The sequence below is a fragment of the Chromobacterium alticapitis genome (genome assembly GCF_002924365.1).
GTDB classification, from domain to species: Bacteria; Pseudomonadota; Gammaproteobacteria; order Burkholderiales; family Chromobacteriaceae; genus Chromobacterium; species Chromobacterium alticapitis.
Genome location: NZ_PQWB01000045.1, coordinates 1 through 55290, shown reverse-complemented (window position 1 = coordinate 55290; position 55290 = coordinate 1). Strand labels below are relative to the sequence as shown.

General features: G+C 63.3%; 56 protein-coding genes (1 of these 56 only partly in view). 42 read left to right on the top strand and 14 right to left on the bottom strand.

Going from position 1 to position 55290, the window contains the following annotated elements:
* A protein-coding gene (locus C2I19_RS11700) for an amino acid aminotransferase (RefSeq protein ID WP_103902876.1) crosses the window boundary here: on the top strand, positions 1-687 show its 3' portion. 522 nt of this gene lie to the left of the window's left edge; 687 of the gene's 1209 nt are visible here — the last part of the coding sequence; the start codon falls outside the window, past its left edge; it ends in the stop codon at positions 685-687.
* A 382-nt stretch (positions 688-1069) separates the two neighbouring features.
* Here C2I19_RS11700 and brnQ read toward each other — a convergent pair whose 3' ends face one another.
* A complete protein-coding gene (gene brnQ / locus C2I19_RS11695) occupies positions 1070-2380 on the bottom strand; it encodes a branched-chain amino acid transport system II carrier protein (protein ID WP_103902875.1) in 1311 nt (436 codons plus the stop codon).
* 330 nt (positions 2381-2710) lie between these two features.
* A complete protein-coding gene (locus tag C2I19_RS11690) occupies positions 2711-3271 on the bottom strand; it encodes a hypothetical protein (protein WP_103902874.1) in 561 nt (186 codons plus the stop codon).
* Positions 3272-3517: 246 nt separating this feature from the next.
* Here C2I19_RS11690 and nrdD point away from each other — a divergent pair, with 246 nt between their 5' ends.
* The 3 genes from nrdD (at position 3518) to C2I19_RS11675 (ending at position 7455) form a co-directional block, all read left to right on the top strand.
* Positions 3518-5656, top strand: a complete 2139-nt coding sequence (gene nrdD, locus C2I19_RS11685) for an anaerobic ribonucleoside-triphosphate reductase (protein ID WP_103902873.1) — start codon at positions 3518-3520, stop codon at positions 5654-5656.
* A gap of 7 nt (positions 5657-5663) precedes the next feature.
* A complete protein-coding gene (nrdG, locus tag C2I19_RS11680) occupies positions 5664-6131 on the top strand; it encodes an anaerobic ribonucleoside-triphosphate reductase activating protein (RefSeq protein ID WP_103902872.1) in 468 nt (155 codons plus the stop codon).
* A gap of 112 nt (positions 6132-6243) precedes the next feature.
* Positions 6244-7455 (top strand): MFS transporter, encoded by a 1212-nt coding sequence (locus C2I19_RS11675; protein ID WP_103902871.1) that lies wholly within the window; start codon positions 6244-6246, stop codon positions 7453-7455.
* A 42-nt stretch (positions 7456-7497) separates the two neighbouring features.
* Here the strand turns inward: C2I19_RS11675 and C2I19_RS11670 are convergent, their stop codons facing one another.
* Positions 7498-8529, bottom strand: a complete 1032-nt coding sequence (locus tag C2I19_RS11670) for an NAD(P)H-dependent flavin oxidoreductase (RefSeq protein WP_103902870.1) — start codon at positions 8527-8529, stop codon at positions 7498-7500.
* 81 nt (positions 8530-8610) lie between these two features.
* Between C2I19_RS11670 and C2I19_RS11665 the strand changes: the two genes are divergently transcribed.
* From C2I19_RS11665 to C2I19_RS11570, 20 genes are all read left to right on the top strand, one after another.
* Positions 8611-8799 (top strand): hypothetical protein, encoded by a 189-nt coding sequence (locus C2I19_RS11665; RefSeq protein ID WP_233201171.1) that lies wholly within the window; start codon positions 8611-8613, stop codon positions 8797-8799.
* 151 nt (positions 8800-8950) lie between these two features.
* On the top strand, positions 8951-9682 hold the full coding sequence (gene rpsB / locus C2I19_RS11660; RefSeq protein WP_103902868.1) for a 30S ribosomal protein S2: 732 nt from the start codon (positions 8951-8953) through the stop codon (positions 9680-9682).
* Positions 9683-9758: 76 nt separating this feature from the next.
* Complete coding sequence (tsf, locus tag C2I19_RS11655) at positions 9759-10625, top strand: translation elongation factor Ts (protein WP_103902867.1); 867 nt, start codon at positions 9759-9761, stop codon at positions 10623-10625.
* Between the two features lie 91 nt (positions 10626-10716).
* Positions 10717-11436: a UMP kinase gene (pyrH, locus tag C2I19_RS11650; protein ID WP_103902866.1), complete on the top strand. Its 720-nt coding sequence runs from the start codon at positions 10717-10719 to the stop codon at positions 11434-11436.
* A 77-nt stretch (positions 11437-11513) separates the two neighbouring features.
* Positions 11514-12071 (top strand): ribosome recycling factor, encoded by a 558-nt coding sequence (gene frr / locus C2I19_RS11645; RefSeq protein ID WP_103902865.1) that lies wholly within the window; start codon positions 11514-11516, stop codon positions 12069-12071.
* 34 nt (positions 12072-12105) lie between these two features.
* Positions 12106-12837, top strand: coding sequence for an undecaprenyl pyrophosphate synthase (gene uppS, locus C2I19_RS11640; protein WP_439647045.1), 732 nt, complete (start codon positions 12106-12108; stop codon positions 12835-12837).
* Positions 12838-12840: 3 nt separating this feature from the next.
* Positions 12841-13647, top strand: coding sequence for a phosphatidate cytidylyltransferase (locus C2I19_RS11635; protein ID WP_103902863.1), 807 nt, complete (start codon positions 12841-12843; stop codon positions 13645-13647).
* Positions 13648-13662: 15 nt separating this feature from the next.
* Positions 13663-14847, top strand: a complete 1185-nt coding sequence (ispC, locus tag C2I19_RS11630) for a 1-deoxy-D-xylulose-5-phosphate reductoisomerase (RefSeq protein ID WP_103902862.1) — start codon at positions 13663-13665, stop codon at positions 14845-14847.
* Complete coding sequence (rseP, locus tag C2I19_RS11625; protein ID WP_103902861.1) at positions 14841-16184, top strand: RIP metalloprotease RseP; 1344 nt, start codon at positions 14841-14843, stop codon at positions 16182-16184. Before ispC ends, rseP begins: the two co-directional genes overlap by 7 nt.
* Positions 16185-16192: 8 nt before the next feature.
* Positions 16193-18508, top strand: coding sequence for an outer membrane protein assembly factor BamA (gene bamA / locus C2I19_RS11620; protein WP_103902860.1), 2316 nt, complete (start codon positions 16193-16195; stop codon positions 18506-18508).
* Positions 18509-18529: 21 nt separating this feature from the next.
* Complete coding sequence (locus tag C2I19_RS11615; RefSeq protein ID WP_103902859.1) at positions 18530-19015, top strand: OmpH/Skp family outer membrane protein; 486 nt, start codon at positions 18530-18532, stop codon at positions 19013-19015.
* Positions 19016-19066: 51 nt separating this feature from the next.
* A complete protein-coding gene (gene lpxD / locus C2I19_RS11610; protein ID WP_103902858.1) occupies positions 19067-20113 on the top strand; it encodes a UDP-3-O-(3-hydroxymyristoyl)glucosamine N-acyltransferase in 1047 nt (348 codons plus the stop codon).
* On the top strand, positions 20106-20558 hold the full coding sequence (gene fabZ / locus C2I19_RS11605) for a 3-hydroxyacyl-ACP dehydratase FabZ (RefSeq protein WP_103902857.1): 453 nt from the start codon (positions 20106-20108) through the stop codon (positions 20556-20558). The genes lpxD and fabZ overlap by 8 nt, the downstream gene beginning before the upstream one ends.
* A 1-nt stretch (position 20559) precedes the next feature.
* On the top strand, positions 20560-21336 hold the full coding sequence (lpxA, locus tag C2I19_RS11600; RefSeq protein ID WP_103902856.1) for an acyl-ACP--UDP-N-acetylglucosamine O-acyltransferase: 777 nt from the start codon (positions 20560-20562) through the stop codon (positions 21334-21336).
* 4 nt (positions 21337-21340) lie between these two features.
* Complete coding sequence (gene lpxB, locus C2I19_RS11595) at positions 21341-22513, top strand: lipid-A-disaccharide synthase (protein WP_103902855.1); 1173 nt, start codon at positions 21341-21343, stop codon at positions 22511-22513.
* A complete protein-coding gene (gene rnhB / locus C2I19_RS11590) occupies positions 22504-23091 on the top strand; it encodes a ribonuclease HII (protein WP_199181155.1) in 588 nt (195 codons plus the stop codon). The genes lpxB and rnhB overlap by 10 nt, the downstream gene beginning before the upstream one ends.
* 1 nt (position 23092) lies before the next feature.
* The gene (locus C2I19_RS11585) at positions 23093-23623 is read left to right on the top strand and encodes a DNA-deoxyinosine glycosylase (protein WP_103902854.1); all 531 of its coding nucleotides are present in this window, start codon (positions 23093-23095) and stop codon (positions 23621-23623) included.
* A 146-nt stretch (positions 23624-23769) separates the two neighbouring features.
* Positions 23770-24924 (top strand): DJ-1/PfpI family protein, encoded by a 1155-nt coding sequence (locus C2I19_RS11580; protein ID WP_199181154.1) that lies wholly within the window; start codon positions 23770-23772, stop codon positions 24922-24924.
* A 2-nt stretch (positions 24925-24926) separates the two neighbouring features.
* Complete coding sequence (locus tag C2I19_RS11575) at positions 24927-25925, top strand: GlxA family transcriptional regulator (RefSeq protein WP_103902853.1); 999 nt, start codon at positions 24927-24929, stop codon at positions 25923-25925.
* Positions 25926-26064: 139 nt separating this feature from the next.
* Positions 26065-26280 carry a hypothetical protein gene (locus tag C2I19_RS11570; protein ID WP_103902852.1) on the top strand — a complete coding sequence of 72 codons (216 nt, stop codon included), beginning with the start codon at positions 26065-26067 and terminating at the stop codon, positions 26278-26280.
* Positions 26281-26320: 40 nt separating this feature from the next.
* On the opposite strand, the gene C2I19_RS11565 is transcribed toward C2I19_RS11570, so the two are convergent.
* Positions 26321-26650, bottom strand: a complete 330-nt coding sequence (locus C2I19_RS11565; protein WP_103902851.1) for a hypothetical protein — start codon at positions 26648-26650, stop codon at positions 26321-26323.
* Between the two features lie 242 nt (positions 26651-26892).
* Here C2I19_RS11565 and C2I19_RS11560 point away from each other — a divergent pair, with 242 nt between their 5' ends.
* The 4 genes from C2I19_RS11560 to C2I19_RS11545 all read left to right on the top strand — a co-directional run bounded on the left by C2I19_RS11560 (position 26893) and on the right by C2I19_RS11545 (position 32409).
* Positions 26893-28497 (top strand): NAD(P)/FAD-dependent oxidoreductase, encoded by a 1605-nt coding sequence (locus tag C2I19_RS11560; RefSeq protein ID WP_103902850.1) that lies wholly within the window; start codon positions 26893-26895, stop codon positions 28495-28497.
* 197 nt (positions 28498-28694) lie between these two features.
* Positions 28695-30713 carry a ferritin-like domain-containing protein gene (locus C2I19_RS11555; protein ID WP_103902849.1) on the top strand — a complete coding sequence of 673 codons (2019 nt, stop codon included), beginning with the start codon at positions 28695-28697 and terminating at the stop codon, positions 30711-30713.
* A 12-nt stretch (positions 30714-30725) separates the two neighbouring features.
* Positions 30726-31610: an MNIO family bufferin maturase gene (bufB, locus tag C2I19_RS11550; RefSeq protein WP_103902848.1), complete on the top strand. Its 885-nt coding sequence runs from the start codon at positions 30726-30728 to the stop codon at positions 31608-31610.
* A complete protein-coding gene (locus C2I19_RS11545; RefSeq protein ID WP_103902847.1) occupies positions 31588-32409 on the top strand; it encodes an HvfC/BufC N-terminal domain-containing protein in 822 nt (273 codons plus the stop codon). Before bufB ends, C2I19_RS11545 begins: the two co-directional genes overlap by 23 nt.
* A 15-nt stretch (positions 32410-32424) precedes the next feature.
* Here C2I19_RS11545 and C2I19_RS11540 read toward each other — a convergent pair whose 3' ends face one another.
* Positions 32425-33690 (bottom strand): Hsp70 family protein, encoded by a 1266-nt coding sequence (locus tag C2I19_RS11540; RefSeq protein WP_103902846.1) that lies wholly within the window; start codon positions 33688-33690, stop codon positions 32425-32427.
* A gap of 203 nt (positions 33691-33893) precedes the next feature.
* Between C2I19_RS11540 and C2I19_RS11535 the strand changes: the two genes are divergently transcribed.
* A complete protein-coding gene (locus C2I19_RS11535; protein WP_103902845.1) occupies positions 33894-34535 on the top strand; it encodes an SOS response-associated peptidase in 642 nt (213 codons plus the stop codon).
* A 77-nt stretch (positions 34536-34612) separates the two neighbouring features.
* Here C2I19_RS11535 and C2I19_RS11530 read toward each other — a convergent pair whose 3' ends face one another.
* Entirely contained in the window at positions 34613-35365 is a 753-nt protein-coding gene (locus C2I19_RS11530) for a helix-turn-helix domain-containing protein (protein WP_199181153.1), read from the bottom strand.
* A gap of 259 nt (positions 35366-35624) precedes the next feature.
* On the opposite strand from C2I19_RS11530, the gene C2I19_RS11525 reads away from it, so the two are divergent.
* Positions 35625-37052 carry a cytochrome P450 gene (locus C2I19_RS11525; RefSeq protein WP_103902894.1) on the top strand — a complete coding sequence of 476 codons (1428 nt, stop codon included), beginning with the start codon at positions 35625-35627 and terminating at the stop codon, positions 37050-37052.
* Here C2I19_RS11525 and umuC read toward each other — a convergent pair.
* The 4 genes from umuC to C2I19_RS11505 form a co-directional block, all read right to left on the bottom strand.
* A complete protein-coding gene (umuC, locus tag C2I19_RS11520; protein ID WP_103902843.1) occupies positions 37029-38297 on the bottom strand; it encodes a translesion error-prone DNA polymerase V subunit UmuC in 1269 nt (422 codons plus the stop codon). The genes C2I19_RS11525 and umuC overlap by 24 nt on opposite strands.
* Positions 38294-38722 (bottom strand): LexA family protein, encoded by a 429-nt coding sequence (locus C2I19_RS11515; protein WP_103902842.1) that lies wholly within the window; start codon positions 38720-38722, stop codon positions 38294-38296. Before C2I19_RS11515 ends, umuC begins: the two co-directional genes overlap by 4 nt.
* 72 nt (positions 38723-38794) lie before the next feature.
* Positions 38795-39382, bottom strand: coding sequence for a flavodoxin family protein (locus tag C2I19_RS11510; RefSeq protein WP_103902841.1), 588 nt, complete (start codon positions 39380-39382; stop codon positions 38795-38797).
* A 103-nt stretch (positions 39383-39485) separates the two neighbouring features.
* On the bottom strand, positions 39486-39911 hold the full coding sequence (locus C2I19_RS11505) for a GNAT family N-acetyltransferase (protein WP_103902840.1): 426 nt from the start codon (positions 39909-39911) through the stop codon (positions 39486-39488).
* 138 nt (positions 39912-40049) lie between these two features.
* Here C2I19_RS11505 and hflX point away from each other — a divergent pair, with 138 nt between their 5' ends.
* Complete coding sequence (gene hflX / locus C2I19_RS11500) at positions 40050-41438, top strand: GTPase HflX (protein WP_103902839.1); 1389 nt, start codon at positions 40050-40052, stop codon at positions 41436-41438.
* A 51-nt stretch (positions 41439-41489) separates the two neighbouring features.
* Here hflX and C2I19_RS11495 read toward each other — a convergent pair whose 3' ends face one another.
* The 3 genes from C2I19_RS11495 to C2I19_RS11485 all read right to left on the bottom strand — a co-directional run bounded on the left by C2I19_RS11495 (position 41490) and on the right by C2I19_RS11485 (position 46304).
* A complete protein-coding gene (locus C2I19_RS11495; protein WP_103902838.1) occupies positions 41490-43187 on the bottom strand; it encodes a methyl-accepting chemotaxis protein in 1698 nt (565 codons plus the stop codon).
* A gap of 143 nt (positions 43188-43330) precedes the next feature.
* The gene (locus C2I19_RS11490) at positions 43331-44509 is read right to left on the bottom strand and encodes an acetyl-CoA C-acetyltransferase (RefSeq protein WP_103902837.1); all 1179 of its coding nucleotides are present in this window, start codon (positions 44507-44509) and stop codon (positions 43331-43333) included.
* 82 nt (positions 44510-44591) lie between these two features.
* Positions 44592-46304 carry a PHA/PHB synthase family protein gene (locus C2I19_RS11485; protein WP_103902893.1) on the bottom strand — a complete coding sequence of 571 codons (1713 nt, stop codon included), beginning with the start codon at positions 46302-46304 and terminating at the stop codon, positions 44592-44594.
* Positions 46305-46642: 338 nt separating this feature from the next.
* On the opposite strand from C2I19_RS11485, the gene C2I19_RS11480 reads away from it, so the two are divergent.
* From C2I19_RS11480 to C2I19_RS11465, 4 genes are read left to right on the top strand one after another with little or no spacing between them, the layout of a single operon-like run.
* Complete coding sequence (locus C2I19_RS11480; protein ID WP_103902836.1) at positions 46643-47293, top strand: fumarylacetoacetate hydrolase family protein; 651 nt, start codon at positions 46643-46645, stop codon at positions 47291-47293.
* Positions 47293-47694 (top strand): RNA-binding S4 domain-containing protein, encoded by a 402-nt coding sequence (locus C2I19_RS11475; RefSeq protein WP_103902835.1) that lies wholly within the window; start codon positions 47293-47295, stop codon positions 47692-47694. The genes C2I19_RS11480 and C2I19_RS11475 overlap by 1 nt, the downstream gene beginning before the upstream one ends.
* A 57-nt stretch (positions 47695-47751) precedes the next feature.
* Complete coding sequence (locus C2I19_RS11470) at positions 47752-48900, top strand: MFS transporter (protein ID WP_103902834.1); 1149 nt, start codon at positions 47752-47754, stop codon at positions 48898-48900.
* The gene (locus C2I19_RS11465; protein WP_158253700.1) at positions 48897-49280 is read left to right on the top strand and encodes a nuclear transport factor 2 family protein; all 384 of its coding nucleotides are present in this window, start codon (positions 48897-48899) and stop codon (positions 49278-49280) included. Before C2I19_RS11470 ends, C2I19_RS11465 begins: the two co-directional genes overlap by 4 nt.
* Here the strand turns inward: C2I19_RS11465 and C2I19_RS11460 are convergent.
* Complete coding sequence (locus C2I19_RS11460; protein ID WP_103902832.1) at positions 49275-50045, bottom strand: helix-turn-helix transcriptional regulator; 771 nt, start codon at positions 50043-50045, stop codon at positions 49275-49277. The two genes, C2I19_RS11465 and C2I19_RS11460, sit on opposite strands and share 6 nt — an antisense overlap.
* 102 nt (positions 50046-50147) lie before the next feature.
* Here C2I19_RS11460 and leuC point away from each other — a divergent pair, with 102 nt between their 5' ends.
* The 7 genes from leuC (at position 50148) to leuB (ending at position 55047) form a co-directional block, all read left to right on the top strand.
* Positions 50148-51563: a 3-isopropylmalate dehydratase large subunit gene (gene leuC / locus C2I19_RS11455; protein ID WP_103902831.1), complete on the top strand. Its 1416-nt coding sequence runs from the start codon at positions 50148-50150 to the stop codon at positions 51561-51563.
* Between the two features lie 115 nt (positions 51564-51678).
* Positions 51679-51864: an entericidin EcnAB gene (locus tag C2I19_RS11450; protein WP_103902830.1), complete on the top strand. Its 186-nt coding sequence runs from the start codon at positions 51679-51681 to the stop codon at positions 51862-51864.
* A gap of 30 nt (positions 51865-51894) precedes the next feature.
* Complete coding sequence (gene leuD, locus C2I19_RS11445; RefSeq protein ID WP_103902829.1) at positions 51895-52533, top strand: 3-isopropylmalate dehydratase small subunit; 639 nt, start codon at positions 51895-51897, stop codon at positions 52531-52533.
* A gap of 92 nt (positions 52534-52625) precedes the next feature.
* The gene (locus tag C2I19_RS11440) at positions 52626-53021 is read left to right on the top strand and encodes a GFA family protein (protein WP_103902828.1); all 396 of its coding nucleotides are present in this window, start codon (positions 52626-52628) and stop codon (positions 53019-53021) included.
* 50 nt (positions 53022-53071) lie between these two features.
* Positions 53072-53653, top strand: a complete 582-nt coding sequence (locus C2I19_RS11435; protein ID WP_103902827.1) for a pyridoxamine 5'-phosphate oxidase family protein — start codon at positions 53072-53074, stop codon at positions 53651-53653.
* Between the two features lie 19 nt (positions 53654-53672).
* Complete coding sequence (locus C2I19_RS11430) at positions 53673-53972, top strand: hypothetical protein (protein ID WP_103902826.1); 300 nt, start codon at positions 53673-53675, stop codon at positions 53970-53972.
* 10 nt (positions 53973-53982) lie between these two features.
* Positions 53983-55047, top strand: a complete 1065-nt coding sequence (leuB, locus tag C2I19_RS11425; protein WP_103902825.1) for a 3-isopropylmalate dehydrogenase — start codon at positions 53983-53985, stop codon at positions 55045-55047.
* Positions 55048-55290: the final 243 nt, after the last annotated feature.

Sequence of the window (55290 nt, the reverse complement as noted above, 5' to 3'; positions counted from 1 at the left end):
GCCGGTTCCATCGTCGTATTGCATGCCTGCTGCCACAATCCGACTGGCGCCGATCTGTCCGCCGAGCAATGGCGCGAAGTGGTTGCCGTTTGCGGCGAGCGCGGCCTGGTGCCTTTCCTCGACATGGCCTACCAAGGCTTTGCCGACGGCATCGAGGCCGACGCGTTGGCGGTGCGCCTGTTTGCCGAGTCCGGTCTGCAGTTCTTTGTCGCCAGTTCCTTCTCCAAGAGCTTCTCGCTGTATGGCGAGCGCGTGGGCGCGCTGTCCATCGTCACCGGCTCCAAGGATGAGTCCGCGCGCGTGCTGTCGCAATTGAAGCGCGTGATTCGCACCAATTACTCCAATCCGCCTATCCATGGCGCCGCCATCGTGGCGGCGGTCTTGTCCAGCGCTGAACTGCGTCAGCGTTGGGAGGACGAGCTGGCCGGCATGCGCGACCGCATTCGCGCCATGCGCCATGCGCTGCTGGCGGCCATCGAGGCGCACGGCGTGGCGGTCGATTTTTCCTTCATTACCGCTCAGCGAGGCATGTTCTCGTATACCGGGCTCAGCGTGGCGCAAGTTGACCGCCTGCGCGAAGAGTTCGGCATTTATGCCGTATCCACCGGGCGGATCTGCCTGGCGGCGCTGAACAGCAAGAATGTCGATTATGTGGCCTCGGCGATTGCCAAGGTGGTTCAGGCCTGATCGCGGATAGTGCCAGGTTTGCTTGGCGCGTCGCTGAGCCAGTCCTATGGAGCCTGGTGATGCCGTCTGTTTGGCGGATGGGTTCTGTTTGATTGGGTAGCTGAACGGCAGCTTTTTTACAGCGGGGGCATTTATGCCCCCGCTGCTGTTTTGGAGGAGACAACTGAGCCGGCTTGCCCGGCCCGCGTGCGTACTCCTGTCAGGGCTGCTGTGTTGAGCGCGTGCGGGGAATCAAGGTATCCATGATTCTTGCCTGGCATTTGGATCAAGGCTCGAGAGATGGAGTGGCAGGAGCGCGAGCAGGATTCGTGGCCTGAAAAATGCCGCTCACTCGTCTGAGTGAACGGCATTGTCGAGCGAGCGGTGTTTGGCTTTGGCTGGCTTAGGAGGCGGTTGCAATGCTCCGGCCCACGCGGCTCAGCGGCAAGCTCAAGGCCAGCGCCAAGGCGCCTGGCAGCAGCCAGCCCAGGCTCAGGGAGAACAGCGGCAGTTGTTCCAGCCAGGTCTGGAGGGGGAAGGGAAGCAGGTCTGCGGCCTTGAGCATGTCGCCCAGGCTGAAGACGGCCACCACGCCCAGCGTCAGGCCATAACTGAACTTGCGTTTGGGTAGGAGGCTTCTCAGCGGTTCAAGCAGCACCAGGCAGACGGCGCAGGGGTAAATCAGGTATAGGGCGGGCACGGTGATGCGAATCAGCGCATCGAGGCCGAAGTTGGCGATCAGCGAGGCGGCGACGGAAACCGCGATCAACCAGCTCCGATAGCCGAGCAAGCCGGTTTGCCTGGCGAAGTAATCCGCGCTGGTGCTGGCCAGGCCCACCATGGTGGTCAGGCAGGCTAGCAGAACGATGCCGGCCATCAGCCAACTGCCTGGGGCGCCGAACAGCCAGGCGACGTAGCGCGCGAAGATTTGTCCGCCATTGCTCGCGCCGGCGGCCGCCGGGCTGCCGGTGGCGCCCAGATAAAACAAACTCAAGTATAGCAGGGACAGCAGCGCGACCGAGATCAGGCCGGCTTTCAATGTGAGCCGGCGAACGATTGGCGCTTGGGTAATGCCTTTTCCCGCCAGCGCGCGCGCAACCAATCCGCCAAATGCCATGGCGGACAGCACATCCATGGTTTGATACCCGCTCAAAGCCCCCGCGATGAAGGCTCCGTCGATATAACGGCCGCTGGCGGGCGTGACGCCGTCCATAGGCTGCAGCGCGACGCCCGCGGCGACAGCCGCCAGCAGGGCAAGCAGAACCGGCGTCATCCAGCGCCCCATGCTGTCTATCAGCAACCCTGGCCTCAGCGTGAGGAAGAGTCCGGCGGCATTGAATGCGAGGGCGAACAGCGCGCCGCTCCAGGGGGTATCGGCGAATCCCAGCGCAAGCCAGCCCATTTCGTAGGCGACGTTGGTGACGCGCGGCATCGCGAACAGCGGGCCGAGTATCAAATACAGCAGGCTCCAGAAGGCGGTCGCCGCCCAGGGAGGCAAGTCGCGCGACAGCGCTTCGCCGCGGCCCAGGCCTGCCACGGTCAGCAGCGCGAGAAAGGGCAGGCCTACGCCTGTCAACATGAAGCCCAGCGCCGCGATGACCCAGGCCTCGCCGGCCAAGTGGCCCGCCATCGGCGGAAAAATAACGTTGCCAGCGCCGAGAAACAGGGCGAAAACCATCATGCCCAAGGCGGCTGTATTGCTGCGGGAAAGCATAGGCGATATCTCCAGACGATAGTGCCGGCGGACCTGGAGAAGGAAAGGGAGCGTTCGAGCCGGTCCCTTGCCAGGGACGTCGGCTGAATTGCAGAAAGGCGACTTTATCCCTGGCTGTTTGGAAGCGGGATAATAATAATCACGGATACGCTGCCCACGGCATGAGCCGCGCGGCCGGAGCGCGGCGCGGCGGGCATGGCGAGAGGGTTTGGCAGCATGTTCGATCCGATTAAAAAGAAAGCATTCGCTTATTAAAGCGTCTATTGGGCGTCATTGGCAAGTCTTTGCTTGAAAATTAGCCTGCCGGCATGCTTTCTAGCCTCGAGCAGATCAGCGCTGACCGTCCAGGGCGCTGGCCAATTTTTCGTATAGTTGGCGATAGATGGCCGGGTCGCTGCACAGCAAGGTGCGCGAGTTGCCGTTGCTGTCCCAGACGGTCTGGCGTATGCGGGTTCTCAGCAGCAGCTGGCCAGGTTGCGGCCCCGGACGCAGGGTCAGCAGCACCTCGGTGGTTTGATGATCAGGCTTGCCCGGCAGCGGGAATTTAAGCTTCAGCAGTCCGCGCAGCGTCTGACGCGCTTCGCTGACCAGCGTTTCGTCCTTTTCGGCGCGGATCACGCTGTAATCAGTATCCACCTCAATCTGTTTGTATCCCAATTGCTCCAGAGCCTTGCGGCCGGCCTGCAGCGCCATTGCCGCGCCAGCTCCGTCCAGCCGGGCATCGCGCGCTTGCAAATAGTTGCGCATGTCCTCGGGGGAGGGCGCGACTCTGACCTGGGTGGAGCTGTAGCGCAAAACGCGGCCGCCCTGGCCCTGCACCGTTTCCTTGTCGTCGGCGAGGGCGGTTTGGCAGAGCGAGCTGAGCAGAATGAGAATGGCAAGACGGCGCATGGCGGCTCTCCGGTTTGGAATGTCATGAAATTTAAGCGCCTTGTTATGACCTTTGTGTATCCAATTGTCGCTCCATGGGGTGCTGGGCTTGAAATCGCAATATATTGATCGCAAGCAAATTTAATCCCCATATTTAGAAGAAAAAGCCCGGCGGCGCACAGCGGTTTTGGCCACAATATCGTTCGTTGCGGAGCCGGCTGGATGCGCCGCTTCGTTTTTTGATGATGGAATTGTGGAGGGGCGACGATGCTTCAGGTGCGTAAGCGCGATGGCGCGATGGTGGAATTCGACATAGGCAAGATCGCCAATGCTTGCCGCAAGGCGGCAACGGCGGCAGGCCATGCCGAGCCAGCGGCTTTGGCGCTGGAGATCGCCGCGCAAGTCGAGCGCGAGTGCCGCGAACTGGCGCGTGAGGGACGCCTGGACATTCCCGCCATCCAAAAGCGGGTGGAGGACGCCTTGATGCGACGCTACCCGGAGGTGGCGCGCGGCTATATCGAATATCGGCACGACCGCGACACCGTCCGCGCCCAGGGCTCCGAACTGCACGCCAAGCTGATGGGGCTGGTGCATAAGACAGACGAAGAAGCGACCACGGAGAACGCGAACAAGGACGCCAATGTGTTTCCGGTGATGCGGGACCTGATGGCCGGCATCGTGTCCAAGCAATTCGCTGGGAATTTCCTGCCCAAGGATATCCTGGCCGCGCACAATAGCGGGGACATCCATTTCCATGACCTGGACTATTCGCCGTTTCTGCCCTTCACCAATTGCTGCCTGGTGGATCTGAAGGGCATGCTGGAGCAGGGTTTCAGACTGGGCAATGCGCAGATTGAAAGCCCCAAGTCCATAGGCGTGGCTTGCGCCGTCACCGCCCAGATCATCGCGCAGGTGGCCAGCCACCAGTATGGCGGCACCACCATTCCGAATATCGACCAGACGTTGGCGCCATACGTGCTGAAAAGCTATCGCAAGAACCTGGATGTGGCGCGGCAGTACGGCATCGCCGATCCGGAGCGCTACGCCCGCGAACGGACGGAAAAGGAGTGCTACGACGGCATCCAGGCCTGCGAGTACGAGATCAACACCTTGTTCAGCTCCAATGGCCAGCAGCCCTTCGTCACCTTCTCCTTCGGCATGGGCACGGCCTGGGAAGCGCGCATCATTCAGCAGTCCATTCTGCGCGTCCGCATCAAGGGCCTGGGCAAGGAGGGCATCACCCCGGTGTTTCCCAAGCTGGTGATGTTCATCGACGACGGCGTCAATCTGAAGCCGGAGGACCCGAATTACGATATCAAGCAGCTGGCGCTGGAGTGCACTTCCAAGCGCATGTATCCGGACATCATCTCGGCGGCGCTTAGCCGCAAGATCACTGGTTCATCCATTCCGGTTTCGCCTATGGGCTGCCGCAGCTTTCTGGCCGCGTGGCGGGATGAGTTCGGCCGCGAGGTGCTGGATGGCCGCAACAATCTGGGCGTGGTCAGCCTGAACCTGCCGCGCATCGCCATCGAGGCGCAAGGCAAGGCCGTAGACTTCTGGCGTCTGCTGGAGCCGCGCCTGCAACTGTGCTTCCGCGCGTTGATGGTGCGGCTGGAGCGGCTGCGCGGCGTCAAGGCGAATGTGGCGCCGATTCTGTATACCGAAGGCGCCTTCGGCATGCGCCTGCGGCCGGACGAAGACATCATGCGCTTGCTTGAGAATGGCCGCGCCTCGATTTCGCTTGGTTATATCGGCCTGCACGAGGTGGGTGTCTTGCTGTTCGGCGCGCACCCGGCAGACAGCGCGGAGGCCAGGGCCTTCCAGCGCCGGGTGGTGGCGCGGATGGGCGAGGCGGCGGCGGAATGGCGGCGCGAGACGGGTTTCGGCTTCTCGCTGTACTCCACGCCCAGCGAGTCGCTGTGCCATCGCTTCTGCAAGCTGGACAAGGAGCGCTTTGGCACCATCCCGGAAGTGACAGACAAGGGCTATTACACCAACTCCTTCCATTTGGATGTGTTCCGCAAGGCGGATCCATTCGAGAAAATAGATTTTGAAACCGGCTTTGCCGAGCTGGCCAGCGGCGGCCACATCACCTATGTCGAACTGCCCAATATGCAGCACAACCTGAAGGCGCTGGAGGCGATCTGGGACTATGCCGCCAGGCATGTGCCGTATTTCGGCAGCAACACGCCAGTGGATTCCTGCGGCCTGTGCGGCTTCATGGGGGAGGCGCAGGCGGACGCGGAAGGCTTCCGCTGCCCGCAGTGCGGCAATCGCGACAGCGCCTCGCTATCCGTCACCCGCCGGGTGTGCGGCTATCTGGGCAGCCCCAATGCGCGGCCGTTCAATGCCGGCAAGCAAAAGGAAGTGATGCGCCGGGTCAAGCACTTCGGCGGCGAGCATTGAGGCCGGAATGAATTACGACCGCTACTACACTTGCGATCTGGTCAATGGCGAGGGGGTGAGGGTGACGTTGTTCGTCTGCGGCTGCCCCCACGCCTGCCCGGGCTGCCACAATCCCTCGACCTGGGATCGCAAGGCGGGCCGGCCGTTCACCGCCGAAATCCGCGAGCAGTTGCTGGCGCATTGCGCCACGCACGATGGTTTGAGCCTGTCCGGCGGCGATCCGCTGCATCCGGCCAATCGAGCCGAAGTGCTGGCGCTGTGCCGCTTGTTCAAGGACAGATATCCAGACAAGGACATCTGGCTGTGGACAGGCTATCTCTACGAGGAGGTGAGGGCGTTGGAAATCCTGCGCTTCGTCGATGTCCTAATAGATGGCCGCTACCGCCAGGACTTGCCGACAAGCAAGCCTTGGCGTGGCTCCGCCAACCAGCGCTTGCTGCGCTTGAAGGAGGCGCGGGTTCGGGCCGAGCGCTGAGCGGCCGCAATGCCGTTAGATTGTTGTCAATGTTTTCCCAGCATGCCTGGCCTTGTCAATTCATTTATCATGAATTGGACCGAGGTAAAAACCCGGCATAGAGGAGACGATAATGGCCTGGACCAAAGAGCAGAAAAGGACGGTATTCGCTTGTTATATGGGTTGGACGCTGGATGCGTTCGACTTTTTCCTGATGGTGTTCGTATTGAAGGATGTGGCTCGGGATTTCGGCGTCGATATCGAGTCGGTCAGTTGGGCCATCATGCTGACGTTGGCGGCGCGGCCGGTGGGGGCGTTGATCTTCGGACGGCTGGCGGATCGTTTTGGCCGCCGGCCGGTACTGATGGCTAATATCGTGTTGTATTCCCTGTTGGGCTTCTCGTCGGCGTTCGCCCCCAATCTGCTGGCGCTGCTGGTGTTGCGGACTTTGTTCGGCGTGGCGATGGGCGGCGAATGGGGCGTGGGCTCGTCTCTGACCATGGAGAGCATACCCAAGGAATCGCGCGGCTTCGTTTCTGGTCTGCTGCAGGCTGGCTATCCCAGCGGCTACCTGCTGGCGACGCTGGCCTTCGGCCAGTTGTTCGATCATATAGGCTGGCGCGGCATGTTCATGCTCAGCCTGCTACCGGCGCTGCTGACGCTGTACATCCGCCGCAACGTTCCGGAAAGCCCGAGTTGGGAGGCCGCGCGCCATCACGAGAAGCCGGGCTTGCTGCAATCCATAGCCGCGCAGTGGCGTTTGTCCCTGTACGCCATCGTACTGATGACCTGCTTCAACTTCTTCTCGCACGGCACGCAGGACATGTATCCAACCTTCCTGCGCGTACAGCACAAGTTCGATCCGCACACCGTGCAATTGATCGCCATTTGCCTGAATGTAGGCGCGATCGTCGGCGGGCTGTCCATCGGCGCGCTATCTGAGAGGATAGGCCGCCGCAATGCCATCACGCTGGCGGCGCTGCTTGCGCTGCCGGTGCTGCCGCTATGGGCCTTTTCCAGCACGCCGTTGTGGCTGGCTGTGGGCGCTTTTTTGATGCAGATCGCCGTGCAGGGCGCCTGGGGTGTGATTCCGGCCCATTTGAACGAGATATCGCCGCTGGCTGTGCGCGCCACTTTTCCGGGCTTGGTGTATCAGCTGGGCAATCTGCTGGCCTCGGTCAACAGTCCGTTGCAGGCGCATATGGCCAAGGCCAATGGCGGGGACTACGGCATGGCAATGGCCGTTGTGGCTGGCTTGGTGGCCTTGGCGATCGCGGTTCTGATCCGCTTCAGCCATGAGCGGCGCGGCGAGGCGATGATCGTGGTCGAGCAGGCGCCGCGCTGATTCGCGGCGGGGAGCGCGGCTGGCGAGGCCGGCCGCTTTCCCTCACAAGTCCGCGAGTCGTGCGCGGCTGGTTTGGGCCTCGCTCATCACTCGCGCGAATAATTCGGCCACGGTTGGCACATCGTTTATCAGTCCCTGCGCTTGGCCTATCAATTGCACGCCCTTTTCATGATCGCCATCCTGGATCGCCAGTCGGATGGATTCCGTAGCCGCGCCAAACAAGGCTAGTTGGCGCAAGGCTTGCGGCTGGCGGATCATGCCGCCGATCGCCACCTTCATCACCGGCATGCCCATGCGCCTGGCCATGGCGCTGGCGCGGAGGGCGGCCGGTATCAGCCCCAAGGGCTTGCGACAGGCGCGGCGCGCGGCGGGGGTGTCCATCATGCGGCACCACAGGCCGTCGAAATTCTTCGAATACAGGGTGTCGGCCACGCCGCGCTGCGCCACCATATCCTTGGTCGCGGCGTGGACCGGGCTTTCGCGGGTCATGGCGATGCGCGAACCCATGGCTACGGCGTCCGCGCCCAGCGCCAGGGCGGCTAGTAGGCCTTCGCCGCCGGCAAAGCCGCCGGCAGCCACGATGGGCAGCGACGACGCCTTGCGGATGGCCGGGATCAGCACCAGGGAGGTGACGCTGCCGCCATGCGCCGCGGCCTCGTGGCCCGTGACCAGCAAGGCGTCGGCGCCGCTTTTTTCAGCGGATCGGGCATGTTTCTCCGTCACCACCGTAGCCAGCACTTTGCCGCCGTATGCGTGGGCGGCCTCGGCTATCCAGTCTCCCTTGCCCAGCGAGTAGTTGATCAGCGGAGCCTTCTCTTCCAGCGCGACCCGGGCATTGTCGGCCGCGCCCGGCATCATCAGCGTGCACCCCACGCCGAAGGGCTTGTCAGTCAGCTCGCGGATGCGGCGGATGGCGGCGCGGGTGGCCTCGGCATTTAGCGGGCCGGTGGCCAGAATGCCGAGCCCGCCGGCATTGGAAACGGCGGCCACCAGCTCGGGCGTGGCGATATAGCTCATGCCGGGGCAGAGCAGTGGGCGTTCGATGCCGAGCAGGCGAGTGATGGCGGTTTGCATGGTGGGCGGGTGGTCTGGGTTAGAATGGCGATGTTCTATTGTTGATGCTTTTTTCGCAAAATTCAAACGATTGTTTAAATCATGATGCTGATCGTGCTGTTGGCTTGGTTATATGTGGTATTGATGTTCGCCGTGGGCCAGGACAGCGTGGGCGGCGGCTTGGCCGTGGCTTTCCTGCTGGGCGTGCTGCCGACCTGGTTTGTCGCATGGACGGCACGGAATCGATTGCGCCGCAGCCGCGAAGCGCGAAAAACCGGCCGAGAGGCTTGAGGGGACTGGCTTCAGGATGCTAGAATCTCGCGTTCTCTGCCATCCCGGCGGAGAATCTTATATCTAAACTACGCACATTCGCGCCAAAGGGTGCCCGGCATCGCCGGGTTGTCTGCGCGGATGGAGGCTTAACCCTTTTAGGAGTTTTTGCATGTCCACCAACGTTACCATGCGTCAAATGCTTGAGGCCGGCGTTCACTTCGGCCACCAAACCCGTTTCTGGAACCCGAAGATGGCTCAGTACATCTTTGGCAGCCGCAACAAGATTCACATCATCAACCTGGAAAAGACTCTGCCGCTGTTCGTCAGCGCCCAGGAATATGTGCGTCGTCTGGCCGCCAACAAGGGTACCGTAATGTTTGTTGGCACCAAGCGTCAGGCGCGTGAGATCGTCCGTGAAGAAGCTGCCCGTTGCGGCATGCCGTTTGTCGACCACCGCTGGCTGGGCGGCATGCTGACCAACTACAAGACCGTGAAGCAGTCCATCAAGCGTCTTGAAGAGAAGCGCGCCATCCTGGAAGCCGCCGGCGATACCGGTTACAACAAGAAAGAACTGCTGGACCTGCAGCGCGAAGTTGAAAAGCTCGAGCGCTCCCTGGGCGGTATCAAGGATATGAAGGGTCTGCCGGACGCCATCTTCGTTATCGACACCGGTTACCAAAAGGGCACCGTGGTTGAAGCCAAGAAGCTGGGCATTCCGGTAATCGGCGTTGTTGACACCAACAACTCCCCGGACGGCATCGATTACGTGGTTCCGGGCAACGACGACTCCAGTCGCGCCATCCGCCTGTACGCTCGCGGCATCGCCGACGCCGTACTGGAAGGCCGCGCGCACTCTCTGCAAGAGATCGTCGCCGCCGCTGAAACGGCTCAAGCCGAGTAAGCGGACCAAAAGGGGCGCAAGCCCCTTTTTTTGGACCCGAGTATTTACGTAATCACAATCTTTAGGAGTAGTGAAGATGGCGGAAATCACCGCAAAAATGGTTTCGGATCTGCGCGCGGCCACCGGCCTCGGCATGATGGAGTGCAAGAAGGCTCTGGTTGAAGCCGAGGGCGACCTGGCCAAGGCTGAAGAAATCCTGCGCATCAAGTCCGGCAACAAGGCCTCCAAAATGGCCGGCCGCCTGGCTGCCGAAGGCATCATCGGTTCTTACGTCGAGGCTGGTGTGGGCGCCCTGGTGGAAGTGAACTGCGAAACCGACTTCGTCGCCAAGGATCCGACCTTCCTGGCGCTGGCCGCCGCCGCCGCCAAGGCCGTCGCCATCGCCAACCCGGCCGACGTTGAGGCTCTGGCTTCCGTTGAAGTCGACGGTCAGCAAGTGGAAGAAATCCGCAAGGCCGCCATCGCCAAGCTGGGCGAGAACATGACCATCCGTCGCTTCGTTCGCTACCAGACCGAAGGCGCGATCGCCACCTACCTGCACGGCGCCAAGATCGGCGTGATCGTCGACTACGCCGGCGTCGAGCAAGTGGGCAAGGACGTGGCCATGCACATCGCCGCTTCCAAGCCGATCTGCGTGTCCAAGGACCAAGTTCCGGCCGAAACCCTGGAACAAGAACGCAAGATCTACACTGCTCAGGCTGCCGAGTCCGGCAAGCCGGCCGACATCGTCGCCAAGATGGTGGAAGGCCGCGTGAACAAGTTCCTGGCTGAAGTGACCCTGATGGGCCAGCCTTTCGTCAAGAACCCGGATCAGACGGTTGAAAAGCTGCTGGCCGAGCAAAAAGCCTCGGTGAAGGCGTTTACCATGTTCGTGGTGGGCGAAGGCATCGAGAAGAAGGTAGTGGATTACGCCGCTGAAGTGGCCGCCGCCGCCAAGCTGTAAGCTTAGCGCTACCGCTGTACCGACGGCACCCTGCTTGCAGGGTGCCGTTTTGCAAACTGTAATACCATAAACCGCCAATACCGAGGACATCATGAGCCAAGTTCCTGCCTATAAACGCATCCTGCTGAAACTTTCCGGCGAAGCCCTGATGGGGGATGACAGCTATGGTATCAACCGCACCACGATCGAACAGATCGTGGGCCAGATCAAGGAAGTGGTAGAGCTGGGTGTGGAGGTGGGCATCGTGATCGGCGGCGGCAATATTTTCCGCGGCGTCGCGCCGGCAGCCGCTGGCATGGATCGCGCCACGGCGGATTATATGGGCATGATGGCCACTGTGATGAACGCGCTGGCGCTGAAAGACGCGATGACCAAGGTGGGTCTGATCGCCCGCGTGCAGTCCGCGCTGACCATGCAGCAAATCGCCGAGCCCTATGTGCGCGGCAAGGCCATGCAATACCTGGAAGAAGGCAAGGTGGTGATTTTCGCCGCCGGCACCGGCAATCCCTTCTTTACGACGGATACCGCCGCCGCGCTGCGCGGCATGGAAATGAACGTGGACATCATGCTGAAGGCCACCAAGGTCGACGGCGTATATACCGATGATCCGAAAAAGAATCCGGACGCGGTGCGCTACCAGACCCTGACTTTCGACGAAGCCATCTCGCGCAATTTGAAGGTGATGGATGCCACCGCCTTCGCGCTGTGCCGCGATCAGAACCTGAACATCAAGGTGTTCAGCATCTTCAAGAACGGCGCGTTGCGCCGGGTCGTGCTTGGCGAAGACGAAGGCACGCTGGTACACTGCTGAGTTTGAAAATTGCTGAAGGCGAAAACGGCAATGGCCGTTTTCGCCTTGTCATTTGAAGTTTCGATTGGGAGTGCGACATGATTAACGAGATTAAAAAATCGGCCGAACAAAAAATGCAGAAATCGCTGGAGGCGTTCAAGAACGACCTTGGCAAGGTTCGTACCGGCCGAGCCCATACCGGCATTCTGGATCATGTCATGGTTGACTATTACGGCAGCGACGTGCCGGTGAATCAGGTGGCCAACGTCACCCTGATCGACGCCCGCACCATAGGCGTGCAGCCGTGGGAGAAGCCGATGCTGGCCAAGATCGAAAAGGCCATCCGTGATTCCGACCTGGGCCTGAACCCGGCCTCCATGGGCGAAATCATCCGCGTGCCCATGCCCATGCTGACCGAAGAGCGCCGCAAGGATCTGATCAAGGTAGTGCGCGGCGAAGCCGAAGGCGCGCGTGTAGCCATGCGCAACATCCGCCGCGATTCCAACACCGAGTTCAAGAACCTGCTGAAGGACAAGGCCATCACCGAGGACGAAGAGCGCCGCGGCCAGGACGAAATCCAGAAGCTGACTGACAAGTACACTGCCGAAGTCGACAAGATGCTGGCCGCCAAAGAAGCCGATTTGATGGCAGTGTAAGGGGTAGCTCTTGTTTTCCGCATCCTGGAAGGGTGTGTCGGAGGGGCAAGAGCCTCCTCGGCATATCGCCATCATCATGGATGGCAATGGCCGCTGGGCCAAAAAGCGCTTTCTGCCGCGCGTGGCCGGCCACAAAAAGGGGCTGGATGCCGTGCGCGAGATTGTCAAAGCGTGCAAGGAGCTGGGCGTCGGTTATCTGACCTTGTTCGCGTTTTCCACTGAAAACTGGCGCCGGCCGCAGGAGGAAGTCAGCTTTCTGATGGAGCTGTTCTTGCGCGCGCTGGACAATGAGGTGGCGAGGCTGCACAGCAACAATATCCGGCTGCAGGTGTTGGGCTCGCGCGAGCGATTCAATGCCGAGTTGCGAGAGCGCATCGCCAAGGCGGAAGCCAAAACCGCCGACAATGACGGTCTGGTGCTCAGCATCGCGGCTGACTACGGCGGTCGCTGGGACATCGTTCAGGCCGCCAATCAGTTGCTGAAGGCGGGTGTAGCGGAAATCACCGAGGAAGCCCTGAGCCAGCATCTGACCATGGCGTGGGCGCCGGAGCCGGATCTGTTCATCCGCACCGGCGGCGAGCAGCGCATCAGCAACTTCTTGCTGTGGCAACTGGCGTATTCCGAGCTGTATTTCACCGATCTGCTGTGGCCCGACTTCGATCGCGCGGCGCTGGAGCAGGCCATTTCCTCGTACTGGCAGCGTGAACGGCGCTTTGGTCGCACCAGCGAGCAATTGCCGGAGCATCTGCGCCGCGATCGATCCTGACACATGCTCAAAACGCGTATTCTCACCGCGCTGGTGCTGCTGCCGCTGATGTTGGCAGCGCTTTTTCTGTTTTCTGCGGCCGCCTGGGGCGGCTTTTCCTGGTTGATCGTGCTGTTGGCTCTATGGGAATACACCCGCATGGTCAAAATGCGCCTGCCGGAACAAGCCGCCTACCTGGTCTTGTCGACGTTGTTCGCCGTGGTCGCCTGGTTTGGACACTGGCGTATGCATGCCGCAGTGCACGGCCTGGCATTGGCGTTCTGGCTGCTGCTGGTTCCCTTGTGGCTGGCCAAGCGCTGGTCCATGCCATCCGGCGCGCGCGCCTGGCTGTTAGGCTGGGCGCTGATGCTGCCGGCTTGGTTCGCCTTCCTGGAATGGCGGCCGCAGCCGACCCCGCATGACGCGTTGACGCTGCTGGCCGTGATGGGCCTGGTTTGGGTGGCGGACGTAGCCGCATACTTCTCGGGCAAAGCCTTTGGCCGCCGCAAGCTGGCGCCGGCCATCAGTCCAGGCAAGAGCTGGGAGGGCGTTTACGGCGCCGTCGTCTGCGCGGCGTTGTACGTGGCGCTGGTGGATCATTTCGGTTGGCTGGACATCCGCCTGCCGCTGTGGGCGATGCTGCTGCTGGCCCTGCCGTTGACCGCGGTCAGCGTATGCGGCGACCTGTTGGAATCCTGGTTCAAACGTTCCGCCGGCATCAAGGACAGCAGCGCGCTGCTGCCGGGTCATGGCGGCGTGTACGATCGCATAGACAGCCTGATCGCCGTGCTGGCGGTCAGCAATGCCCTGCGCGTGCTGGGCGGCATGTAATTCTGGAAAGTTCATATGAGCAAACCTCAGGGTATTGCCGTACTGGGGGCGACTGGCAGCGTGGGTTGCAGCACGCTGGACGTGATCGCCCGTCATCCCGAGCGCTACCGAGTGGTGGCGCTCACCGCGCACAGCCAGCTCGACAAACTGTTTGAGCAGGCCAGTCGTTTTCATCCCGATTATCTCGTGGTGGCGGATGCCGAATCCGCCGCTCGTTTGCGCGCCCGTTTGACGGACGCCGGGCTGGGCGGCGAGGTGCTGCACGGTCCGCAAGCGCTGGAGCAGGTTGCCGTCCTGCCTGAGGTGGATGCCGTGATGGCCGCGATCGTCGGCGCGGCCGGCCTGCCGTCGGCCTTGGCCGCGGCGCGCGCCGGCAAGCGGATTCTGTTGGCGAACAAAGAGTCGCTGGTGGTGGCGGGCAGCCTGTTCATGGACGCCGTGCGGGGCAGCGGCGCCGCGCTGTTGCCGGTGGATAGCGAACACAGCGCCATCTTCCAATCGTTGCCGGCGGACTACGCCGGCGACGCCGCGGCCGCGGGCGTGCGCAAGATCATCCTGACAGCGTCCGGCGGCCCGTTCCGCACGCGCTCCGCCGATGACTTGCTCCACGTCACCCCGGACGATGCCTGCCGCCATCCCAACTGGAGCATGGGGCGCAAGATTTCCGTCGACTCCGCCACGCTGATGAACAAGGGTCTCGAAGTGATAGAGGCGCGCTGGCTGTTCAATGCGCGCCCCTCGCAAATCGAAGTGGTGGTGCATCCGCAGAGCGTGATCCATTCCATGGTGCAGTACCGAGACGGTTCGGTCATGGCGCAGTTGGGTTCGCCCGATATGCGCACCCCCATCGCCTGCGCGCTGTCCTGGCCTGAACGGATAGAGGCCGGCGTAGCCTCGCTGGATTTCTTCTCCATGGGCGATCTGACTTTTGAAAAGCCGGATGCGCAACGTTTTCCCTGCCTGCAGCTGGCTTTCGACGCGCTGGAAACCGGCGGCGACGCTCCGGCGGTGTTGAACGCGGCCAATGAAGTGGCGGTGGCGGCCTTTCTGGCCGGACGCATCCGTTTTCTCGACATTCCGCGCATCGTGGCCGATACCCTGTCCAGAGTGTCGACTGCAGCCAGCGATTCGCTGGCGGCGCTATTGGACCGCGATGCCGAGGCCCGTCGCCATGCGGAGCAAAGGGTGGCGGCATGCTGACCGTTTTCGCCTTCCTGCTAGCCATCGGCGTGCTGGTCACTTTCCATGAGCTGGGCCACTACTGGGTGGCCAAATTGTGCGGCGTGCGCGTGCTGCGATTTTCGCTCGGCTTCGGCACGCCCCTGCTGCGTTTCCGGCCGCGCGAAACCGAGTGGGTGATCTGTCCGATTCCGTTGGGCGGCTACGTCAAGATGCTGGATGAGCGCGAAGGCTTTGTCATGCCGGAAGAGCGCGGCCGGGCCTTCAACAACCAGCACGCGCTAAAACGCATCGCCATCGTCGCGGCGGGACCGTTGGCCAATCTGCTGTTGGCCGTCTTGCTGTATTGGGTGGTGATCGCTCAGGGCGTGCCGCAGCTGAAGCCGCTGGTCGGTACGGTGATCGCGCAGAGTCCGGCCGCGGCCGCGGGTTTCCGCGAGGGAGACCGCATCGTGGACGTGGCGGGGAAGCCGGTAGGCAGCTGGCAGGAAGCCCGGCTCGCGTTGGTCGATGCCGCTATGTCGGCAAGCGCGATTCCCGTTCGCGTGCAGACCGAGGCAGGCGCCTCCGCCGAGCGGCGCATCGTGGCCGAGCGTTTCGGCGACAAGGCGGTGCAGGCGCTGCAGCAGGGCGATCCCGGCCTGTCTCCGGCGCGATTCCTGCCGGCAATCGGCGCGGTGGAGCCTGGCGGCGCGGCGGCCAAGGCTGGCCTGAGGGCCGGCGACAAGCTGCAGGCGGTGGATGGCCTGCTGCTGCCGCGCTGGGAGGATTGGGTGCAAATGGTGCGCAACAGCCCAGGCAAGGATTTGCGCGTGCGCATCGAGCGCGAGGGCAAGCCGCTGGATGTCAAGCTGCGTCCGGAGTCGGTGAGCCAGGGCGACGAGGTGGCGGGCCGCATAGGCGTCGCGCCGTTGCCCGATGCTGCCTGGAACGACAAGCTTTCCTTCATGGTCCATTACGACGCGCTGGGCGCGCTGGCCGAAGCCGGCGCGAAAACCGGCGCCACCGCCTGGATGAGCTTGAAATTCCTGGGCAATATGCTGATTGGCCATGCCTCGCTGAACAATCTGTCCGGGCCATTGACCATCGCCAATGTGGCGGGACAGACCGCGCGCGAGGGCGTGAGCCCGTACCTGGAGTTCCTGGCGCTGATCAGCATCAGCATAGGCATACTGAATCTGCTCCCCATACCGGTTCTGGATGGGGGCCACTTAATGTATTATGTCGCGGAGTTGGTCAGAGGTAAGCCCGTCAGCGAACGGGCGCAATTGCTCGGACAAAAAATTGGTTTCATATTGCTGGCGTCTTTGATGGCGTTTGCCATGCTGAATGATTTCAGCCGCCTACTTGGGGGTTAAACATACCTATGAAATTGAAGCTACTTTCGGCGGCCGTGCTGGGCCTGTCCATGGCCTCCGTCGCGATGGCTGCCGATCCTTTTGTCATCAAGGATATTCGTGTTGAGGGCCTGCAGCGTACCGAGCCGGGCACGGTCTTCAACTATCTGCCGGTCAAGGTCGGCGATACGTTCAACGATGCCAAGGCGCAGGAGTCGATCAAGGCGCTGTTCAATACCGGCTTCTTCAATGATGTCCGCGTGGAAAACCGTGGCGATACCTTGATCGTGACCGTGGCCGAGCGCCCGGTGATCACGCAGCTGAACATCAACGGCGCCAAGGAATTCAGCAAGGATCAGCTGAAGAAGGCCTTGAAGGACAATGGCTTCGCCGAGTCGTTGATCTTCGACCAGGCTTTGCTGGACGGCGCGGTTCAGGAGTTGAAGCGCCAGTATTACAGCCGAGGCAAATACTCGGTCGAGATCACGCCGTCCGTCACCAAGCTGGAGCGCAACCGCGTATCGGTGACGCTGGACATCACGGAAGGCGTGACGGCGCGGATTCAGGAAATCCGCATCGTCGGCGCCGATGCGTTCTCTCAGTCCAAGCTGCTGGATGAATTCAGCCTGACCACCGGCGGCTGGCTGTCCTGGATCACCAAGGACGACCAGTACTCCAAGCAAAAGCTGACCGGCGATCTGGAAAAACTGAAGGCCTTCTATCAGAACCAGGGCTATATGGAGTTCGGTATCGATTCGTCCCAGGTCTCCATCAGCCCGGACAAGCAGTCGATGTTCCTGATCATCAATGTGCACGAAGGCAAGAAATTCGCCGTTTCCGACGTGCGGCTGGCCGGCGATCTGAAAGTGCCGGAAGCGGATCTGCGCAAGCTGATCGACATCAAGAGCGGCGACACCTTCAACAACGAGAAGGTGACCGAAGCGGTCAAGGCGATCAGCGATCGTCTGGGCGACGCCGGCTATGCCTTCGCCAACGTCAACGTGCTGCCGGACATCGACCACGACAAGCAGACCGCGGCCTTCACCTTCTTCGTCGATCCGGGCCGCAAGACCTATGTCCGCCGCGTCAACGTGGCAGGCAACAGCAAGACCCGCGACGAAGTGATCCGCCGCGAGCTGCGCCAGATGGAAGGCGCGCCGTATAGCGCCGCCGACGTCAAGCGCAGCAAGGAGCGCCTGGAGCTGCTGGGCTACTTCGACGATGTGAACGTCGAAACGCCGGCGGTGGCGGATGCGCCCGACCAGGTGGACATGAACATCAGCCTGAAAGAACGCTCCACCGGCAGCATCTCCGGCAGCTTGGGCTATGTGCAGGGCGAAGGCCTGGTGCTGGGCGCCAACATCTCGCAGAGCAATATCTTCGGCTCCGGCAAATACATGTCGCTGGGCATGTCCACCGGCAAGGTGAACAAAAACTATTCCCTGTCGTTCACCGATCCGTACTACACGCCGGACGGCGTGAGCCTGGGCTATGACGTGTACGACCGCGTCTACAACCCGGATGCGACGTCGATTTCGGCGTACAAGACCGGCACCATAGGCGCCGATGTGCGTTTCGGCGTGCCGATCACCGAGTATGACCGCGTCAACTTCACGTTGGGCGCGGAAAAAACCGACATCACCACCTACGTCAACAGCCCGCAGCAATACATTGATTTCGTCAATCAGTACGGCTCGAGCAACAACACCTTGCTGGGCACCGTCAGCTGGGGCCGCGACACCCGCGACAGCGCGCTGTGGCCGACTCGCGGCGCGTCCATCCGCGTGGGCCTCGACGCGGGCCTGCCGGGCGGTTCGCTGGAATACTATCGCCTGACCCACCAGCAGACCTGGTACTTCCCGCTGTCCAAGAACTTCACCCTGATGCTGAACGGCGAATTGGGTTACGCGGATGGTTACGGCAAGACCAAGGTGCTGCCGTTCTTCCAGAACTTCTATCTGGGCGGCCTGGGCTCCGTGCGCGGCTATGATACCAGCAGCATCGGCCCTTACGATTCGGTTGCAGCCTCTTATCTGGGCGGTAACCGCAAGGCGGTGGCCAACGCGGAAATCCTGTTCCCGATGCCGGGCTTGAAGGATAATAAGTCCGTGCGCCTGAGCGCCTTCCTGGATGCCGGCACCTTGTGGAACACCAATATCACCAGCCAGCAGAATGCCTTGGGGATACACAGCTCGGCCAGCGACGGCTTCCGCTACTCCACGGGCGTGGCGCTGACTTGGCTGTCGCCCATGGGGCCGATGAAATTCAGCTTGGCCAGGCCGTTGAAGAAGGAACAGAACGATAAGCTGCAGACGTTCCAGTTCCAGATGGGCACGACCTTCTAATCGCTTCTTGAGGACGGATACATGAAATCATGGAAAGGGTGGTTGGCGATCGCCTGCATGGCGGCCTTGCCGGTTCATGCCGCCGACTTCAAGCTCGGTTACATCAACGTAGAGCGCATTTATCGCGAAGCCGGCGCCGCCATCGCCATCTACAAGAAGCTCGATACCGAGTTCGCGGTTCGCCGCGGCGAGCTGAAGAAGATGGAGGCGCGCGCCAAGGAACTCGAAACGCTGCTGGGAGGCAATAGCCTGTCCTCGGACGACCGCAAGCGTTTCGAGCGCGAATACGCGAGCCTGGATCGCGATTACCGCGCCAAGTCGCGCGAGCTGGCTGAAGATTACAACCAGCGCCGCAACGAGGAATTCGCAGGCGTGACCGAGCGGGCCAACCGCATGGTCAAGGAAATCGCCCAGCGCGAAAACTACGATCTGATCCTGCAGGAAGCGGTGTACATCAATCCGAAGTTCGACTTGACGCCGCAAGTGCTCAAAGAGCTGGACAAGTAATCGTTTCAACCGTTACCGGAGTAAGCCGACCCCCGGTCGGCTTTGTTTTTGATGTCCTACACACTCTCTTACATCGTTGAACAACTGGGCGGCGAGCTGCGCGGCCCGGATCTGGCCGTCGCGCGGCTGGCGCCGCTGGAGCGGGCGGGGCAGGGCGAGATCGCCTTTGTCTCCAGCCCGAAATTCCGCCGCCAGATGCAGGAAAGCCAAGCCGAAGCGCTGATCGTCAACGAAGCGCTGGCCGCCGAACTGGACGGCCGTTCGCGCATCGTCACGGCAGACCCTTACCTGTACTTCGCGCGCTTGGCTACCTTGTTCCATCCGCCCAAAGCGCTGCGCGCCGGCATCCATCCGCGCGCCGTGGTGGGCGAGGATTGCCGCATAGCCGCCAGCAGCGAAATCGCGGCCAACGCCACGGTGGGCGACAATGTCGTCATCGGCGAGCGCTGCCGCATCATGCCCGGCGCCGTGGTTGGCGACGGCTGCGTGATCGGCGACGACGTCACGCTTTACCCCAATGTCACTGTTTACCATGGCTGTGTGATCGGCAACCGTGTCGGCGTGCATTCCGGCAGCGTGATCGGCGGCGACGGCTTTGGCCTGGCCTGGGACAAGGACCACTGGTTCAAGATCCCGCAAACCGGCCGCGTGGTGCTGGAAGACGACGTGGAAATCGGCGCCAACACCACGGTGGACCGCGGCGCGCTGGCGGATACCGTGATACGCAAGGGCGCCAAGATAGACAATCTGGTGCAGATCGCGCATAACGTCGACATCGGCGAACACACAGCCATCGCCGGCTGCGTCGGCATCGCCGGCAGCACCAAGATAGGCGCGCGCTGCACGGTAGGCGGCGCGGCGATGTTCGTCGGCCATATCGAAGTGGCGGCCCGCACACACATCGGCGGCGGCACCTTGGTGTCCAAAACCATCAAGGAAGCCGGCACCTACGCCTCGTCCTACCCGCTGCAAAGCATGAAGGACTGGTTGGCCAACGCCGTCCACGTCCGCCATCTGGATGACTTCGCCAAGCGCGTCAAGCAGCTTGAGCGGGAACTGGAAACACTGAAAAAATCGAAGGATGAATCCCATGAGTGAACACGCAGTCTCGATCGACGTCCGCGAGATCATGCGCTATCTGCCGCATCGCTACCCGTTCCTGCTGGTTGACCGCGTCACCGAATTCGAAGCCAACACCCGCATCAAGGCGCTGAAGAACGTCACCATCAACGAACCATTCTTCGTCGGCCATTTCGAGCAATATCCGGTGATGCCGGGCGTGCTGATCATCGAGGCCCTGGCCCAGGCCGCCGGCATTCTGGCGATCAAGAGCCAAGGCGAGCGCGCCGAGAACGAACTGTACTTCTTCGTCGGCATCGACAACGCGCGCTTCAAGCGCCAGGTGGTGCCGGGCGACCAACTGGTGTTCGAAGTGGAGCAGATCGCGCTGAAGCGCGGCATTGGCAAGTACGCGGCGCGCGCGCTGGTGGACGGCCAGGTGGCGTGCGAAGCGGAAATCATGTGCGCCAAGCGCGAGGTGTGATATGACCATTCATCCGACCGCCATCGTCGACCCCAAGGCGCAAATCGCCGACGACGTCGAAATCGGCGCTTACTCCATCATCGGCCCCCATGTCAGCATCGGCGCCGGCAGCTGGATAGGCCCGCACGTGGTGATAGAAGGCCATACCAGCATCGGCAAGAACAACCGCGTGTTCCAGTTCTGCTCGCTGGGCGCCCAGCCGCAGGACAAGAAGTACGCGGGAGAGCCGACGCGCCTGGAAATCGGCGACAACAACACCATACGCGAGTTCTGCACCTTCAATACCGGCACCGCCCAGGACGTCGGCGTCACCCGCATCGGCAACGACAACTGGGTGATGGCTTACGTGCATATCGCGCATGACTGCCAGGTGGGCAACCACACCATCTTCGCCAACAACGCGACGCTGGCCGGCCACGTTCACATCGGCGACTGGGTGTTCCTGGGCGGCTTCACCAGCGTGCACCAGTTCGCCGTGATAGGCGAGCACGCGATGACCGCCTTCGCCAGCGCCGTGGCGCAGGATATCCCGCCCTTCGTCACCGCCCACGGCAACCGCGCCGTGCCATCCGGCATCAACGTGGAAGGCATGAAGCGGCGCGGCTTCACGCCGGAGCAAATCCGCCGCGTGCGCAACGCCTACAAGACGCTGTACCGCCAGGGCCTGCCGTACGATGAAGCCAAGGCCGCCATCCTGACCGAGGCCGGCGAGGGCCATGCGGAACTGGCGTCGTTCACGCGCTTCTTCGAGCAATCGGCGCGAGGAATCATACGCTGAGCTTATGAGCGATCACCTGTTCAAGCGAAAAGGGGCGCTGAAAGTCGCCATGGTGGCCGGGGAGGCCTCCGGCGATCTATTGGGCGCCCATCTGATGGACGCGCTGCGCGCGCATCGCAGCGACATCGAGTTCGCCGGCATCGGCGGTCCCAGAATGGAGGCCAGGGGCTTCCACAGCATGGTGCCGCAGGAAAAGCTGGCGGTGCGCGGCTACTCCGAAGTCTTGAAGAGCCTGCCGGAATTGCTGCGCATCCGCCGCCAGCTGCGCGAACAGTTGCTAGCGGAAAAGCCGGACGTGTTCATCGGCATAGACGCGCCGGATTTCAACCTGGCGCTGGAGACGGCCCTGAAGAAGGACGGCGTGCCCACCGTGCATTACGTCAGCCCGTCCATCTGGACTTGGCGTCCGGAGCGCATCCAGAAGATAGGCCGCGCGGTCAACCATGTGCTGTGCCTGTTTCCCATGGAGCCGCCGCTGTATCGCCAAGCCAGCATCCCGGTCACCTATGTCGGCCACCCCCTGGCTAGCGAGATCCCGCTGGAGCCCGATCAGGCCGCCATGCGCGAGCAATTGGGCCTGCCGCTGGATGTGCCGGTGTTCACCTTGATGCCGGGCAGCCGGCGCAGCGAGCTGGACTACATGGCGCCGGTCTATCTGGACACCGCCCGCTTGCTGTTGCGGCAATATCCGAACGCGCAGTTCCTGGTGCCCCTGGCCACCCGCGCCACGCTGGACCAGTTCGAGCGCATGCTGTATCAGTTCAAGGCGCGCGATCTGCCCATTCGCAAGCTGTTCGGCCATGCCCAGATGGCGATGATAGCCAGCGACGTGGTGCTGGTGACCAGCGGCACGGCCACGCTGGAAGTGGCGCTGACCAAACGGCCCATGGTCATCAGCTACAAGCTGTCCGCGCTGACTTACCGCCTGGTCAAGCGCAAGATCAAGCTGCCTTACGTGGGCCTGCCCAATATCCTGTGCGGCCGTTTCGTGGTGCCGGAGTTGCTGCAAAAGCAAGCCACGCCGCAGAAGCTGGCGGACGAAATGATAAGGCTGTACAGCGATACCGCCGCGCGCGCCGAAATGGTCAAGGCTTTCACCGAGCTGCATCTGTCGCTGCGCCAGGACACGGCCAGCCGCGCCGCGCGCGCGGTGCTTGAGGTGGCGAGATGCCATTGATTTGCGGCGTGGACGAAGCGGGCCGCGGCCCGCTGGCCGGGGCGGTGTTCGCCGCCGCGGTCATCCTGGACCCGGCCAAGCCCATCGGCGGCCTGGCCGACTCCAAGGTGTTGAGCGAAGCCAAGCGCGATGCGCTGGCAGAGCAAATCAAGCGCGACGCATTGGCCTGGTGCATCGCCAGCGCCAGCGTGGAAGAGATAGACAAGCTCAACATCCTGCAGGCCACCATGCTGGCCATGACCCGCGCCGTGGAAGGCCTGTCGGTGCGGCCGGACCTGGCGCAGATAGACGGCAACCGCGTGCCCAAGCATCTGCCGGTGCCGGGCGAGGCCATCGTCAAGGGCGACGCCAAGGTGCCGGCCATTTCCGCCGCGTCCATCCTGGCCAAGACCGCGCGCGATGCGGAGCTGGTGGCGCTGGACGCGCTGCATCCGCAATACGGCTTCGCCCGCCACAAAGGCTACCCCACCGCTGAACACCTGGCCGCCATCGAAGCCCACGGCGCGCTGCCGGTCCATCGCAAGACCTTCGGCCCAGTCAAGGTCTGGCTGGCGCGCCAGCAGGGCCAGTTGTTCTGAGATGGCGGAGCCAGGCAAGCGCAGCTTCCCGCCAGTGGTGAACGGCGACACGCGCCTGCTGATACTGGGCTCGCTGCCCGGAGACGCCTCCCTGGCCGCCGCTCAGTACTACGCCTATCCGCAAAACAAATTCTGGGAGCTGGTCGGCGCCGTCATCGACGTCGACCTGCGGGCGCTGTCATACGAACAGCGTTTGCAAACGCTGCTGCGGCATGGCATAGGCCTGTGGGACGTGATCGCCCAGGCAGAACGCAAAGGCAGCCTGGACGCTGCCATCCGCAAGGAAACCCGCAACGATCTGCGGGAACTGATCGAGAGCCTGCCCAAACTGCGCATGATCGCTTTCAATGGCGCCACGGCCGCGAAGCACGGCCTGAAATCGCTAGACAGCCATGCCGCCCGGTGCCGGATCGTCCGCCTGCCGTCCTCCAGCCCTGCGCATACCCTGAAGTTTGAGCAAAAACGGCTGGAGTGGGCCGTACTGACCTCCGCGCTGGATATGCCGGCGGATGCGCACGGAGTCCTTGACTGAGCGCAGGATCGCCATCCAGGCGCCCGCTCCGCGGCATCTGAATCATTCTCCTGAATAATGCATGTGGCAGAAATTGATGGTTTTCCGTCATTCATGCCAGTTTGAGGGCGAGTTACAATCCTTTCGTCATCTCACCGGAGCCCGCCATGCCTGTTTCTGGAAGCCGCATCCGCCGGATCGCCGCCGCGACCGGATTATCCCTAGCGCTGGCCGCTTGCGCCGAAATGCCGCCTGCTCTGGATGGCGCCGCGCCGGCGGGAAACGGGGCGGCGATTCCCTCGCCCCGGCTGCGCGCCGGCCATGGCAAGCCGCTGGTGGCGATCATAGGCGAGAACAGCGGAACCGAGCTTAGCGATTTCCTGGTGCCGTTCAGCATCTTGTCCGAATCCGGCGCGGCCGATGTCGCGGCGCTATCGTCCAGGCCCGGCCCTGTCGAAACCTTTACCGATCTGGGCGCGCCGGGCTTCCGCTTTCTTGCGCAGTCCACGCTGGACGCGTTCGACGCTAGTCATCCGGAAGGCGCGGATTACGTCGTGGTGCCCGCGATGCGGGAAACGCCTGAAGCACTGCGCTGGCTGAAGCGGCAGGCCGAGGCCGGCGCGACCTTGGTCAGCATCTGCAACGGCGCCTTGATCGTAGCCGACACCGGCCTGATGAAAGACCGCCGCGCCACCGCCCACTGGTCTACCGAGTCGCATAGACTGGAGCATCATGCCGATATCCGATGGGTGAAAAACGCGCGCTATGTGGCGGACGGCAACTGGGTATCGAGCGCCGGCGTCAGCGCCGCGCTGCCGCTCTCCATCGCTTTGGTGGAGGCCATGGCAGGCAGGGCGAGCGCCGCGTCGCTCGCCGCCCGGCTGGGCCTGGCTGACTGGAGCGCCAAACATGACAGCGACGCCTTTCATCCGAGGCTAGGCGTCAATGCCTGGGCGCTGGCCGAGGTGGTCTACGCCAATCGCTGGCTGCACGAAGCGGACGCGTTCAGCCTGCCATTGTCGGCGGGGCTGGACGAGGCCGCGCTGGCGCTGACTGCCGACGCGTATTCCTCCACCGGCCGCAGCCGCGCCTATCTGGTCGCCGCGAGTCCCGCGCCGCTTTCCACCCGGCACGGTTTGACTGTTTTGCCCGACCCGCCGGCTCGGCAAGCGGCAGCCGCGGCGCTGCCCGCTCTTCAAGTTGGCGCGGCGCAGCCTGGCAAGGCGCTGGATGGCGCGCTGGCGGACATCGCGGCGCGCTACGGGCGCTCCACAGCCTTCGGCGTCGCCCAGGTATTCGAATATCCAAACTTCAAAGACTGAGCATGGCCGGACGAAAACTGCCCTTGCGCGTCGTCTTGCTGGCGCACGAGGACATGAACCTGCTGGACCTGAGCGGACCGCTGCAAGCCTTGTTCACGGCCAGCCGCCATAGCCAGCCGCCGCTTTACGAACTGATCGTGGCGTCGGAAGGCGGCGGGCTGGTCGCCTGCAGCGCGGGCCCGCAGCTCATGACTGTCGCGTTGTCCTCGCTGGACGGCCTGGCCATAGACACGTTGATAGCGCCTGGCGGCTGCCGCGGCGCGGAATACTATGTTTCGCCATTCATGGCGGGTTGGCTGCGCGAGCGGGCGCCGTCGGCGCGTCGCGTGTGCTCGATCTGTACGGGAGCTTTTTTGCTCGCGGAGGCCGGCTTGCTGGATGGCCGCCGCGCGACCACGCATTGGGAATGGGCGGAGCGGCTGCAGTCGGCATGCCCGATGGCGGAAATAGATCCGGACAAGATCTTCATCCGCGACGGCGCGGTATGGACCTCCGCCGGCGTCAGCGCCGGCATTGATCTGGCGCTGGCGCTGATCGAAGAGGATTTCGGCCATCAGGCCGCAATCGAGACGGCGCGGCAATTGGTGATGTTCATCAAGCGCGCCGGCGGACAATCCCAGTTCAGCGCGCCGCTGGCTGCCCAGGCGGCGGATCGCGGCCATTTTTCGGCGCTGCATGGCTGGATGGCTGACCATCTGGACCAGGATTTGCGCGTAGATAGGCTTGCCGCGCAAGCCGGCATGACGCCGCGCACCTTCGCGCGCGTTTACGCCGCCCAAACCGGGCAAACGCCCGCCAGGATGGTTGAAGCGATGCGCCTGGAGGCGGCCTGCCGCGCGCTGGAAGAGACGGATCTGCCGCTCAAGCGCATTGCCGCCCTGTGCGGGCTGGGCGATGAGCAGAACCTACGCCGCGTCTTTCTGCGCCGTATGGGCGTGACGCCCGGCCAGTACCGTGGCAGTTTCGCGGCGCGGGGCGACATGGTTCCGCCGCCCGTTTGAAGCGCCGCGCGTGGCGTGTTTACCCATCCCGGCCGGTTTGCGCTAGGACAGACGCTCGTAGGACTTGCGGGCGGGCGGCGATTGATACGATATTTACATCTCCACCTGTCCCGTAGTCCCACCAGCCGGAGGATTGCCGATGAGTCGTTATTGCATTTGGTTTGTCAGCGCCGACGATAGCGTGATGCGCCGCGCCGAGGTCGTCATCAATGGCGTGATCCATGGGCATCGGGTTCTGGAGGAAATCGAGGCGCAACTGGCGCGCGATTGCGGCCTCAGCCAGGTGATGATCGTGGACTGGAAGCGCTTCGAGTCACCAGACGAGGACAGCGGCAGGCTGGCGCGGGTGGCCTGAGCCCGCCTCAGGCGCCGGGAGGCGCCGCGGCCATGCCGACTCAGGAGGGCAAGTCGGTCTGGCCTATGTCCAGCTGGCGTATTTTGCCGTCGCCGTCCAGCCGGAATTTGAAGAAGGTCTCGAAGTCACCCCAGCGATCGCTGTGGAACGCGCCGTAGATGTCCAAGCCTTGATTTTCCACTCTATCGATGCGAGTGAAGCGCTCATGCCCCATCGCATGCTCGCTGAATTTCTGGAAATTGGCGGGCAGCCCTTCGTCGGTGAAGGTCGGGTCGGGGCCGAATTGCGCCAGCCAGGCGGAGCGGTCTCCTGATTGCAGGGCCTGGATGGCGTGTCGGACGGTAGGCTGGGTCAGCTTTTCCAAATCCATGTTTGGGTTCCTGGTCGCGGCGGATCGCGAGCGGCATGCGCCAACTCGCCATGCGTGTGGCTGGGCCGGGCTGTCCGCTGTCCTCCTGCGTCCCGGCGCGAATTTGGGCGCTACACCGTAGGCTATAGTCAATATCCGAACTGAATGCAATGAGCGGCTTGACCTGAATCGTGCCGCCTGTGTCTTTTGCCGCTACAATATCGGCCTCGTTGAATAGACACCAACCTTGCACTGGATTTTTTATGTTGCGCATTTCCGAACTGAAGCTGCCGCTGGACCATACGCCAGAGGAGCTGGCTGATGCCGTTTCCTCTTTTTTGAAAGTGCCGGCGGCGGACGTTCGAAGCTTTACCGTGTTCAAGCGCAGCTACGACGCGCGCAAGGGCGTGATGAGCCTGGTCTACATCATCGACGCGGATGTGGCCAATGAGGACAAGCTGTTCGCCCGTTTCAAGGGCGAGCGCCGGGTGATGCCCACCCCGGATACCAATTATTACTACGTGGCCCAGGCGCCGGAAAACCTCAAATCGCGCCCGGTGGTGGTCGGCTTCGGCCCCTGCGGCATTTTCGCCGCGCTGATCCTGGCGCAGATGGGCTTCAAGCCCATCGTACTGGAGCGCGGCAAGGAAGTGCGCCAGCGCACCAAGGATACCTGGGGCCTGTGGCGCAAGAGCCAGCTGAATACCGAATCCAACGTCCAGTACGGCGAAGGCGGCGCCGGCACCTTCTCCGACGGCAAGCTGTACAGCCAGATCAAGGACCCGCGCCATCTGGGCCGCAAGGTGCTGGTGGAGTTCGTCAAGGCCGGCGCGCCGGAGGAAATCCTCTACCTGGCCCGCCCGCATATCGGCACTTTCCGCCTGGTTTCCATGGTGGAGAACATGCGCGCGGAAATCATAGCCCTGGGCGGTGAAATCCGTTTCGAGCAGCGCGTGGACGACCTGATCCTGGACGGCGACCGCGTGCGCGGCGTGAAACTGGCTGATGGCGGCGAGGTGCTGAGCGACCACGTGGTGCTGGCGTTGGGCCACAGCGCGCGCGACACCTTCCAGATGCTGGAAAAGCGCGGCGTCTACATGGAAGCCAAGCCGTTCTCCATCGGCGTGCGCATCGAGCATCCGCAATCCTTGATCGACGCGGCGCGCTGGGGCAAGTACGCCGGCCACCCGATTCTGGGCGCGGCGGATTACAAGCTGGTGCACCATGCGAGCAACGGCCGCGCCGTGTACAGCTTCTGCATGTGTCCGGGCGGCACCGTGGTGGCGGCCACCTCGGAGGAGAAGCGCGTGGTCACCAACGGCATGAGCCAGTATTCGCGCAACGAGCGCAACGCCAACTCCGGCTTTGTCGTCAGCATTTCGCCGGAAGTGGATTATCCGGGCGGCCCGCTGGCGGGCCTGGACTTCCAGCGCGAGCTGGAAAGCAAGGCGTATGAATTGGGCGGCGGCGATTACTTCGCCCCGGCGCAGCTGCTAGGCGATTTCATGGCCGGCAAGGCGTCCACCAAGCTGGGCGAGGTGGAGCCGTCGTACAAGCCGGGCGTGACCATGACCGACCTCGCGCGCATTCTGCCGGATTTCTGCGTGGAAGCGATGCGCGAGGCGATTCCGCATTTCGCGCGGCAGATCCGCGGCTATGACCTCAACGACGCGGTGCTGACTGGCCTGGAAACCCGCACCAGTTCGCCGTTGCGCATCACCCGCGGCGACGATTTGCAGAGCCTGAACATCAAGGGCTTGTTCCCGGCGGGCGAGGGCGCAGGCTACGCCGGCGGCATTCTGTCCGCGGGCGTGGACGGCATCAAGATCGCCGAAGCGGTGGCGCAAGCCATCGTAGCGGGCCGCTGACGCCGACTCCCAACAGCGCCGATCCCAACCCCGCCGGTTTTGCCGGCGGGGTTTTTCTTGCCCGGTCAATAAGCCAGGCATCTCTCTAAGTGCTATTGCTTAGTTAAACGTATATGCACTTACCTGACGCATCTTGAATCCTAAAGTCATAAGGCAGCACTGTTCATGCGCCTTGCGCGCGCCCTTAGGAGGATGAGATGCAGATACCTGTTCTTGGCGCCAGCCTGAAGCCGATCACGGACCGAAGCCTGAGCGAGTTGGAAAGCGATAAATCCGCCGCGCGGGCCATTATCCAGGCGGCGGTCAGCGTGGAATTGTTCACGATCCCGCTGTACATGACCACGATGTACTCGATCCAGGGCACCCACCAGATCAATAGCAAGAACCAGGATTATTATCGCGGCCGGCAATGGCCCGGCGCCGCGCCTGTGGCGCATCCCGCCGACGACAATCAACGCGCCTTCAACATCGTGTTCAGCGTGTTCATCCAGGAAATGCTGCATTTGCAGATGGCGGGCAATCTGGCCACGGCCATGGGCGTCAAGCCGGATTTCACGCCGCCGGCGCTGGTGGACAAGGACCTGGGTTGGATTTGCTACGGGCCGCAACAATCGGTGCTGCCCCACATCATCAATTTGCGCGATACCAGCACCTACAACAGCGTGCGCGTGAATCTGGAGGCGCTGAACGAGAACCAGATCTCGCTGTTCCGCGCCATCGAGCAGCCGGAAGGCGCGGCGCGCGCGGAGCTGGCCAAGCAGCCGCCGCAGGTGCAGGCCCGTTATTTCCCGCAAGTGCCCTTCGCCGGCTGGAAGCCGGGCATGAACGTGCAGGACCTGCCCATGTTCGGCACCATAGGCTGGATGTACGAATGCCTGGCCCAATACATCAGCATTGAATACACCGACGGCAAAACGCTGTGGGACAAGCTGGCGGTGGCGGATTCTGTGCAGCAGGACCTGTTCAATGTCCATGGCGCGAGCAATCCCAGCCACCCGATGAAGGAATTCCCGCAGCTGTCCACCCAATTCACGCCGGAAGACTTCAGCGGCCGCGACCGCTCGTTCAACAAGGCCATAGACATGATGGCGGCCATCACCGACCAGGGCGAGGGCGCGGAGATCAGCCTGCGGCGCTATCGTCGCGGCGCCATGCTGCAAGAAGTGAAGGAACCGTATCGCGAAGACCGTCCGGCCCTGGAAGCGGATTATCCCTCGTACAACGGCGCGGGCGGCGAGGTGCCGTCGGCGGATGCCTCCGCGCGTTGCGACAGCGCGGAATGGACCCACTACGAGCGCTTCACCGAGCTCTATCTGATGCTGCGCCGGGTGGAGACCTGGGAGCAATGGCACGCCAAGGGCAACCGCTGGACGGCCGGCATGCTGACCAATACCGAATTCAACCCGGCCGCCGCGCCCAAGAACATTCCGGCGCCGGAACAGGTGGCGGACGCGCTGAACACGCTGAAGCAGGATCGTTCGATGTATTCGGTGCTGAGCCAGGTATCGGTAGGCGCCATCGCCGGCATCACCACGGTGCTGAATACATATTGGGAAAACCAGAAGGCCAGCTTTCCCTATCCGTCCATGGTCGGTTCCGGCGACCGCGTTTCCCTGTGCTGGGCGGTGTTCGGCAAAGCGCCAGATCTGTCGCTGGGCGTGGGGCAGCGGGAGGCGGGCAAGCTCTACCATGCTTGCCAAGGCATGAGCCTGGACGGCTCGAGCGGCTCCAGCTGCTCCAGCTGCGCCGCCATCGAGATTTACCACACCTGCCGCGGCTCCAACAGCTGCAAGGCGGAGGGCGGCTGCGGCTTCGTGCAGAGCGACAGCGGCGGCGGCTCCTGTTCAGCCATGCGCCGCGCCGCGCCCACTTTGCACGCGTCTTGCGGCAGCCAGTGCGGCAGCCCATCGCCCACGCCCGGCTCCGACGTCTACAGCGCGCCCAGCGACAACAAGTGCGCCAGTTTCGGCGGCTGCGCGGTGCCGATTTCGGCCTCCCAGCTGTTTCCGAGCCAGGGTGAGATGAAGTTGTACGACTTTGTCGGTCCGCAGCACCACAGCGAACCCTTGCCCAAAACGCTGCCGTTCGCCGTTGGCGAGGCGGTGTACGACAAGGCCTGGCAGGCTTATCGCGAGGTGATGGCCGCCAGGCAGGTGAACGTCAGCGAGCCGCCTAACCCGACGCCGCTGCGCGTGGCCCTGCCGCCTTCGACCTGACAGGAGAGCGATGTGACTGAGCCCCGATTAGGCTTGCCGAATCTCGGCTTCGGCGTCGGCTTGCGCAACACGCATTTGCAGCATATCGCGGAGCGCGGCGCCGGCGTCGATTGGTTCGAGATCATCAGCGAAAACTTCATCGGCCACCACGGCTATGCCAGGCACGTGCTGGACCGGGTGCGCAGGGACGTGCCCATCGTCATGCATGGGGTTTCGCTTTCCATTGGAAGCTGCGACCCGCTGGATCGGGGCTATCTGGAACAGCTGCGCCGGCTGGCCGAGGCATTGCGGCCGGCGTGGCTGTCCGACCACCTGTGCTGGAGCGGCGTGGCGTCGGTCAATTCCCATGACTTGCTGCCCATGCCGCTGACCGAGGAGAGCTATCGCCACGTCAGAGACCGCGTGCTGGAGGTCCAGGATTTTCTGGGCCGCCCGCTGGTGCTGGAGAATCCCAGCAGCTATCTGCAGTTCGCCCACTCCACCATGCCGGAGTGGGCCTTCCTGGCGCGTCTGGCGGGGGAGAGCGGCTGCGGCCTGCTGCTGGACGTCAACAATGTCTATGTGTCTGGATACAATCATGGCTTCGACCCCGAGCATTACATACGGCAGTTGCCGGCCGACCACATCGTGCAAATCCACCTGGCGGGTCCCAGCGATTGCGGCGATTGCCTGATCGATACCCACGACCACCCGGTGCCGGATCGCGTCTGGCAGCTGTATCTGCAGGCTCAGCGGCGTTGCGGCGGCGTCAGCACCTTGCTGGAATGGGATGCGGACATTCCGCCGTATCCCGACCTGCTGGCCGAGCTGGACAAGGCGCGCCGCCTGCTGACCGAACACGCGCCGGAAACCCTGACGCAAGGGAAGGGGAGTCATGCGCCAGCCTGCCTTGCTTGACAGCCAGCTCTGGCTGCTGACGGCGATGACAGCCCAGGGCGGGCTGGAGCATGGCTTGGACTTGGCCCGCGCCAGTTGCGGCTTGGACGAGGCCTTGGTGGCGCTCCCGCCGCGCGGGGAGCGCCGCGACCGCGTCGGCGTCTATCACCATGGCTATTGGGCGCGGCTGCTGGAGTGCCTGCGCGCGGACTATCCCATGCTGGGCAAGCTGCTGGGGCCGCCCTTATTCGACTTTTTCGCCAGAGGCTATATCGCGTCGCGGCCATCGCGCACGCCTTCGCTCTACGATTTTGGCGCCGGCTTCGCCGATTTCCTGGCCGACAGCCAGCCAGCCGCAGCCGTGGACGAATACCGGCTGCCAGTGGAGCTGGCCCGGCTGGAGCGAGCCTGCGCCGAGGCATCGCGGGCGCAGGGCATAGAGGATGAGGAAGGCGCGCCGGACGAGTGGCTGCCTCTATTGGCCGCGGCCAGCTCCTTGGCGGATTTCGCCGTGCCGGACAGCGTGCGGCTGTTGAAAGTCAGCCTGCCGGTTCATGTCTACTGGCGGGAATTGCAGGAAGGGGATGAGCCGCCGGCTGCGCCTGCCGCTCAAACGCATTGGCTGGCGGTGGCCAGGTCGCAATGGCGCGTTCGAGTGCACGAGCTGGAACACTGGCAATTCCAGCTCCTGGCCAGCCTGGCCGAGGCAGGGCTGGGCGGGGAGCCGCCCCAGGCCCTGCGGGAGGATGAACGCCTGCGCGCCCGCTTGTTTTTGTGGCTTCCCGCCGCGCGGCAGCTAGGGTTGCTGCGCCGGGCATGATGGATTGAGTGCGGATCAGCCGTAGCGCTTCATGGCCTCGATGGCGAGGCCGCTGCCGATGCTGCCGAACAGGTTGCCTTCCACATGATGGGCGTTGGGCAGCAGGCCGCGAACCCCGGCGCGCAGCGCCGGCACGCCGCTGGAGCCGCCAGTGAAGAACACGGTGTCTACCTGGTCTGCCCGCAGGCCGGCATCCGCCAGCAGTTTGCACACCGTGGTGGAAACCCGGTCCAGCAGGGAATTGATGCTGGTTTCGAAATCCTGCCGGGCCAGCTCGCACTGCAAACCGCGCTCGATCGGATCCAGCAGCAAAGTGTGGGTATCGCTGCCGGAAAGCGCGATCTTGGCCGCTTCCACCTCCATGGCAAGCCAGTGGCCGGCGCGCTCCTGGATCAGCTTGAACAGCCGGTCCAGCTTCTGCGGCTCGGCCACGTCGCGATGCACATCCTGCAAGTCCATCCAGGCCTTGCGCGTATAAGCGAAGTTGATGGTGTGCCAGGTGGCCAGATTGAAATACTGGCTGGACGGCATTTCGGCATTGTTGCGCAGGCGGGTCTTGAAGCCGAACAGCGGCATCACGCCGTGCAGGCTCAACTGGCGGTCGAAATCCGTGCCGCCTATGTGAACGCCGCCGGTGGCGAGGATGTCGCCGCGGCGTTCATCCAGCGCGCGGCGCTCGGGCGATAGGCGGATCAAAGTGAAGTCCGAGGTGCCGCCGCCGATGTCGACGATCAGCACTAGTTCTTCCTTCTGGATGTTGGACTCGTAGTCGAAGGCGGCGGCGATCGGCTCCAGCTGGAAGGAGATGTCCTTGAAGCCGACTTCGCGCGCGATGGCGCCCAGCGTGTCCTCGGCCAGCTTGTCCGCCTGGGGATTGTCATCGACAAAATACACCGGACGGCCCAATACCACGTTATCGAAAGCGCGGCCGGCGCTGGCCTCGGCGCGGTTTTTCAGTTCCTGGATGAATAGTTTCAGCAGATAGCGGAAGGGCAGCGCTTTGCCCTGGACTTCGGTCTGGCTGTCTATCAGGCTAGAGCCGAGCAGGCTTTTCAAGGAGCGCATCAACCGGCCTTCGTAGCCTTCCATATATTCGGCCAGCGCGGCGCGGCCAAAGCAGGCGTGGTCTTCTTCGTAGTTGAAGAACACCACGGAAGGCAGCGTGATCTTGCCGTCCTCCAGTTGCAGCAGCGTGTCATGGCCGGGGCGCAGCCAGCCGGCGGTGGAGTTGGAGGTGCCAAAGTCGATACCGCAGGCGCGGGAAGCGGTTGGGGTCGTCATTCAGGCATCTCCTTGAAATTTAAAGAGGCGGGATGGTACGCGGAATGGCCAGGAAAGGGAAGGGGCGTCGCATCAGTCTCTTGCCCCTGCCTGCGTGATGCCGGCCGCGGCCGGGGGGCTCTGGGATGGATCTTGCGGGACAGTGCCATACGGCTATGCCCAGCTTGCTGGCGCAGGGTGGGGAATGGCGGGATAATATTCAAATGTGCATTAACTATCTGACCCCGTCGCTGCGACAAATGCGCGAGCATTTCGGAGTAGACGCCGGGAGCCACCAGTGGCTGGACGAGGCCTGGCAGGACTACTTGGCGCCGATTCTGACGCGCGGCGGCGTGCGGCTGGCCTCGTACGGCTTGATTCCAAAGCGTCATCAGCCTGCGGGCGTCAGGCTGTCCACCATGAATGCCCGCGCGGAAACCATAGGCGAGCTGCGCAGCTATCGAGAGGCATGGCGCAATTGTCAGCTGTGTCTGGTGCCGATGCGGGCTTTTTTCGAACCATGCTATGAGAGCGGCCGAGCGGTGCGGACCCGCATCGGGCTGGCCGACGGCGCGCCGTTCGCAGTGGCTGGTTTGTGGCGCGAGTGGCGTGAAGCCGATGGCTCGATCAGCGCGGCCTTCACCCAGATTACCATCAACGCCGACAGCCATGCCTTGATGCGCCGCATGCACAAACCCGGCGAGGAGAAGCGCGCGCTGGTCATCGTGCCGCCATCTCAGCACGAGGCCTGGCTGAACTGTCGCAATCCGGAGGCGGCGCGCGCCTTCCTGGCGAGCTGGCCCGCCGAAGGAATGGCGGCCAAGGCCGAGTTTTCCGCCCCGCCGCGGCAAGGAGCCTTGTTCTAGGTTCGTCATCCGTGCCTGGCCCCGAGCGTTTGCTCGGAGGAACCCGCTTGTATGGCCGTTGAGGCTGGCGGCGCGGCTCACATCCATAGCCGATACAGCCAGAAGGACTCGTCTTCGATGAAGCGTTTGGCGAACTCGGATGGCGCGAAGCCGGTGATTCGCTTGCTGGCGCGGCTGAAGTGGGACTGGTCGGCGAAGCCTTCGTCCTGAGCCAATTCAGCCCAGTCCGGCTGGCGGCCGTTTTCATATCGCTCGCGCGCGGCGAAAAACGCGCCCTCGGTTCGCACCAGCGTTTGCCATTCTCGCAGCGAGCGCCCGCTGTGGGCTTTGATTCTGCGCTCGACCTGGCGCGGGCTGCGGGTAAAGGCCCATTGCCGCGCCTGCCATCCTAATTTTTCCACCCAATGCTGACCCAAGCGCCGCAGAGACTGGATGGGCGTCCGCTCGTCGCGCAAGGCCGCGCAGCGCGGCGCCAAATAGTGTTCCAGCAGGGATAGCGTGGCGGCGTCGTCCTTGGCGGCGAGCAGATCCTCCAGCATGGGCAAGAAGGCGTTGCCCAGGGCTGGCCTGGCGTCGACGATGCGGTCATGAATCTTGGACATGTCCAATCCGAACAAGGCCTGGGCCATGTCTGCGGTGAAGCAGACGCTGACGCCGCGGCCCTGCGTCGGCGCCCAGCTCGTCGTGGGGCCGGCCTGGCTGCCGGACAGCAATACGGGCGAGCCAAAGGCTTTCCAGCGTCCGCCGTCCGGGGCGCTTTCGACCATGCCGATCTCCATTTCCTGGAACCATGACAGCGTGACCAGCAAGGTGGCTGGAAAGTGGGTCAAGCGTTGCGCATCGTTTAACTCTAGGCCGCGCGTGTCCCTGCTGATGATCGCGGCCACCGCGCCTTGCAGCGAGGGCGGCGCAGGGAAAAGGCGGGCGGCGCGGGCAGAGTGATCCGCTTGCGGCGCGCGGGCTTGCGGATGCGGGCAGCGCCGGTGTGCGTGCGTCAATTCGGTTGGCATGTTTGAGAGTATACCTCCGTCGGCGCGGATGTCGTTTGCGTTCAAGACAGTCGCGCCTCGCCCGCGCATCATGACGTTCATGAAAACGCCATCTTCTTCCAAATGCCCTTTCCACGCCGCCGCGGAGTCGCCGGCGGCAATCCTGCGCCCGGCAGGCAGCTGGCCGCCGGGGCCGGCCGGCGGGCTGACCGGCTGGCGCCTGTTGCCTGAGATGCGCCGCGATTTGCCGAAGGCGCTGGCAGCCTGGCAGCGAGAATTCGGCGACCTCGTGCATCTGCATACCTGGCCGGAGCATCAAATCGTGGTGAGCGATCCGCGGCTGGCGCGCGAGCTGCTTGTCGGCCAGGCCGACGCCCTTGAGCGTTGGGAGCGCGCGCGGCGGATATTCGGCCGGATACATGGCGACAGCGTGCTGGTGGCGGAGGGCGACGCATGGCGCGCCAAGCGGCAGGCGCTGCAGCCGGATTTTACACGCAAGGCCTCCCAGCATTTCGCGCCAGCCATCGGCGAGCTGGCCCGGCAAAAGCTGGCGCAATGGCCGGAGCGCTGCGAGCGATGGCCGATTGAAGGCGAGCTGACCTCGTTGGCGATGGATGTGATCATGCGCATGCTGTTTTCCAGCGGAATAGGCGAGGACGCAAGACAGGCGGAGCGAGCCTCGCATGAGTTGATGGCCGCGTCGAACGGCGAATTCTATTGGCCCTTCAGCTTGCCGGACTGGGTGCCCTGGCAGCGCGGCAGGCGGAAGGCCAGGCTCGCGCTGGAAGGCTTGATCGAGCGTCATCTGCAGGCTAGGCTGCGCCTGCCCATGGAGGCTTGGCCGGAGGATTTGCTGAGCCGTCTGCTGCGGCTGCATCTGCGGCAGCCGCAAGCCTGGACCTTGCAGGCGGTGCGGGACGAGTGCAAGACTACCTTCCTGGCCGGCCATGAAACCGTGGCCGCCACGCTGACTTGGTGGGCCTGGTGCCTGGCGGCGAATCCCGGCGCGCAGGCCGCCGCGCGCGCAGAGGCCAGGCTGGCCGCGCCGGCAGGGGCGAGCGAGCCGCAGGCATTGCCCTATCTGACGCAAACGTTGCAGGAAACCTTGCGTTTGTACCCCGCCGCGCCGGTGCTGATCAGCCGCCGCGCGATCAAGCCGGTGGTTCTGGACGGTTGGAGCTTCCCCGTCGGCACTTTGTTCATGACCCCCATCCAGCTGATGCAACATGACGCGCGCTGGTTTCCAGATCCCCTGTCGTTTCGGCCGGAGAGATTCGATGCCGATGCGGGCAGGCCGTTATTGGGCGCTTATCTGCCTTTCGGCGCCGGGCCCAGGGTGTGTCTGGGGCAGCATCTGGCCTTGGCCGAAATGACCCAGATCGCGGCGCAGGTGCTGAGGCGCTTTGAGTTGTCGGTGCCGGACGGCATGGCCGCGCCGGAACCGGCTTTTCATATTTCGCAGCGTCCCAGCCTGCCATTGAGCTTGCGCATCGCCCGCGTGGGGTCAGCGGACGCTCGGCAAGTCTGACAGTCGGGTGGTGTAGCACGGCGAGCGTCTGTCCTGCCGCATTTCCCAGTTGTCGGTCAGCGCCTGCGATGCCAGCTTGATCCGGCCCTTGCCAAAGCCGCGGTTGATGGCGTCCATCGTTTGCATCAGCCGCTGGCGGCGCGGATCGGGCGGCGCGGCGAACAGGTCGGACTGGCGGACGTCGCGCGGGGAAATGTCCATCAGGATCACGCCGGCCTTCTGGTAGCGATGGCCGCGGCGATAGATCGCGCGCAGGCCGGCGAGGGCGGCGCGTGCCAGCTCCAGCGTATCGTCGCTGGGCTGGCCCAGCGGCACCACGGTATAGCCGTGGTAGCCGTCGGCGCCGAAAGGGCTGGCGCGTATGCTCACGCCCACCAGCCGCGCCGCGCCTCTCTGACCGCGCAGCTTTTCCGCCGCCGTGCTGATGTGGTGGCTGATGGCCGCCGCCAGCACGTTGAAGTCGCGCGGCTTTTCGCCGAAAGAGCGGCTGGCGATGATCTGCTGCCGCTCCGGCTCCGCCTCGTCCAGCTCAAGGCAGCTGACGCCGTTCAGCTCCGATACCGTGCGCTCCAGCATCACGCTGAACTGCCGTTTCAGCCGCCGCGGGTCGGTCTGCTTCAATTTCAGCGCCGTATCTATCCGTATTTCCTCCAACGCGGCGGCCAGCTTGCGTCCCACGCCCCATACCTTGCCCACGGGCAGGCTGTCCATCAGTTCGTCTTGTCGGGCGGGCGGCAGCCAGCTCCAGTCGAATACGCCGTCGTCCCAGCCCGGCACCCGCTTGGCGACGTGATTGGCCAGCTTGGCCAGGGTCTTGCTGGCGCCTATGCCGACGCTGACCGGAATGCCGATGCGGCGCCGCACATCCTCGCGCATCTTCCTGGCTAGCGATTCGATCTGGACTACGCCGCTCAGGTCCAGAAAACATTCATCTATCGAATACACCTCCTGGCCCGGCGCGTGCTCGGCCAGGATGGCCATCATGCGCCGGCTCATGTCGCCGTACAGCGTGTAATTGCTGGAAAATACTTCCACGCCGTGCAGGCGGCAGGCCTCGGCGATCTCGAAGAAAGGGCCGAACATCTTGAGTCCGGCCAGCGCCTTGGCCTCCGCGCTGGCCGCCACCACGCAGCCGTCGTTGTTGCTGAGCACCACGATGGGCTTGCCGGCAAGGTCCGGCCGAAACACCCGCTCGCAGCTGGCGTAGAAGTTGTTGCCGTCCACCAGGGCGTAGACCGTCGTCATCGGAACTTCCTCACGCAAGCGGTCACTACGCCCCAGATCTGCAGTTCCTGGCCTTCGGCCGGGACGATGGGCGGGTAGTCCGGGTTCTCGGCTTGCAGCGAGCAGCGGCCGTGCTTGAGATGCAGCCGCTTGACCGTGAACAGGCCGTCCACCACGGCCACCACGATGTCGCCATGGCGCGGCGGCAGGCCTTTGTCCACCACCAGCAGGTCTTTTTCCAGAATGCCGGCATCGCGCATGGAGTCGCCGGCCACCCGCACCAGGAAGGTGGCGGGTGGGTCCGTCACCAGGTAGGCCTGCAAATCTATGCCGGCTTCCATGCGGTCTTCGGCAGGAGAGGGAAAACCGGCCTGTACCGGGTGGGCGAACAGAGGGAGGAGAGGCGGCCTGGATGGGCCGGCGGCTTCCTGATGAGATGGGGACATGGCGGCGAATTGAATTTGTACAAATTCAAATTTAGCCTATGTTGCCGCTAAATGGAAGCCGGAGCGGCCGGCTTAGACGGCGGCGGCGGCTTCCGCGCGTTCTCGCGCGAATAGCGCGCCGGCGAGCCGCGCCACGCGGCGCCCCAGGTGGCGGGCGGTGGCCAGGTCAGACGGATGCAGCTCGCCGCCCGCGTTGCAGGCGCAGACACCCCATTGGCAACCGAAGCGGTTCAGCCGCTCCGGGCCGTGATTGGCGGCCACGTCCAGTCCGCACCACAGCATGCCGTGTTGCGAGGCCAGCATGGCGAAGTAATTCAGGGTGGCCTGTTGGTCGCCGTTCAGATTGCCGCCGACGGTGAAGCCGGCCGCGATCTTGTCCGCCAGCGCCTGATCCCACCACAGCTCGCTGCTGGCGTCGGCGAAAGCTTTGAACTGGGCGGCGGGCGCGCCCATATAGGTGGGGCTGCCGAAGAGGATGGCGTCGGCGTCGAGCAGATCGGGGAGAATGGCGGAGAGGGCGAAGCGGCCTTCGGCGAGTTGTTCCGGCTGGATGCGCAGCAGCTTGGCCGAGCTGTGCTCGATCGCGCCTTCGTGGATGGCTTCCGCCAGTTGGTGAGTGGTGCCGCTGCCGGAAAAATAGAGTATCAGTACCTTGCTCATGCTAATAATTGCCGATGTCATTATCAATATGGGCATTTTGATGCAAATTAACTTAAAGTCAAGCGCGCGTGGGCGACCACAGGCCCTGGCCCTGCCCGCGTGGCTATAGCGCTTTGCGCAGAAAGATGCGGCTGTTGCCCGGCGGATCGCAGGGAATTTCTCCGAAAACCAGCCAGCCATGCTTCTGGTAAAAGCCGGGAGCTTGGAAGCGGATGGTGTAGAGCACGGCGTGGCGGCAGCTGCGGCGGCGGCCTTCTTCTTCGAAGGCGCTCAGTATCCTGCCGCCCAGGCCCTGGCCGCGCCACGCCTCCGGCAGGTGGAACAGGTCCAGAAACAGCAGGCCCAGCGAGCTGCGGCCGTAGGCGCCGCCCAGCACTTCGCCGCTGCTTGGGTCGCGAGCCAGCACCGCTAGCGGCTGGCGGTCGGCGTAGCCGGCGATGTCGTCGTTATAGCGGTTCAGCCCGTTCTCGATGACGGCGGCTTCGTTTGGATTTAGATGATTCTGGATGATGATTTCCGGCTGGCGCATGGCTTTAAAATTAGGGTTATGAATTTGACATTTTGCGTGGGCGGGCGGCTGGATGCAATCCATACGTGCGACTTGCCAGCGGAGGACGCCGTTTGCGGGTACTATTTGGGCTCTGTCATCCCCATGAAACATCCTTAGATGCAAACCGAAGTCCAAGAGAAGCCCCGTTACGCCATTGTGGCCTCAGTGCAGCTGCCGGAAGTCAGCGATGTCGAATTCGAGGCCTCGCTCGCCGAACTGAGCGAACTGGCCAAGACCCTGGGCTTCCACGTGGTGCAGACCTTTGTGCAGAAGCGCGCCAGCTTCGACCGCACCGCCTATATGGGCGTGGGCAAACTGGAAGAAATCAGCATGTACGTCAAGCGCGGCATCCGCGCCGACGAGCTGGAAGACGAACCGCAAACCTGGGACGCCAGCGCCGTGGAGATAGACGCGGTGCTGGTGGATCACGAAATCTCGCCGTCGCAAGCGCGCAATCTGGAGCTGGCCGTCGGTTGCGAAGTGATGGACCGCACCATGGTCATCCTGGAGATTTTCCATCGCAACGCCCGCTCGCGCGCGGCGCGCGCCCAAGTGGAAATCGCGCGGCTGGGCTATATGGCGCCGCGCCTGCGCGAGGCCGCCAAGCTGGCCGGTCCGCAAGGCCGGCAGCGCAGCGGCATGGGTGGCCGCGGCGCGGGCGAATCGCATACCGAGCTGGACCGCCGCAAAGTGCGCGACCGCATCGCCGAGCTGCAGCGCGAAATCACCGCGATGGAGCTGGAGCGCAAGACGCAGCGCGCGCGCCGCCTGGAGCGGCAGGGCATGGGGCTGGGCGGGGTGTCTCTGGTGGGCTACACCAACGCCGGCAAATCCACGCTGATGCGGGCGCTGACCGGCAGCGAGGTGCTGGTGGCCAACAAGCTGTTCGCCACGCTGGACACCACGGTGCGCGTGCTGTACCCGGAAAGCGTGCCGCGCGTGCTGGTCAGCGACACGGTGGGCTTCATCAAGAATTTGCCTCACGGCCTGGTGGCTTCGTTCAAATCCACGCTGGAGGAAGCGCTGGACGCGTCGTTGCTGCTGCATGCGATAGACGCCAGCGATCCGGGCTTCCAGCGCCAGCTGGAGGTGACCGACGAGGTGTTGCAGGAAATCGGCGCGGATGACGTGCCGCGCATTCGCATATTCAACAAGATAGACCATGTAGGCGATGAGGCCGCGCAAGCCGCCTGGACGGCGGAGTTGCAACAACGCTACCCCGGCTGCGTGGTGATGAGCGCGCTTCGCCCTGACGATGTGGCCAGCCTGCGCGCGGCCATCGTTTCCTTCTTCCAGCAAGACCTGATGGAGGACGAACTGCTGTTGCCATGGTCGACTCAGCAGCTGCGCGGCGAAATCTACAGCCACTGCCAGGTGCTGGAAGAGCGCGCCGAGGAGGAGGGCTGCTGGTTCCGCGTGCGCGGCGAACCGGAAAAGCTGCGCAGCCTGCGCCAGCAGCTCAACCCAGGCTCGCAGGGCCGGGAAAAAGAATATTGGGAAGTCTGAGCGGTTGCGGCGAGACCGGCGCGCCCGCGGGAGCGTTCGCGCCGGTTCGGCTCATGAGATGCGGAACCGCTCCACCATTTGCTGCAGGGTGGCGGAGAGCGTTTTGAGTTTTTCCACGGCCTGGGCCATCACCACGATGGAGGCCTCGTTCCGCTCCGTGACATGCACGATCTTTTCCATATTGTCCGCGATCAGATTGCTGGCCGAAGTTTGCTGGTCGGCCGCGGAGGCGATCTCCGTGACGTTCTGTCCCGCTTCGTGAGCGGCGCGGTTGATCTCGGACAGGGAGGACGCGGCTTTTTCTGCCAAGGCGACGCCTTGCTGGACAATGGCGTTGCTGTCTTCTATTCCGCCCACCACGGTCCGCGTTTCCGTCTGGATGGCGGCGATCATGCCGGTGATTTCCTGAGTGGCCGAGCTGGTGCGCTCCGCCAGCTTGCGCACTTCATCGGCCACCACGGCGAAGCCGCGGCCCTGCTCGCCGGCGCGGGCCGCCTCGATGGCGGCATTGAGCGCCAATAAGTTGGTCTGGTCCGCGATGTCGCGGATCGCGTCGGCTATGGTGCTGATCTGCGCCGAACGCTCGCCCAGCTGATGCACGACGCCGGACATGCGGGTGGAGGCCTGCGCCGCTTCGGAGATTCGGGACGCCGCTTGGCTGGCCACGGCGCCGCCTTCCTCCGACAGCCGGCTGGTCTTGTCGGAAATGTTCGCGGCATCATGCGTGCGGTCGGCCACATGGTTGATGCTGGTGACGATTTCCTCCACCGCCGCCGATGTCGAGGCCGCCAGATCGCTTTGCTGCGTCGAAGCCTGCTGGATTTGCCGCGCGGTGTCGGCCAACCTTTCGGCCTCCTCGCGCACCAGGCTGGCATCGTTGCGGATTTCGGCGATGATGCCGCGGACGTGCTCGATCAGGAAATTGAACGATTCCCCGATTTGTCCGAGCTCGTCGCGCGAATCCACGCGCGCGCGCAGCGTGAAGTCTCCCCGCGCTTCCACTTGCTCCACGGTGCGGGCGATTTCATGGACCGAGGTCGAGATGCGCCGCACGGTGGCCCAGGCGGTCAAGGCGATCAGGCACAGGCCGGCGGCGATGGCCAGGGCTACCGACCAGATGCCGTAGCGGATCTGGCCCGCCACTTCGTCGACGGGCACGGTGGTTTCGACCACGCCGCGCACGTCGCCTACCTTCCAGTCGCGCTTGGGGGAGTCCGGGCGGCTGTTGTGGCAAGCCACGCAGCCTTCCTGCATGCGGTCGGCCAGCGCATAGCGCGCATAGACATGCCCGTCCTTCTCCTGAAGGGTGAACTGCGGGGTTTGCGGGTCCCGCTCGAGTTGGGATAGGGCAAATTGCTCGAAATCGTCGTATTGCTCGTTTTTGCGGTTGGGGAAGGGGTAGCGGCTATACAGTCGGATGGCGGTGCCAGGGTGGTCTTTGGCGATGTTCTCGCCCAGCACCTTCACCAGCGTGGCGGGCAGCGGGAGGGTGTTGTCGGCGGCGTCGAAATCGAAATTGAGCTTCATGCCGGCCTTCTTGGCCCGCGATGCGATTTCCGCCGTGTAGAACTTGCGGAGATTGACAGTTTGCTGCACCAGCGTTCTGGCCGCGTTCAAGCCCGCGGCCTGCACGGTCTGGTCTTTGAGGTGCATCAGAATGGCGCCGGACGTGAACAAGACCGCCAGTCCGGCCAGCGCGATGGGCACCATCAGCCGTTGCGCCAGGCTGGAATGCCGGAAGAGCCGCATGGAGTCCCTCTCTTCTGCAGCGAGATGCTATCAAGTTAGTCCGCCATGCGGGGCGTTGCGGAAGTTTTCTGGCGATGCCGGGCGCGGATGCAAGAAAAAAGCCGCTGCGGGAGGCAGCGGCCTGGTTCGAGGCGAAAGAGAGCTTACGGACGCGCCACAGCCAGCGCGACGCCCATGCCGCCGCCTATGCACAGCGTGGCCAGACCCTTCTTGGCGTCGCGGCGCTGCATTTCATGCAGCAGGGTCACCAATACGCGGCAACCGGAGGCACCGATAGGGTGGCCCAGCGCGATGGCGCCGCCGTTGACGTTGACTTTGTCCGCGCCCCAGCCCAGTTCCTTGGCCACGCCCAGCGCCTGGGCGGCGAAGGCTTCGTTGGCTTCCACCAGGTCCAGGTCCTCCACCTTCCAGCCAGCCTTGGCTACCGCCTTGCGGGTGGCGGAAACCGGGCCGATGCCCATGATTTCCGGCTCGCAGCCGGTCAGCGCGTAGCCCTTGACGATGGCCAGCGGCTTCAGGCCCAGTTGATCCGCCTTCTGAGTGGACATCAGCAGCACGGCGGCGGCGCCGTCGTTGATGCCGGAGGCGTTGCCGGCGGTGACAGTGCCGTCCTTCTTGAAGGCGGCGCGCAGCTTGGCCAGGCCTTCGGCGCTGGCGTCATGCTTGATGAACTCGTCGGCGTCGAAAGCCACCGGGTCGCCCTTGCGTTGCGGTACCAGCACTGGAACGATTTCGTCCTGGAATTTGCCGGCCTTTTGCGCGGCGGCGGCGCGTTGTTGCGATTGCAGCGACAGCGCATCCTGCTCTTCGCGGCTGATGCCGTACTTGGCGGCCACGTTTTCGGCGGTGATGCCCATGTGGTAGGCATTGTAGGCGTCGGTCAGGCCATCGTTGACCATGGTGTCAACCAGCTGGGCGTTGCCCATGCGGAAACCGTCGCGCGAACCCGGCAGAATGTGCGGGGACAGCGACATGCTTTCCTGGCCGCCGGCGATGACGATGTCGGCATCGCCCGCCAGAATGGCTTGCACGCCCAGGTGAACAGCGCGCAGGCCGGAGCCGCATACCACGTTCAGCGTCGTGGCGGGGGTGGAGACCGGCAGGCCGGCCTTGATCAGCGCCTGACGCGCCGGATTCTGGCCGCTGCCGGCGGTGAGCACCTGGCCCAGGATCACTTCGCTGACGTCCTCCGGCTTGACGCCGGTCTTCTCCAGCAGCGCCTTGATCACGGTGGCGCCCAGTTCCGGCGCCGAGATCTTGGCCAGCGCGCCGCCAAAGCTGCCGATGGCGGTGCGTTGCGCTGCTACGATTGCGACTTCCATGTCTTTCTCCTTGAGCTTGCGGCCCGCCGCGGCGGGCCATGCCGCCCTTGATGGGCGAGGTTCGGGAACGAGTGGTTTCTTCTTATTGCAGGGTGGCGGCCACGCTGGGCATGGCCTTGGCCAATACGTAGCTGCCCGGAGCCGGAATCAGCGGCGGCAGTTCCTTGCTGCCCAAGGTCTTGGGCGTGGCCAGTTGCTTGCCGGATTGCGGGGCGAGCCAGGCGTCCCAGTCCTTCCACCAGCTGCCCGGGTGGCTTTGCGCGCCTTCCAGCCATTCTTCCGAATTGACCGGCAGCGTGTCGTGGGTCCAGTAGTTGCGCTTGTCCTTGGTCACCGGGTTGATGGAGCCGGCGATGTGGCCGGACGCGCCCAGCACGAAGCGGCGGCTAGGCGCGCCGCTCAGGTACTTCAGGCCGGAGTAGGCCGAGCTCCACAATACGATATGGTCTTCGCGGGCGGCGAACATATAGACCGGGATGTCGATCTTGGATATGTCGATGGGTACGCCGCACAGGGTGATGGCGCCGGGACGAACCAGGGCATTGTTGATGTAGAACTGGCGCAGCATGAAGGTATGCATGGGCAGGGGCAGGTCCACCGCGTCGTTGTTCCAGTACAGGAGATCGAACGGCGCCGGGGTCTTGCCCAGCAGGTAGTTGTTGACCACGTAGTTCCACACCAGATCATTCGCGCGCAGGCTGGCGAAAGTGCGGCCGATTTCCTTGCCGCTGATGATGCCGCCCGCCGCCGCCTTGGCTTCGCGGCTGGCCACCAGGGCCTCGTCGATGAAGAAGGAAATCTCGCCCGGCTCGGCGTGGTCTATCAGCGAGGTCATGAAGGTGGCGGAGTCGAAGTACTTCAGGCCCTTGGCCTGGGCCACGCACAGCGCGGTGGTCAGGATCACGCCGCCCACGCAGAAGCCCAGCGCGTTCATGGTTGGCTGCTTGGTGATCTTGCGCACCGCCTCGGCCGCGTCGAATACGCCCTTCTCGATATAGGTTTCCCAGGTGAAGTGCTTCATTTCGGCCACGGCCGAGCGCCAGCTGATCAGGAAGACGCGATAACCCTGGGCCACGAAGTGGCGCACCATGGAGTTATCCGGCTGCAGGTCCATCAGGTAGTACTTGTTGATGCAGGGTGGAACGATCAAGAGCGGCTTCTCGTACACTTTTTCCGTGGTGGGCGTGTACTGGATCAGCTCGATCAGCTCGTTGCGGAACACTACCTGGCCCGGCGTCGTTACCAGGTTCTTGCCGATTTCGAACTTGCTCTCGTCCGACATCGAGATGTGGCCCTTCTGGATGTCCTCCATCATGTTCTTCATGCCTTCGACCAGGCTCTCGCCGTGGGTCTCGATGGCGCGCTTGACCACATCAGGATTGGTCAGCATGAAGTTGCTGGGCGCCATCGCGTCGAGGTACTGGCGGGTGGCGAAGGACAGCTTGTCCTTGGCGGTTTCGTCGATCTGGGTCTTGTCCACCAGCTCCATCATCCATTTGGACGTTTGCAGATAGCTCTGCTTGAGGAAACTGTAGAACGGATGCTCGTCCCATTCCGGCGAGGAGAAGCGGCGGTCCGAAGCCGGCGCGGGCTTGGCCGGTTCGGCGAAGGGGTCATTGCTGGCGGACTGGCCCAGGAATTGGGTCCACAGTCCCAGTTGTTGCTGGTACAGGCTGGATTGCAGCTGCAGCAGTTGATTGGTCTGGCTCATCAATTGAGACCAGGCGCCGCCCAGGGGATGGGCCGATTCGGTTTGGCTTTGGCCTAGCGAAAGGGAATTGACAAACTGCTGCATCCATTGCTGGTTGGCCGCGGAAAGACCGGCAAAAAAATCTTCCAGCGAGGCGGTGTTATTCTGGGACAAGATGAATCTCCTGATACGTACTTAAATCGTGATCGAAGCCTGTCTGAATCTGTCTGTCTGGAATGCTGAGTCAAGCAGATGTACCTGCGAACTGTAACAGGATCGCATGACATTTTCACGCTGTCCGGCCGCGAAAGGCGATGGCTGGCGCGAAATGGACGGCTTCTGTTGTTGCAATGCACAAGCGTGTGGAAAACCCTGATGAGCCAAAGTATGGTTTTTGCATCTCGCTGTGGGATAATTGACCGGATAAGTCATGAGGAATTGCAATGGCAAGTGTAAAACTTGGTTTACAGCCTATCCGCGTAGGAAATATTTTCTGCATCGGCCGCAATTACGCGGCGCACGCGGCGGAATTGCGCAATCCGGTGGAAAATGAACCCTTGGTATTTCTGAAACCGACCTCAGCGCTGCTGGATGAATTCTCTTCTATTCGCCTGCCGGAATATTCCAGCGATGTCCATCATGAATGCGAGCTGGTGGCGCTGATAGGCAAGGGCGGCAGCGATATCGCGCCGGAACGCGCGCTGAGCCACGTTGCCGGTTACGGCATAGGCCTGGATTTGACCGCGAGGGACATTCAGAGCGAGGCCAAGCGCAAGGGCCATCCGTGGACCAAGGCCAAGGGTTTTCGCGGCGCGGCCTGCGTGTCCACGCTGGCGCCGGCTGCCAGCGTGGCCGATCCGCAGCGGCTGACCTTCGATCTGCGGGTCAACGGCCAGCTGCGGCAGCATGGCGATGCCGGCCTGATGCTGTTTTCGTTAGCCGAGCAGATCAGTTATTTATCCCGCGTTTACGGCTTGTCCGACGGCGATCTGATTTTCACCGGCACGCCGGAGGGCGTGGCGCGCATGGAATCCGGCGACGAGCTGGAATTGGAATTGCATGGCCTGATGTCGGCCAGTTGGAGGGTGGCGTGATGGCAGAGAAAGAACAGGATGACGGCAAGGTCCGCCTGGACAAGTGGCTGTGGGCGGCGCGCTTTTTCAAGACTCGCCAGCTGGCGCATGAGGCGCTGGAACTGGGCCGGGTGCTGGTCAACGGCGACCGGGTCAAGGCGTCCCGCGTGGTGAAGGAGGGCGACAAGCTGTTTCTGCGGCTAAATCAGCTGGAGTACAACGTGGAGGTGCTGCTGCTGGCTACCCAGCGCCGGCCGGCCAAGGAAGCTGTCCTGATGTACCGCGAAGACGAGGCGTCCATCTCCGCGCGCGAGGAAAGGGCATTGCTGCTCAAGGCGGAGCACGCCAGCTTTCCGCATGGCGAAGGCCGGCCTACCAAAAAGGCCAGGCGCGAGATATCGCGCTTCAAGTCCTCGTTTTAGCCGCGATGCGGCGCCGGCCCGGCTTGGCGCCGGGCTGAGTCAATAGAAAGACAATCCATGCAGTCGCTGTTGCCGTTCGCCGGGTTCTACTTCACCTATTTCACCTTCCAGGGCATGTTCAGTCCCTTCTGGGGTCTGTATCTGGAGTCCTTGTCATTCAGCGCCTGGCAGATTTCCATCCTGATGGCGCTGTCCACCTTTGCCCGGATCATCGCGCCGGGTTTCTGGGGCTGGCTGGCCGACAAGAGCGGCCGCCGCCGCAATATCATCGTCACCACCTCCGCATTGTCCGCCGCCAGCTTCTGCCTGGTGGGCTTGCACAATGGTTTTTGGTGGATCTTTGTCAGCATGGCGGTGTCGCACTTCTTTTGGGCGGCGGCGCTGCCACTGGTGGAGGCCAGCACCGCCTATCTCACGCGTTCGCATCCAGGCCGCTACAGCCGGGTGCGGGTTTGGGGGTCTATCGGTTTCGTCTGGCTGGCGCTGACTGGCGGCTATTTGCTGGACTGGCTGGGCATCGCGGCGACGCCGTGGATTGTTTCCGTCTTGCTGATCGGGGTGGCGCTGACGGCGTTCAAGGTGCCGGAGGTGAAGCTGGTCAGCCGCGGCAAGCCGGCGGGGCCGATCTGGGACACGCTGAAAAAGCCGGCGGTGATCGCGTTGTTCGCCTGTTGCTTTCTGCAGGCCTTTGCCCATGGTCCGTATTACACTTTTTACTCGCTGGGCTTGAAGCAGTTTGGCTATGACAAAGCTGCCGTTGGCGTGCTGTGGGCCTTGGGCGTGGTGTTTGAGGTGGGCGTGTTCATGCTGATGCCGCGCATCATGCGCCGCTTCGGCCTGGAAACGCTGATGCTGGTCTCGCTGCTGGCCGCGGTGCTGCGTTTCGGCCTCATCGCCGGCAGCCTGGCCGTGCCGGCGCTGGCCGCGGCGGCGCAAGCGTTGCATGCGCTGACTTACGCCCTGCATCATGCTTCGGCCGTGGGTTTGATCAATCGCATGTTCGACGAGCAGCACCATGGCCGGGCGCAGGGGCTGTACATCATCGCTTCATTTGGGCTGGGCGGCAGCGGCGGCGGCTTGGTGGGCGGGCTGGTGTGGCCGCACGGCGGCGTGTTGCCAACCTTCGCCATGTCCGCCGGCGCGGCCTTGATCGGCGTGTTGGTTTGCCTGCGCTGGCTGAGGCCCGCGCGGCTGGAATGCCAATGATGACGGCTGATGCGCCGCAGCAGGCGCTGGATGGGTACAAGCAGGCCTTGGCTACGCATGACTGGCGGCAGGTGGCGCCCTGGCTGCATGAGGATGCCTGCTTTGTGTTTTCCGACGGCACTTTCAGGGGAAAGGCGGCGGTGTGCGAAGCTATCCGCCAGACTTTTGAATGGATACGCGGCGAGGATTACCAGATCGCCAATCTGCAGTGGACGCACCGGGGGGCGGACTTCGCCGCCTGCGTCTATGACTTTCATTGGCGCGGATGGGTTGAGGGCGAGCAGGCGGAGGGGAGCGGCCGCGGCAGTTGCGCGCTGATCCGGGACGAGCAAGGCTGGCGGCTGCTGCAGGAGCACTTGGGGCCGCCGGCCGAGTCATAGCAGCATCACCAGCTTGAATTCAGGCGCATTGGCCGGCCTGAGCGTGATCTGTCGCTTGTGCAACAGGCCGAGCGCGGGGTGATGGAAGGCGCGCTCGCCGCCTTCGCGCTCCAATACGTCCTGCTGGCGCCACAGCCGGTCGAATTCTTCGCTGTCGCGGCGCAGCCGCTCCAGCATCTCCGCCGTTTCCGCGTCGTCCAGTTGCTGGCCCAAGTCGGCGCGCAACTCCGCCACGATGCGCCGCGCCCGCTCCGGCCAGTTGTCGATGAAAGTCCTCGCTTCGGGCGTCAGGAAGATGAAATCGAGCTGGCTGGCGCCAGGCTGGCCCAGCCAGTCGCAGAACAGTTCCGCCGCGGCGTGGTTCCAGGCCGCCGCCCGCCAGTGGCGGTCCAGCACATAGGCTGGAATGGCGATGTGCGGCAGCATTTGCGCCAGAATCTCCCGCGCTTGCGGATTGTCCTCTGCGCGCTTGTCTTTTGGGTTCTTCAAGCCCGCCAGATCAAACAGATAATCGGTTTCCGCGCCGGACAGCTGCAAGGCGGCGGCCAGGTTGCTTAGGGTGTGGGCCGATACCGACTCGGTCCGCCCCTGTTCCAGCCAGGTAAGCCAGGTGGGGCTGATGCCGGCCAGTTGCGCCACTTCTTCGCGGCGCAGGCCTTTGGCGCGGCGTCGCGCGCCTGCGGGCAGGCTGGCTTGCTGCGGCGTCAGCCGTTCGCGGTGGGTGCGTAGAAACGCGCCAAGCGGGCTGGCGGCGGTCGATTCCATATTCTTAATCCTATTGGTTTTTATACCAGTATAACGTCTTATCTTGTAACAGGATCAAAGCTGGTCAAAGATATGTGCAACGACGACCCGAGGAACCGCAATATGACCGCGAAAACCTTGTACGACAAACTGTGGAGCAGCCATGTGGTGCGCCAGGAAGCCGACGGCACCGCGCTGCTGTACATCGACCGCCATCTGGTGCACGAAGTGACCAGCCCGCAGGCCTTCGAAGGCCTGAAACTGGCCGGCCGCAAGCTGTGGCGCGTGGATTCAGTAGTATCCACGGCCGACCACAACACCCCGACCGACCACTGGGACCAAGGCATCCAGGACCCGATCTCGCGGCAGCAGGTGGAAACGCTGGACGCCAATATCAAGGCCTTTGGCGCGCTGGCTTACTTCCCGTTCAAGGACAAGGGCCAGGGCATCGTCCACGTGATGGGTCCGGAGCAGGGCGCCACGCTGCCGGGCATGACTGTGGTATGCGGCGACAGCCACACCTCCACCCACGGCGCCTTTGGCGCGCTGGCCCATGGCATCGGCACCTCCGAGGTGGAGCACGTGATGGCCACGCAGTGCCTGGTAGCCAAGAAGTCCAAGAACATGCTGGTGCGCGTCGACGGCCAACTGGGAGCGGGCGTCACCGCCAAGGATGTGGCGTTGGCCATTATCGGCAAGATCGGCACTGCTGGCGGCACTGGCTACGCGATAGAGTTTGGCGGCGAGGCTATCCGCGGCCTGAGCATGGAGGGCCGCATGACGCTGTGCAATATGGCGATCGAAGGCGGCGCGCGCTCCGGCCTGGTGGCGGTGGACGACAAAACCATCGAGTACGTGAAGGGACGCCCGTATGCGCCCAAGGCCGAGCAATGGGAGGCGGCTGCGGCCTATTGGCGCACCCTGCATTCCGACGATGGCGCGCATTTCGACGAAGTGATCGTCCTGCAGGCCGCCGACATCCAACCGCAGGTCACCTGGGGCACTTCGCCGGAAATGGTGACGGCGGTGGGCGGCAATGTGCCGAATCCGGCCCGCGAGAGCGACCCGGTGAAAAAAGCCGGCATCGAGCGCGCCTTGGCTTATATGGGCCTGGAGGCGGATACGCCGATAGCCCAGATTCCGGTGGATGTGGTGTTCATCGGCTCCTGTACCAACAGCCGCATCGAAGACCTGCGCGAAGCCGCCGCCGTGGCCAAGGGCCGCAGCAAGGCCGCCAGCGTCAAGCAGGTGCTGGTGGTGCCGGGCTCCGGCCTGGTCAAGGCCCAGGCCGAGGCCGAAGGGCTGGACAAAATCTTCGTCGCCGCCGGTTTCGAATGGCGCGAGCCGGGCTGCTCGATGTGCCTGGCGATGAACGCCGACCGTCTGTTGCCGGGCGAGCGCTGCGCCTCTACGTCGAACCGCAACTTCGAAGGCCGCCAGGGCCAGGGCGGACGCACCCATCTGGTGAGTCCGGCGATGGCGGCGGCGGCGGCGGTGGCCGGCCATTTCGTCGACGTGCGCGGCCTGGCCGCCAACTGAGCGCCGGCGGGGAGCCAATCCGGACGGAGAAGGTCTGACGAAAATGCATGGGATTGCTTAGAATGTCCCTTTTGTCAGACCGGCGGCCCGACTGCCCCCTAATGGAGCGCATCACATGAAAAAAGAGATGGTTTGTCTGAGCCTGGCCCTGCTGCTGGGCGGCTGCAACACCGTGCAAGGCATCAAGACCGACGCCAAGGAAGGCGGGCAGGCGGTGGGCCACGGTTTGCAGAAGGCTGGACAGGCGATCGGCAACGCGGTGGAAAAAGGCGGAGAAGCGATCAAGCGCACCGCCGAGTAACCCCGCGCCATCCTGAACAGGGAGCGCAATATGAAAGCATTCACCACCTTGCAGGGCCTGGTCTGTCCGCTGGACCGCGCCAATGTCGATACCGACGCCATCATCCCGAAGCAGTTTTTGAAGTCGATCAATCGGTCCGGCTTCGGCCCCAATCTGTTCGACGAATGGCGTTACCTGGATCACGGCGAGCCGGGCATGGACAACAGCCAGCGGCCGTTGAATCCGGACTTCGTGCTGAACCAGCCGCGCTACCACGGCGCGCAGGTGTTGTTGGCGCGCGAGAACTTCGGCTGCGGCTCCAGCCGCGAGCACGCGCCGTGGGCGCTGGACGATCAAGGCTTCCGCGCGGTGATCGCCCCCAGCTTTGCCGACATTTTCTTCAATAATTGCTACAAGAACGGCCTGCTGCCCATCGTGCTGGCGGCGGACATCGTCGACCAGCTGTTCCAGGAATGCGAGGCGGCTCCGGGCTACAGCTTGAAAGTGGACCTGGCGGCGCAGACGGTGTTCACCCCGTCCGGCCAGGCCTTTCTATTCGACATCACCGAGCACCGCAAGCATTGTCTCTTGGGCGGCCTGGATGAAATCGGCCTGACTTTGCAGCATGCGGACGAAATCAAGGCTTTCGAAGCCAAGCGACGCGCCGAGCAGCCCTGGCTGTTTGCTTGAGTCGATAACAATACTGGGCCGCACTCACGCGGTGGGTGCGTCCTGCGAAGGTGCCCGTTCCTCCTTGCATGAACCATTGGAAGAGCCACTCCATGCCCCACCGCCTTGCCGCATGCAGCTGCGGCCAGCTTACCGCTCAAGTAACCGGCGACCCGGTGCGCGTCTCCATCTGCCACTGCCTGGCCTGCCAGCGCCGCACCGGCAGCGTCTTTGGCCAGCAGGCACGCTTCTACCGCCAGGACGTGGCCATCGCCGGTGATTCCACCGCCTACGTCCGCGTGGGCGATGAAGGCTCGCGCGTCACATTCCACTTCTGCCCGGCTTGCGGCGCCACCGTGTATTACGAGCCGGAAGGACTGGATGAGTTTGTGGCGATACCGGTGGGCGCATTTGCCGATCCAGGCTTCCCGGCGCCGAGCGTTTCGGTTTATGAGGAGAGGAAGCATGGCTGGGTGGTGGTGCCGGAAGAAGCGGAGCATTTTTCCTGAGGCAAACCAGGCATCCTGGAATCCACAAACATTGTTGAGCGAGGCGCGGCATGGGGCAGCGTTATCAGGAGTTGCAGGACTCGCACCGCGAGTTCATCGCCGGACAAAGGCTGTTCTTCGTCGCCACCGCCATGGCGGATGGCCATGTCAATTTGTCGCCCAAGGGCATGGACTCGTTGAGGGTGCTGGGGCCGAGCCGGGTGGTTTGGCTGAACGTGACTGGCAGCGGCAATGAGACGGCCAGCCATGTCGAGCGCAGCCCGCGCATGACCTTGATGTTCTGCGCGTTTGAAGGCAAGCCGCTGATCCTGCGCCTGTATGGCCAGGCGAGGGCGGTGCACCGCGGCGATGAGGATTGGAATGGCTGCTATGGCCTGTTCGATCCCTTGCCGGGCGCGCGCCAGGTCTTCGTGCTGGACGTGGAGCTAGTGCAGGCTTCCTGCGGCATGTCGGTGCCTTACTATCAATACCAGGGCGAGCGGGAACAGTTGAACGACTGGGCTCGAGCCAAGGGCGAGCCGGGCATACGCGAGTATTGGCGAAACCGCAACGGCGTGAGCCTGGACGGCCGGCCAACCGGCATCGTCGAAAAAAGCGGGCTAGTCCAGTTGGACGAGGCGGATCAGGAATGAACGCAGAGGCAGGCTTGCCATGAACAGGCGCGGCTGGATGGCCTGGCTGCATCGTCACCCGCTGGCGGCTTTCTTGCTGCTGGGTCTGAGTTTTTTGCTGTTCGGCGCTGGCACCGTCAACCTGGCTCTGCTGCTGCAACTGAACTTGAAATTATGGCTGGATGCGGGCTGGCAGGCGGCCATGGACGGCGCGCTGCGCCAGCTGGGCGAGTTGCTGTTGTCCGGCTATGCCGCGATGGCGGCCTATATCGTGTTCAAATGTTGTGAAAAGGCGCTGGTGGAACATTTGACCCGGCGCGAAGAAGACAAACGGAAATAAGGAAGAAATCATGAAGATCGCCATTCTGCCGGGTGACGGCATCGGTCCGGAAATCATCGTCCAGGCCGAGCGCGTGCTGGACGTATTGCGCCGAGACGGTTTGAAGATGGAAACCGAGCATGCGCCGCTGGGCGGCGCAGCCTACGACCAGTACGGCGCTCCGTATCCGGAAGCCACGCAGAAATTGTGCCGCGAGGCCGACGCGGTGCTGCTGGGCGCGGTGGGCGGCCCGCAATACGACAAGCTGGAGCGTCCGCTGCGGCCGGAGCGCGGCCTCTTGGCCATCCGCAAGGACCTGGGGCTGTTCGCCAATCTGCGGCCGGCCATCCTGTATCCGGAACTGGCCAACGCGTCCACGCTGAAGCCGGAAGTGGTGGCCGGGCTGGATATCATGATCGTGCGCGAGCTGACCGGCGACATCTACTTCGGCCAGCCGCGCGGCATCGCTGTCAATGAGCTGGGCGAGCGCGAGGCCTACAACACCATGCGCTACAGCGAAAGCGAAGTGCGCCGCATCGCCCACGTCGCCTTCGGCATCGCCATGAAGCGCAATAAAAAGCTCTGTTCGGTGGACAAGGCCAATGTGTTGGAAACCACTGAGTTCTGGAAAGAGATCATGATGGACGTGGCGCGCGAGTATCCGCAGGTGGAGCTCAGCCACATGTACGTGGACAACGCCGCGATGCAGCTGGTGCGCAATCCCAAGCAGTTCGACGTGATGGTGACCGGCAACATCTTCGGCGACATCCTGTCCGACGAAGCCTCCATGCTGACCGGCTCCATCGGCATGCTGCCGTCGGCCTCGCTGGACCAGAACAACAAAGGCCTGTACGAGCCCAGCCACGGTTCCGCGCCGGACATCGCCGGCCAGAACCTGGCCAACCCGCTGGCCACCATCCTGTCCGCCGCCATGATGCTGCGTTACAGCTTCGGCCAAGAAGCCGCCGCGCAACGCGTGGAAAACGCCGTGAAAAAGGTGCTGGCGCAGGGCTACCGTACCGGCGACATCTTCGAAGCCGGCTGCGAAAAGGTCAGCTGCTCCGGCATGGGCGACGCGGTGGTGGCGGCGATGTAGGGCAATATCGCCGGTGTAAGCCTGTGGGAAGTAATGAAGCGGCGTGAGTCCTGGGGGACGCGCCGCTTCCGTATTTTTGAGCGAGGCGCTCAAACCTCTTTCTGGCTCTTGGCGCAGTCGAGATGGGCGTTTGATGATCGCTATGGCACTAGGGGCTGTTGACGTTTCACATAGGCAACCATAGGTATGCGCACGCCATGGCGACCACGCTCTCATAGTTGCACTTCAATTTGTCGTATCGGA

Bases quoted from the DNA above. Each gene is read 5' to 3' on its own strand.
- C2I19_RS11540 (WP_103902846.1), bottom strand. From the start codon at position 33,690: ATGACGACCCCAACCGCTTCCCGCGCCTGCGGTATCGACTTTGGCACC.
- lpxA (WP_103902856.1), top strand. From the start codon at position 20,560: ATGACCATTCATCCGACCGCCATCGTCGACCCCAAGGCGCAAATCGCC.
- nrdG (WP_103902872.1), top strand. From the start codon at position 5,664: ATGAATTACGACCGCTACTACACTTGCGATCTGGTCAATGGCGAGGGG.
- C2I19_RS11485 (WP_103902893.1), bottom strand. From the start codon at position 46,304: ATGCAGCAGTTTGTCAATTCCCTTTCGCTAGGCCAAAGCCAAACCGAA.
- C2I19_RS11515 (WP_103902842.1), bottom strand. From the start codon at position 38,722: ATGTCCCCATCTCATCAGGAAGCCGCCGGCCCATCCAGGCCGCCTCTC.
- C2I19_RS11475 (WP_103902835.1), top strand. From the start codon at position 47,293: ATGGCAGAGAAAGAACAGGATGACGGCAAGGTCCGCCTGGACAAGTGG.
- hflX (WP_103902839.1), top strand. From the start codon at position 40,050: ATGCAAACCGAAGTCCAAGAGAAGCCCCGTTACGCCATTGTGGCCTCA.
- rseP (WP_103902861.1), top strand. From the start codon at position 14,841: ATGCTGACCGTTTTCGCCTTCCTGCTAGCCATCGGCGTGCTGGTCACT.
- leuD (WP_103902829.1), top strand. From the start codon at position 51,895: ATGAAAGCATTCACCACCTTGCAGGGCCTGGTCTGTCCGCTGGACCGC.
- C2I19_RS11460 (WP_103902832.1), bottom strand. From the start codon at position 50,045: ATGGAATCGACCGCCGCCAGCCCGCTTGGCGCGTTTCTACGCACCCAC.
- C2I19_RS11440 (WP_103902828.1), top strand. From the start codon at position 52,626: ATGCCCCACCGCCTTGCCGCATGCAGCTGCGGCCAGCTTACCGCTCAA.
- ispC (WP_103902862.1), top strand. From the start codon at position 13,663: ATGAGCAAACCTCAGGGTATTGCCGTACTGGGGGCGACTGGCAGCGTG.
- umuC (WP_103902843.1), bottom strand. From the start codon at position 38,297: ATGACGACGGTCTACGCCCTGGTGGACGGCAACAACTTCTACGCCAGC.
- C2I19_RS11665 (WP_233201171.1), top strand. From the start codon at position 8,611: ATGATGCTGATCGTGCTGTTGGCTTGGTTATATGTGGTATTGATGTTC.
- C2I19_RS11505 (WP_103902840.1), bottom strand. From the start codon at position 39,911: ATGCGCCAGCCGGAAATCATCATCCAGAATCATCTAAATCCAAACGAA.
- C2I19_RS11470 (WP_103902834.1), top strand. From the start codon at position 47,752: ATGCAGTCGCTGTTGCCGTTCGCCGGGTTCTACTTCACCTATTTCACC.
- C2I19_RS11555 (WP_103902849.1), top strand. From the start codon at position 28,695: ATGCAGATACCTGTTCTTGGCGCCAGCCTGAAGCCGATCACGGACCGA.
- C2I19_RS11565 (WP_103902851.1), bottom strand. From the start codon at position 26,650: ATGGATTTGGAAAAGCTGACCCAGCCTACCGTCCGACACGCCATCCAG.
- C2I19_RS11580 (WP_199181154.1), top strand. From the start codon at position 23,770: ATGCCTGTTTCTGGAAGCCGCATCCGCCGGATCGCCGCCGCGACCGGA.
- frr (WP_103902865.1), top strand. From the start codon at position 11,514: ATGATTAACGAGATTAAAAAATCGGCCGAACAAAAAATGCAGAAATCG.
- C2I19_RS11615 (WP_103902859.1), top strand. From the start codon at position 18,530: ATGAAATCATGGAAAGGGTGGTTGGCGATCGCCTGCATGGCGGCCTTG.
- C2I19_RS11545 (WP_103902847.1), top strand. From the start codon at position 31,588: ATGCGCCAGCCTGCCTTGCTTGACAGCCAGCTCTGGCTGCTGACGGCG.
- nrdD (WP_103902873.1), top strand. From the start codon at position 3,518: ATGCTTCAGGTGCGTAAGCGCGATGGCGCGATGGTGGAATTCGACATA.
- C2I19_RS11560 (WP_103902850.1), top strand. From the start codon at position 26,893: ATGTTGCGCATTTCCGAACTGAAGCTGCCGCTGGACCATACGCCAGAG.
- lpxD (WP_103902858.1), top strand. From the start codon at position 19,067: ATGTCCTACACACTCTCTTACATCGTTGAACAACTGGGCGGCGAGCTG.
- C2I19_RS11585 (WP_103902854.1), top strand. From the start codon at position 23,093: ATGGCGGAGCCAGGCAAGCGCAGCTTCCCGCCAGTGGTGAACGGCGAC.
- C2I19_RS11450 (WP_103902830.1), top strand. From the start codon at position 51,679: ATGAAAAAAGAGATGGTTTGTCTGAGCCTGGCCCTGCTGCTGGGCGGC.
- C2I19_RS11510 (WP_103902841.1), bottom strand. From the start codon at position 39,382: ATGAGCAAGGTACTGATACTCTATTTTTCCGGCAGCGGCACCACTCAC.
- C2I19_RS11495 (WP_103902838.1), bottom strand. From the start codon at position 43,187: ATGCGGCTCTTCCGGCATTCCAGCCTGGCGCAACGGCTGATGGTGCCC.
- C2I19_RS11435 (WP_103902827.1), top strand. From the start codon at position 53,072: ATGGGGCAGCGTTATCAGGAGTTGCAGGACTCGCACCGCGAGTTCATC.
- C2I19_RS11690 (WP_103902874.1), bottom strand. From the start codon at position 3,271: ATGCGCCGTCTTGCCATTCTCATTCTGCTCAGCTCGCTCTGCCAAACC.
- rnhB (WP_199181155.1), top strand. From the start codon at position 22,504: ATGCCATTGATTTGCGGCGTGGACGAAGCGGGCCGCGGCCCGCTGGCC.
- C2I19_RS11480 (WP_103902836.1), top strand. From the start codon at position 46,643: ATGGCAAGTGTAAAACTTGGTTTACAGCCTATCCGCGTAGGAAATATT.
- C2I19_RS11465 (WP_158253700.1), top strand. From the start codon at position 48,897: ATGATGACGGCTGATGCGCCGCAGCAGGCGCTGGATGGGTACAAGCAG.
- C2I19_RS11675 (WP_103902871.1), top strand. From the start codon at position 6,244: ATGGCCTGGACCAAAGAGCAGAAAAGGACGGTATTCGCTTGTTATATG.
- C2I19_RS11670 (WP_103902870.1), bottom strand. From the start codon at position 8,529: ATGCAAACCGCCATCACTCGCCTGCTCGGCATCGAACGCCCACTGCTC.
- lpxB (WP_103902855.1), top strand. From the start codon at position 21,341: ATGAGCGATCACCTGTTCAAGCGAAAAGGGGCGCTGAAAGTCGCCATG.
- C2I19_RS11635 (WP_103902863.1), top strand. From the start codon at position 12,841: ATGCTCAAAACGCGTATTCTCACCGCGCTGGTGCTGCTGCCGCTGATG.
- pyrH (WP_103902866.1), top strand. From the start codon at position 10,717: ATGAGCCAAGTTCCTGCCTATAAACGCATCCTGCTGAAACTTTCCGGC.
- C2I19_RS11575 (WP_103902853.1), top strand. From the start codon at position 24,927: ATGGCCGGACGAAAACTGCCCTTGCGCGTCGTCTTGCTGGCGCACGAG.
- C2I19_RS11525 (WP_103902894.1), top strand. From the start codon at position 35,625: ATGAAAACGCCATCTTCTTCCAAATGCCCTTTCCACGCCGCCGCGGAG.
- leuB (WP_103902825.1), top strand. From the start codon at position 53,983: ATGAAGATCGCCATTCTGCCGGGTGACGGCATCGGTCCGGAAATCATC.
- C2I19_RS11490 (WP_103902837.1), bottom strand. From the start codon at position 44,509: ATGGAAGTCGCAATCGTAGCAGCGCAACGCACCGCCATCGGCAGCTTT.
- tsf (WP_103902867.1), top strand. From the start codon at position 9,759: ATGGCGGAAATCACCGCAAAAATGGTTTCGGATCTGCGCGCGGCCACC.
- C2I19_RS11535 (WP_103902845.1), top strand. From the start codon at position 33,894: ATGTGCATTAACTATCTGACCCCGTCGCTGCGACAAATGCGCGAGCAT.
- rpsB (WP_103902868.1), top strand. From the start codon at position 8,951: ATGTCCACCAACGTTACCATGCGTCAAATGCTTGAGGCCGGCGTTCAC.
- C2I19_RS11570 (WP_103902852.1), top strand. From the start codon at position 26,065: ATGAGTCGTTATTGCATTTGGTTTGTCAGCGCCGACGATAGCGTGATG.
- leuC (WP_103902831.1), top strand. From the start codon at position 50,148: ATGACCGCGAAAACCTTGTACGACAAACTGTGGAGCAGCCATGTGGTG.
- brnQ (WP_103902875.1), bottom strand. From the start codon at position 2,380: ATGCTTTCCCGCAGCAATACAGCCGCCTTGGGCATGATGGTTTTCGCC.
- bamA (WP_103902860.1), top strand. From the start codon at position 16,193: ATGAAATTGAAGCTACTTTCGGCGGCCGTGCTGGGCCTGTCCATGGCC.
- C2I19_RS11430 (WP_103902826.1), top strand. From the start codon at position 53,673: ATGAACAGGCGCGGCTGGATGGCCTGGCTGCATCGTCACCCGCTGGCG.
- fabZ (WP_103902857.1), top strand. From the start codon at position 20,106: ATGAGTGAACACGCAGTCTCGATCGACGTCCGCGAGATCATGCGCTAT.